43 protein-coding genes (1 of these 43 running past the window's edge) are annotated in these 57,671 nt (G+C 67.3%); 18 read left to right on the plus strand and 25 right to left on the minus strand.

All coding sequences use genetic code 11. The features are described from left to right. Positions 1-171: 171 nt before the first annotated feature. The 4 genes from BM125_RS13165 (at position 172) to BM125_RS13180 (ending at position 5,022) form a co-directional block, all read left to right on the plus strand. Complete coding sequence (locus BM125_RS13165; protein WP_092408720.1) at positions 172-972, plus strand: MOSC domain-containing protein; 801 nt, start codon at positions 172-174, stop codon at positions 970-972. Positions 973-1,047: 75 nt separating this feature from the next. Then, positions 1,048-2,631, plus strand: a complete 1,584-nt coding sequence (locus BM125_RS13170; RefSeq protein WP_092408722.1) for a GMC family oxidoreductase — start codon at positions 1,048-1,050, stop codon at positions 2,629-2,631. Between the two features lie 76 nt (positions 2,632-2,707). Next, entirely contained in the window at positions 2,708-3,829 is a 1,122-nt protein-coding gene (locus tag BM125_RS13175) for a YjgN family protein (protein WP_092408724.1), read from the plus strand. Then, positions 3,826-5,022 carry a M48 family metallopeptidase gene (locus BM125_RS13180; RefSeq protein WP_092408726.1) on the plus strand — a complete coding sequence of 399 codons (1,197 nt, stop codon included), beginning with the start codon at positions 3,826-3,828 and terminating at the stop codon, positions 5,020-5,022. The genes BM125_RS13175 and BM125_RS13180 overlap by 4 nt, the downstream gene beginning before the upstream one ends. A 124-nt stretch (positions 5,023-5,146) precedes the next feature. Here the strand turns inward: BM125_RS13180 and BM125_RS13185 are convergent, their stop codons facing one another. The 3 genes from BM125_RS13185 to BM125_RS13195 all read right to left on the minus strand — a co-directional run bounded on the left by BM125_RS13185 (position 5,147) and on the right by BM125_RS13195 (position 8,088). Next, positions 5,147-6,091, minus strand: a complete 945-nt coding sequence (locus BM125_RS13185) for an electron transfer flavoprotein subunit alpha/FixB family protein (protein ID WP_092408728.1) — start codon at positions 6,089-6,091, stop codon at positions 5,147-5,149. Positions 6,092-6,146: 55 nt separating this feature from the next. Continuing rightward, a complete protein-coding gene (locus BM125_RS13190) occupies positions 6,147-6,893 on the minus strand; it encodes an electron transfer flavoprotein subunit beta/FixA family protein (protein ID WP_092408730.1) in 747 nt (248 codons plus the stop codon). Between the two features lie 289 nt (positions 6,894-7,182). Further along, positions 7,183-8,088: an ATP-grasp domain-containing protein gene (locus BM125_RS13195; protein ID WP_092408732.1), complete on the minus strand. Its 906-nt coding sequence runs from the start codon at positions 8,086-8,088 to the stop codon at positions 7,183-7,185. 138 nt (positions 8,089-8,226) lie between these two features. Between BM125_RS13195 and BM125_RS13200 the strand changes: the two genes are divergently transcribed. Next, on the plus strand, positions 8,227-9,165 hold the full coding sequence (locus BM125_RS13200) for an aminotransferase class IV (RefSeq protein ID WP_092408734.1): 939 nt from the start codon (positions 8,227-8,229) through the stop codon (positions 9,163-9,165). Continuing rightward, positions 9,162-9,905, plus strand: coding sequence for a sulfotransferase-like domain-containing protein (locus BM125_RS13205; protein ID WP_092408736.1), 744 nt, complete (start codon positions 9,162-9,164; stop codon positions 9,903-9,905). The genes BM125_RS13200 and BM125_RS13205 overlap by 4 nt, the downstream gene beginning before the upstream one ends. A gap of 286 nt (positions 9,906-10,191) precedes the next feature. Here the strand turns inward: BM125_RS13205 and BM125_RS13210 are convergent, their stop codons facing one another. Next, positions 10,192-11,499: an acetamidase/formamidase family protein gene (locus BM125_RS13210; RefSeq protein ID WP_092408738.1), complete on the minus strand. Its 1,308-nt coding sequence runs from the start codon at positions 11,497-11,499 to the stop codon at positions 10,192-10,194. A gap of 395 nt (positions 11,500-11,894) precedes the next feature. On the opposite strand from BM125_RS13210, the gene BM125_RS13220 reads away from it, so the two are divergent. Beyond that, positions 11,895-12,530 carry a DUF5666 domain-containing protein gene (locus BM125_RS13220; RefSeq protein ID WP_139224999.1) on the plus strand — a complete coding sequence of 212 codons (636 nt, stop codon included), beginning with the start codon at positions 11,895-11,897 and terminating at the stop codon, positions 12,528-12,530. A gap of 150 nt (positions 12,531-12,680) precedes the next feature. On the opposite strand, the gene BM125_RS13225 is transcribed toward BM125_RS13220, so the two are convergent. Then, entirely contained in the window at positions 12,681-13,451 is a 771-nt protein-coding gene (locus BM125_RS13225) for a glutathione S-transferase family protein (RefSeq protein WP_092408744.1), read from the minus strand. A gap of 242 nt (positions 13,452-13,693) precedes the next feature. Next, entirely contained in the window at positions 13,694-15,223 is a 1,530-nt protein-coding gene (locus tag BM125_RS13230; protein WP_092408746.1) for a DUF5666 domain-containing protein, read from the minus strand. A 261-nt stretch (positions 15,224-15,484) separates the two neighbouring features. Between BM125_RS13230 and BM125_RS13235 the strand changes: the two genes are divergently transcribed. Then, complete coding sequence (locus BM125_RS13235) at positions 15,485-16,768, plus strand: FG-GAP repeat protein (RefSeq protein WP_175498075.1); 1,284 nt, start codon at positions 15,485-15,487, stop codon at positions 16,766-16,768. A 50-nt stretch (positions 16,769-16,818) separates the two neighbouring features. Here the strand turns inward: BM125_RS13235 and BM125_RS13240 are convergent, their stop codons facing one another. Genes BM125_RS13240 through BM125_RS20260 form a run of 5 tightly spaced genes read right to left on the minus strand, consistent with a single transcriptional unit; the run spans position 16,819 to position 23,438 of the window. Further along, on the minus strand, positions 16,819-17,463 hold the full coding sequence (locus BM125_RS13240) for a response regulator transcription factor (RefSeq protein WP_092408750.1): 645 nt from the start codon (positions 17,461-17,463) through the stop codon (positions 16,819-16,821). Further along, positions 17,460-18,245, minus strand: a complete 786-nt coding sequence (locus tag BM125_RS13245; protein WP_092408753.1) for a sensor histidine kinase — start codon at positions 18,243-18,245, stop codon at positions 17,460-17,462. The genes BM125_RS13240 and BM125_RS13245 overlap by 4 nt, the downstream gene beginning before the upstream one ends. After that, positions 18,242-21,589, minus strand: coding sequence for a serine/threonine-protein kinase (locus BM125_RS13250; protein ID WP_092408755.1), 3,348 nt, complete (start codon positions 21,587-21,589; stop codon positions 18,242-18,244). The genes BM125_RS13245 and BM125_RS13250 overlap by 4 nt, the downstream gene beginning before the upstream one ends. Next, a complete protein-coding gene (locus BM125_RS13255) occupies positions 21,586-22,527 on the minus strand; it encodes an FHA domain-containing protein (protein WP_175498076.1) in 942 nt (313 codons plus the stop codon). The genes BM125_RS13250 and BM125_RS13255 overlap by 4 nt, the downstream gene beginning before the upstream one ends. Positions 22,528-22,538: 11 nt before the next feature. After that, positions 22,539-23,438 carry a DUF6689 family protein gene (locus BM125_RS20260; RefSeq protein ID WP_175498077.1) on the minus strand — a complete coding sequence of 300 codons (900 nt, stop codon included), beginning with the start codon at positions 23,436-23,438 and terminating at the stop codon, positions 22,539-22,541. A 442-nt stretch (positions 23,439-23,880) separates the two neighbouring features. Here BM125_RS20260 and BM125_RS13260 point away from each other — a divergent pair, with 442 nt between their 5' ends. Both BM125_RS13260 and BM125_RS13265 read left to right on the plus strand, forming a co-directional pair. Beyond that, positions 23,881-25,239: a hypothetical protein gene (locus tag BM125_RS13260; RefSeq protein ID WP_092408759.1), complete on the plus strand. Its 1,359-nt coding sequence runs from the start codon at positions 23,881-23,883 to the stop codon at positions 25,237-25,239. Positions 25,240-25,468: 229 nt separating this feature from the next. Beyond that, positions 25,469-26,926, plus strand: coding sequence for a DUF5666 domain-containing protein (locus BM125_RS13265; RefSeq protein WP_092408760.1), 1,458 nt, complete (start codon positions 25,469-25,471; stop codon positions 26,924-26,926). Between the two features lie 18 nt (positions 26,927-26,944). On the opposite strand, the gene BM125_RS13270 is transcribed toward BM125_RS13265, so the two are convergent. Beyond that, complete coding sequence (locus tag BM125_RS13270) at positions 26,945-28,180, minus strand: GGDEF domain-containing protein (RefSeq protein WP_092408762.1); 1,236 nt, start codon at positions 28,178-28,180, stop codon at positions 26,945-26,947. A gap of 143 nt (positions 28,181-28,323) precedes the next feature. Between BM125_RS13270 and BM125_RS13275 the strand changes: the two genes are divergently transcribed. Beyond that, positions 28,324-29,232, plus strand: coding sequence for an N-acyl homoserine lactonase family protein (locus tag BM125_RS13275; protein WP_092408764.1), 909 nt, complete (start codon positions 28,324-28,326; stop codon positions 29,230-29,232). Between the two features lie 77 nt (positions 29,233-29,309). Here BM125_RS13275 and BM125_RS13280 read toward each other — a convergent pair whose 3' ends face one another. Next, entirely contained in the window at positions 29,310-32,177 is a 2,868-nt protein-coding gene (locus BM125_RS13280; protein WP_092408766.1) for an Ig-like domain-containing protein, read from the minus strand. Between the two features lie 245 nt (positions 32,178-32,422). On the opposite strand from BM125_RS13280, the gene BM125_RS13285 reads away from it, so the two are divergent. From BM125_RS13285 to BM125_RS13300, 4 genes are all read left to right on the plus strand, one after another. After that, entirely contained in the window at positions 32,423-34,843 is a 2,421-nt protein-coding gene (locus BM125_RS13285) for a winged helix-turn-helix domain-containing protein (RefSeq protein ID WP_092408768.1), read from the plus strand. A gap of 101 nt (positions 34,844-34,944) precedes the next feature. After that, positions 34,945-35,838, plus strand: a complete 894-nt coding sequence (locus BM125_RS13290) for a hypothetical protein (RefSeq protein ID WP_175498078.1) — start codon at positions 34,945-34,947, stop codon at positions 35,836-35,838. Between the two features lie 192 nt (positions 35,839-36,030). Continuing rightward, positions 36,031-37,227, plus strand: a complete 1,197-nt coding sequence (gene nhaA, locus BM125_RS13295; protein ID WP_092408770.1) for a Na+/H+ antiporter NhaA — start codon at positions 36,031-36,033, stop codon at positions 37,225-37,227. A 4-nt stretch (positions 37,228-37,231) separates the two neighbouring features. Next, positions 37,232-38,194, plus strand: coding sequence for a calcium/sodium antiporter (locus BM125_RS13300; protein ID WP_092408772.1), 963 nt, complete (start codon positions 37,232-37,234; stop codon positions 38,192-38,194). Between the two features lie 39 nt (positions 38,195-38,233). Here the strand turns inward: BM125_RS13300 and BM125_RS13305 are convergent, their stop codons facing one another. The 7 genes from BM125_RS13305 to BM125_RS13335 all read right to left on the minus strand — a co-directional run bounded on the left by BM125_RS13305 (position 38,234) and on the right by BM125_RS13335 (position 46,889). Continuing rightward, the gene (locus tag BM125_RS13305) at positions 38,234-39,244 is read right to left on the minus strand and encodes a GGDEF domain-containing protein (RefSeq protein WP_175498079.1); all 1,011 of its coding nucleotides are present in this window, start codon (positions 39,242-39,244) and stop codon (positions 38,234-38,236) included. Between the two features lie 562 nt (positions 39,245-39,806). Next, positions 39,807-40,763: an alpha/beta fold hydrolase gene (locus BM125_RS13310; protein ID WP_092408776.1), complete on the minus strand. Its 957-nt coding sequence runs from the start codon at positions 40,761-40,763 to the stop codon at positions 39,807-39,809. Between the two features lie 214 nt (positions 40,764-40,977). Beyond that, entirely contained in the window at positions 40,978-42,657 is a 1,680-nt protein-coding gene (locus BM125_RS13315; protein WP_092408778.1) for an FAD-dependent oxidoreductase, read from the minus strand. A gap of 117 nt (positions 42,658-42,774) precedes the next feature. Then, on the minus strand, positions 42,775-43,827 hold the full coding sequence (locus tag BM125_RS13320; RefSeq protein WP_092408780.1) for an alpha/beta hydrolase family protein: 1,053 nt from the start codon (positions 43,825-43,827) through the stop codon (positions 42,775-42,777). Between the two features lie 63 nt (positions 43,828-43,890). After that, positions 43,891-44,283: a hypothetical protein gene (locus tag BM125_RS13325; RefSeq protein WP_092408782.1), complete on the minus strand. Its 393-nt coding sequence runs from the start codon at positions 44,281-44,283 to the stop codon at positions 43,891-43,893. Between the two features lie 349 nt (positions 44,284-44,632). Continuing rightward, positions 44,633-44,998 carry a SpoIIAA family protein gene (locus BM125_RS13330; protein ID WP_092408784.1) on the minus strand — a complete coding sequence of 122 codons (366 nt, stop codon included), beginning with the start codon at positions 44,996-44,998 and terminating at the stop codon, positions 44,633-44,635. A gap of 286 nt (positions 44,999-45,284) precedes the next feature. Further along, positions 45,285-46,889 carry an electron transfer flavoprotein-ubiquinone oxidoreductase gene (locus tag BM125_RS13335; RefSeq protein WP_092408786.1) on the minus strand — a complete coding sequence of 535 codons (1,605 nt, stop codon included), beginning with the start codon at positions 46,887-46,889 and terminating at the stop codon, positions 45,285-45,287. Between the two features lie 104 nt (positions 46,890-46,993). Between BM125_RS13335 and BM125_RS13340 the strand changes: the two genes are divergently transcribed. Further along, positions 46,994-48,406: an amidase gene (locus BM125_RS13340; RefSeq protein ID WP_092408788.1), complete on the plus strand. Its 1,413-nt coding sequence runs from the start codon at positions 46,994-46,996 to the stop codon at positions 48,404-48,406. A gap of 6 nt (positions 48,407-48,412) precedes the next feature. Here BM125_RS13340 and BM125_RS13345 read toward each other — a convergent pair whose 3' ends face one another. Genes BM125_RS13345 through BM125_RS13360 form a run of 4 tightly spaced genes read right to left on the minus strand, consistent with a single transcriptional unit; the run spans position 48,413 to position 51,921 of the window. Continuing rightward, positions 48,413-49,066 carry an ABC-type transport auxiliary lipoprotein family protein gene (locus BM125_RS13345; protein ID WP_092408790.1) on the minus strand — a complete coding sequence of 218 codons (654 nt, stop codon included), beginning with the start codon at positions 49,064-49,066 and terminating at the stop codon, positions 48,413-48,415. After that, entirely contained in the window at positions 49,063-50,007 is a 945-nt protein-coding gene (locus BM125_RS13350) for an MlaD family protein (RefSeq protein WP_092408792.1), read from the minus strand. The genes BM125_RS13345 and BM125_RS13350 overlap by 4 nt, the downstream gene beginning before the upstream one ends. Position 50,008: 1 nt before the next feature. Beyond that, positions 50,009-50,812, minus strand: coding sequence for an ABC transporter ATP-binding protein (locus BM125_RS13355; protein ID WP_092408794.1), 804 nt, complete (start codon positions 50,810-50,812; stop codon positions 50,009-50,011). Further along, entirely contained in the window at positions 50,809-51,921 is a 1,113-nt protein-coding gene (locus BM125_RS13360) for an ABC transporter permease (RefSeq protein WP_092408796.1), read from the minus strand. The genes BM125_RS13355 and BM125_RS13360 overlap by 4 nt, the downstream gene beginning before the upstream one ends. A gap of 222 nt (positions 51,922-52,143) precedes the next feature. Between BM125_RS13360 and BM125_RS13365 the strand changes: the two genes are divergently transcribed. Next, positions 52,144-53,379 (plus strand): threonine/serine exporter family protein, encoded by a 1,236-nt coding sequence (locus BM125_RS13365; protein ID WP_092408798.1) that lies wholly within the window; start codon positions 52,144-52,146, stop codon positions 53,377-53,379. Between the two features lie 173 nt (positions 53,380-53,552). On the opposite strand, the gene BM125_RS13370 is transcribed toward BM125_RS13365, so the two are convergent. Next, entirely contained in the window at positions 53,553-54,020 is a 468-nt protein-coding gene (locus tag BM125_RS13370; protein ID WP_092408800.1) for a Dps family protein, read from the minus strand. Positions 54,021-54,184: 164 nt separating this feature from the next. Between BM125_RS13370 and hrpA the strand changes: the two genes are divergently transcribed. Beyond that, positions 54,185-57,671: the 5' portion of an ATP-dependent RNA helicase HrpA gene (gene hrpA / locus BM125_RS13375; protein WP_092408802.1), read on the plus strand. Its footprint extends 599 nt past the window's final position; 3,487 of the gene's 4,086 nt are visible here — the first part of the coding sequence; it begins with the start codon at positions 54,185-54,187; the stop codon falls past the right edge of the window.

Genomic DNA, 57,671 nt, shown 5'->3' on the forward strand with positions numbered 1-57,671 from the left:
GGGCATTCTTGTGGATGTTCATCCGGCTCCCTGATGTTGGTACTGAAGTCTCGACAACCTCAGCTTCCATCACCACAGCCGGATGAACAACCTATGGAATCGCAACACCTAGCGAAGCGCTGAAGACTAGCATGTCGATACAGCAAGCCGGCGCAGCGGCATAATGGCCCGATGCAGCCGACGCTCGCGAGCATTCGCATCTACCCGTTGAAGTCCGCCGCGGCGCTGGAACCGGAGCAGGCCGTGGTCGAGGCTCGTGGCCTGGTCGGCGACCGGCGCTGGATGGTCGTCGACGCCGAAGGGCGCTTCGTCACGGCGCGCAAGCACCCACGACTGGTCCTGATCCGCGCCCGGTTCGATGGTCCGGATCTCGTCCTCGATGCCCCTGACATGTCGAGGCTCCGCCTCGCTGCCACCGGCGAAATGCCGCGCCTTGGTGCGACGGTCTGGCGCGACCGCGTCGATGCGCTCGTCGCCGATGCCCAGGCCGACGCCTGGATCAGCCGCTATCTCGGCTTCGCCGCGCGCTTCGTGCACATGGACGCGCAAGCATCTCGGCCGGTCGACCCGGCCTGGTCGCGCAGCGGCGACGAGGTCAGCTTCGCCGACGGCTTTCCGCTGCTGCTGATCTCGGCGGCCGCGCTCGATGCGCTCAACGAAAAACTGGCCACGCCGGTGCCGATGAGCCGTTTTCGCCCGAACCTCGTGGTCGCCGGCGTGCCGGCACATGCCGAAGATGGCTGGCGCTCGATCCGCATCGGCGAGATCGTGTTCGATGTGGTCAAGCCCTGCAGCCGCTGCGTGCTGACCACGGTCGATCCACTGCGTGGCGAGTTCGACCCGGGCGGAGAGCCCTTGCGCACGCTGACCGGCTACCGCCGTTCGCCGCTCGGCGTCACCTTCGGGCAGAACCTCATCCCGCGCGGCAGCGGCAGTGTCTGCCTCGGCGATGCCATCGAAGTTCTCGCCTGATGCGCGCCGGTTGGAGCATGTGCTCTATTCGCGCCGTTTAGGGTCGGGGTCTTCCTTGCAGTCGTGCAACGCCAGATGACCTACGACCATGTGATAGTCGGCGCCGGTTCCGCTGGTTGCGTGCTCGCCGACCGGCTCAGCGCGGATCCGGCCCGGCGCGTGCTGCTGCTCGAAGCCGGCGGTCGCGACTGGCACCCGTTCATCCACATGCCGGCCGGCATCGCCAAGCTGGCCGCGAGTCCGCGCCACAACTGGAACTACAGCACCGAGCCCGAACCGCATCTCGACGGGCGCAGGCTGTGGTGGCCGCGCGGCAAGGTGCTCGGCGGCTCGAGCTCGATCAATGCGATGTGCTACATCCGCGGCGTGCGTGGCGACTACGACGGCTGGGCGGCGAAGACCGGCGATGCGCGCTGGGGCTGGGACAACGTGCTCGGTTATTTCAGGCGTTCCGAAGGCAACACCCGCGGCGCCGATGCCCTGCATGGCGCGGACGGTCCGCTCGCCGTGTCCGACCTGCACCATCGCAATCCCTTGTCGGAGATCTTCGTCGAATCCGCCACGGCGGCCGGATTTTCGCGCAATGCCGATTTCAATGGCGAGCAACAGCAGGGCTTCGGCTTCTACCAGGTCACCCAGAAGAACGGTGCGCGCTGCTCGACCGCGGCCTCGTTCCTGCGCGAGGCGCGCGGACGGCCCAACCTGACCATCCGCACGCATGCCGAGGTCCAGCACGTGCTGTTCTCGGGCATGCGCGCGATCGGCGTCGACTACCGCCATCACGGGCGCCTCAAGCGCGCCGAAGCCGGAGAAGTGATCCTTGCCGGTGGAGCGCTGAACTCGCCGCAATTGCTGATGCTGTCGGGTGTCGGCCCGGCCGACCACCTGCGCGAGATCGGCGTCCCGCTGCGCCACGCGCTGCCCGGCGTGGGCCGCAACCTGCAGGACCATCTCGATGTCTGCACGCTGTCGCGCTGCACGCAGCCGGTCACCTACGACAAGACCAACGACGTCGCGGTCGCCCTCGAATTCCTGTTCCGGCGCAGCGGCGTCGGTACCTCGAACATCGCCGAGGCCGGCGGTTTCCTGCGCTCGCGCCACGCCGAGGACGAACGCTGCGACATGCAGTTCCATTTCGTGCCGGCCCTGCTCGACGACCACGGGCGCAATCGTCTCGACGGCTACGGCTACACATTGCACGCCTGCATGCTGCATCCGAAGTCGCGCGGCGAGTTGCGCCTGAAGTCGGCGAATGCGCGCGAGCCGATCGCGATCCACGCCAACTACCTCGGCGACAGCGCGGGCCACGACCTCAGAATGCTGGTCGAAGCCGTCCGCATCTCACGTCGCATCTTTGCCCAGTCGCCCTTCGATCCCTACCGCGGCGCCGAGATCCATCCTGGCGCGGACATCGACGACGAGCGTGGCATCGAGGCCTTCGTCCGGCGCAAGGCGGAAACGGTCTACCACCCGGTCGGCACCTGCCGCATGGGCTGCGACGACGAAGCCGTGGTCGACAGCGAACTGCGCGTGCACGGCCTGCACGGGCTGCGCGTGGTCGATGCCTCGGTCATGCCCGACCTGCCGAGCGGTAACACCAACGCGCCGACGATCATGATCGCCGAGCGCGCCGCCGACCTGATCCTCGGCAGGGCCTGAGTCCGCTCCGGCGCCCGGCCAAGCCGTCGGTTCGCGTAAACTGCGGCCGGTCCGGGGAGACAGGCAGGGAATCCACATGCACGAGGACGTCATCGCGGCGCTGCCGCCGCTGCCGCAACCACCGCTGCCTCCGGTTCCCTCGATCCGGCCGCCACGTCCTCCGCAAGCGGTCGAGTATCCCTTCCTGTTCGACGGCTCCGCGGCCGAGTATTTCCGCATCTGGATCGTCAACCTGGCCCTGAGCATCCTCAGCCTGGGTCTTTTCTCGGCCTGGGCCAAGGTGCGCAGCGAACGCTACTTCTACGGCAACACGCGCCTGGCCGGCGTGCCGTTCGAGTACCTGGCCAGGCCCCTGCCGATCCTCAAGGGCCGCATCATCGCGGTGACCCTGTTCGCGGCCTACGTGATCGCCGGCCAGTACAGCATCGGCCTGCAGCTCGGCCTGGCCCTGCTGATCGCCGTGCTGACGCCCTGGCTGATCGTGCGCGGCACCGCGTTCCGCGCCCGCTATTCATCGTGGCGTGGCCTCAACTTCCGCTTCGTTCCCGACTATGGCGAGGCCTATATCCGCTTCCTCGTGCTCGGCATTCCCCTGATCCTGACGCTCGGCATCCTGTATCCGTGGATCAAGGGCAAGCAGAAGCAATTCATGGTCGAGAACCACCGCTTCGGCGGCAGCTGGTTCCGCTTCCTGCTCCGCCCCGGCCAGTTCTATCCGCCCTACCTGATCGCCTGGGGCGTGATCAGTGCCTGGATGTTCCTGATGAGCTTCCTCATGATCGGCATCATCATGGCCGGCGTCGCCGTGGGCGGTGAAAGCAGGGGGGCGCCACCGGCCTGGCTCATGCTTGGTCTGCCGATCCTGATGTATTCGGGCTATTTCATCGTCCTCGCCTTTCTCGCCGCGGCGATCGCCAACCTGACCTACAACCATGTCGAACTCGATGGCCGGCGATTCCGTTCGACGCTCAAGGGCCGACGCCTGCTCTGGATCTACTTCAGCAACACGATCGCGATCCTGGCCAGCGCCGGCCTGCTCATTCCCTGGGCCAAGGTACGCCTGGCCCGCTACCGGGCCGAATGCCTGAGCGTGTTCGCGTTCGATGATTTCAACGGCATGCGCGCCGAACGCGGCGCCGAGGTCGATGCCACGGCTGCGGAGGTGGATGGTCTGTTCGACATCGACATCGGCCTGTGAACGCATTCCGTGCCCACTACTTCGATGGCCAGAGCAGCCGCCTGCACGAAGTCGAGGTCAGGCGTCTCGACGGCGGCCGCATCCGCATCGTCGGCGTCGGCGTCGATCGCGAGGAGGCCGCCGCCACCTTGCGCCTGACGCCACGGCTCGCACGTACGCTGCGTACGATCGAGCTGGCCGATGGCGCGCGCCTGATGGCCAGCCATGACGACCGGCTCGACCAGTGGTTCCCCGGACACGATCGCCTGCAACGCCTGGTCGATCGCTTCGAGCGGCATGCCCAGGCGGTCGCCGCTTCGATCGTGGTCTGCCTGGTCATCGGCCTGGCGACCTTCGTCTGGGGCGTGCCATGGCTGTCCGACCGCATCGCCGCCGAGGTGCCGAAGGCGGTCGAGGCAAGTCTCGGCGACCAGGTGCTCGGCCAGCTCGACCGCTACCTCGGCTTCGACGCGAGCAAGCTCGATGGCACGCGCCAGGCTGAACTGGGCGGCCGCTTCGACCGGCTCGTCGCCGGACTGTCGGATGCCACGGGCTATCGCGTGGTGTTCAGGAATGCCGAAGGAGTCGGTCCGAATGCACTGGCCGTCCCCGGCGGCATCGTCGTCGTCACCGACCAGCTGGTCGACCTGCTCGGCGACGACCGCGAGTTCGACGCCGTGGTCGCCCACGAGATCGGGCATCAGCAGCATCGGCATGCGCTGCGGCAAACCCTGCGCAGTTCATTCGTGCTGGTGATCGCCGCGCTGTTCACCGGTGATGTCAGTTCGGCCAGCACGATCGTCGTGGCCGTGCCGACCTTCCTGTTGCAGAGCCACTATTCGCGGGGTTTCGAGCAGGAGGCTGATCGCTTCGCCTTCGACACCCTGGCGGCGCAGCGGATTTCGCCGGCCTGGTTCGCCTCGGCCATGCGCAGGCTCGATGCGCACTACGACAGCGATGGCGACGACGATGCCGGCGTCGCCTATCTGTCGAGCCATCCGCGCAGTGCCGATCGCATTGCCGCGGCCGAGGCCTCCGGCGCGACCTTCATCGCGGCCCATCCCGAACTGCTGCGGGAAACGCCGGGCTACGACCCGTGCGCCGCCGAGGGTCTCTGCCCGGACGAGGATGCCTGCGCGGACGACGCCTGCATCGACCCGGACGAGGCGGAGGAATACGAAGACGAGCCGGCCGCAGCCGACGACGGTTCGTGACTGCGCACGGAACCTCGGATCTCCGGCCGGGTACCGGCTGATCGCCCGGCCGGATCGATGATCGACGCGGCCGGCATTTCCGCAGGGCGATGCACGCATGATGCGCGCGTCGCCAGCGAGTGGCTCAAAGCGCGGCTTCGAGCTCCGGCACGATCTTGAACAGGTCGCCGACCAGGCCGATGTCGGCGATCTCGAAGATCGGCGCCTCGGCATCCTTGTTGATGGCGACGATCGTACCGGCGTCCTTGATGCCGGTCAGGTGCTGGATCGCACCGGAGATGCCGATCGCGACATACAGCTCGGGCGCGATGATCTTGCCGGTCTGGCCAACCTGCAGGTCGCTCGGTACGTAACCGGCGTCGACCGCGGCACGCGAGGCGCCGACCGCGGCGCCGATCTTGTCGGCGAGCTTGTAGATGATCTCGAAGTTTTCCGACGAGGCGAGGGCGCGCCCACCCGAGATGACCTTGCTCGCGCCCTGCAGATCCGGGCGGTCGCTCTTGCCCTGGGCCAGCTCGACGAAGCGCGTGTGCGAAGGCAGGCCGACCTCGACGCCGGCGGCTTCGACGGACGCATTCGACGACCCGTTCGCCGCGGCCGGCCACGAGGCCGTGCGGATGGTCGCGGCGACGATGCTGGAAGCCGGTGCCTCGACCGTGACGATCGCGTTGCCGGCGTAGATCGGGCGCTTGAAGACGTGCGCCGACTCGACGCTCATGACATCGGAAACCTGGGCCACGCCGAGCAGGGCGGCGACGCGCGGCATCAGGTCCTTGCCGAAGGTCGTCGACGGCGCGAACACGTGGCTGTAGCCCTTGCCGGCAACGGCGGCGATCTGCGGCGCCAGCACCGCGGCCAGCGCGTGCGCGTTCTCGGCGCGATTTACGGTCAGGACCTTGCCGACGCCCTCGATCTGCGCGGCTTCGGCGGCGACACTGGCGGCATCGGCGGCCAGCACGAGCACTTCGATGGCTTCGGGCTTGATGGCGAGCGCCGCGCTGACGCAGCGTGCGGTGCTGGAGTTGAGCTTGCCGTCCAGGTGTTCGGCGACGATCAGGATCTTCGACATGGGTGTTCCTTGAGGCTTCGTTCGGGTGGGGGCCGCGCCAGGCGCGGCCGCAACGTCAGACCAGGCCCTTGGCCTTCAGTGCGGCGACCAGTTCGGCCACGTCCTTGACCATGACGCCCTTGCTGCGCTTGGCCGGCGGCTCGTGTTTCGTGGTCTTCAGGTGATCGCCCGATTCGACGCCGAGATCGGCGAAGGCGATCGTCTCGAGTGGCTTGGACTTGGCCTTCATGATGTCCGGCAACTTGATGAAGCGCGGTTCGTTGAGGCGCAGGTCCGAGGTGATCACGGCCGGCAGGTCGACCTCGATCGTCTCGAGGCCGGCATCGACTTCGCGCGTGACCCGCGCGGTCCGGCCATTGATCTCGACCTTCGAGGCAAACGTCGCCTGCGGGCGGTCCCAGAGCGCGGCCAGCATCTGCCCGGTCTGGTTGCAGTCATCGTCGATGGCCTGCTTCCCGAGCAGGACGATGTCGGGCTGTTCCTTCTCGATCAGCTTGAGCAGGGCGCGCGCCGCGGTCAGCGGCTGGATCGCCTCCTCGGTGACCACATGGATGGCGCGGTTGGCGCCCATGGCCAGGCCGTTGCGGATGTGGGCCTGCGCATTGGCCGGGCCGATCGTGGCGACGACGACCTCGCTGGCGACGCCTTTCTCGCGCAGGCGCAGGGCCTCCTCGAGGGCGATGTCATCGAACGGGTTGGCCGAGAGCTTGACGCCGTCGGTGACCACGCCGGAACCGTCAGGCTTGACCTGGATGCGCACGTTGTAGTCGACGACGCGCTTGTAACCGACCAGGATTTTCATCGTTGCGGGATTCCTTCACGGGAAACAGAACCCCGCGATTGTAACGTAGGGCATCTGCCGGGTATGAAACTGTGTGGCAATTCGTCCCGGATGGCGTGCCCGTGCAAGCCTCCGGCGCGGCACAGGCACGCCGGATCGGGCCGGAGCGGACCTTTCGCTGGCGGTTATCCACAGTCGGCGTGGACAGCCCTGTGGACAACTCGTGCATGGGCACCCTCCACTCCGCGTGGTTGCTGGTGCGAGGGTCGGATTGATCACGCACTGAACAGCCCGCCGCCGTCGCAGGCGCTCAGCCTGCCGCTGAGGACCGGCAGCGCTCGAGCAGGCAGCGTGCGAACCGGGCCGCCGCACCGCTGGCATGGGCGAAGAACAGGGACGGCTCGGTCAGCTCGAGTTCGAGCAGCAGCGGCTGGCCTTCGCTGGATCGGATCAGGTCGATGCGCGCATAGGCCAGGCTGGCAGCGAACGGCAGCGCATCGAGGATCCGCCGGGCCAGCGCTCGTTCGCCGGCATCGGCGTCGCGGCCCTCGATCTGTTCGGGCGCGAACAGTTCGCTGGTCGGGCCCTCGCCCGGGCGGAGCAGAGGACCCTTGCGGATGGCGTGACTGAATACTCCGTCGAAGTGGATCAGCGCAGACTCGCCGACCACGTCGACCCGGTCGAGATACGGCTGCAGCAGCACGCTGCGCTTGCCGTCGAGCAGGCGCTGCATGTGCGTCAGGGCCGTGTCGATGCGCGCTCGATCATGCCGCTGGGTATCGCGCGAGCCGGCGCCGATGGCCGGCTTGACCACGATCTCGGCAGCATCGACATGGTTGTCGAGGAACGATTGCAGCACGCGCGCCGCGTCGTCGCCCGGTTCGACGAAGCGGCTCGGCACGATCGCCACGCCGGCCTCGGCGAGTTCGCTGAGGTAGTGCTTGTCGGTGTTCCAGCGCACCACCTCGAACGGATTGAGCAGCCGGGTCAGCCGGCCTACGCGTTCGGCCCAGATCAGGAATTCGACGATGCGTTCGGTGTAGTCCCAGCACGAGCGCAGCACCGCCGCATCGAAGCGCGACCAGTCGACCGAGGCGTCGTCCCAGTCGACGATCGATACCTCGGCATCCAGCGCCAGCAGGGCGTCCTGCAGCGGAGCGAGATCTTCGTCGGAAGCGCGCGCGACGGCGGCGGTGACCAGGGCGATGTGCGGCATCTGCGTGACTCCGGAGCGGGGGCCGCCATCCTGCCCTGTGCCCGGGCCGGCCTCAAGCCGCGCTGCCCGGCGCGTGCGCGTGAATGCCGACGGCTGCATGGCGTATGCTCGCCACGCCCCCCGCGAGGACGTCCCAGCATGAGCCATGGCAGCCACGATTACGCCGACGATCCGCGCAATCGCGACATCCTGATCTACATCAACGGCGCGATGAAGCGCAGGGAGGAGGCCACCGTCTCGGTCTTCGATTCCGGTTTCGTGCTCGGTGACGGGGTCTGGGAGGGCCTGCGCATCGTCGACGGCCATCCGGCCTTTCTCGATGCCCATCTCGATCGACTCTACGAAGGCGCGAAGGCGATTGCGATGGACATCGGCCTCGATCGCGAAGCCCTGACCGGCGCGATCTACCGGACCCTGGCCGCCAATCAAATGCACGATGGCGTGCATGTGCGCCTTATGGTCACGCGCGGCCTCAAGCGCACGCCGTACCAGGACCCGCGCGTGGTCATCGGCCCGGCCACGATCGTGATCATCCCCGAATACAAGAATCCGCTGCCGGAAACGGCCGAGCGTGGCCTCAAGCTCTTCACCGTGCACGTTCGCCGCGGCTACCCCGACGTGCAGGATCCCAAGCTCAACAGCCACAGCAAGCTCAACTGCATCACGGCCTGCATCCAGGCCTACACGGCCGGTGCCGACGAGGGCCTGATGCTCGACCCGCACGGTTTCGTCGCGACCTGCAATTCGACCCACTTCTTCATCGCGCGCAAGGGCGAGGTCTGGACGTCGACCGGCCAATACTGCCTCGGCGGCATCACCCGCTCGAACGTGCTGGCGGTCTGCCGCGAGGCCGGTATCGCCGCTTTCGAAAAGACCTTCAGCCTGACCGACGTCTACGGCGCCGACGAAGCCTTCGTCACCGGCACCTTCGCCGGCGTCGTGCCGGTCCGCGAGATCGACGGCCGCGTGGTCGGCGACGGCCGGCGCGGACCGATGGTCGAGCGCATCCAGTCCCTGTACAAGGCGCACGTGGCGCGCGACATCGCGGCGCGCAAGGCGCGAAGCCTGTCCGCATGAGCGGCGCTTACGGCCCCGTGCGCATCGCCATGTGGTCGGGCCCGCGCAACCTGTCCACGGCGATGATGCGGGCCTGGGAAAACCGCGGCGACTGCGCGGTCAGCGACGAGCCGTTCTACGCGCACTATCTCGCCGAGAGCGGCCTCGAGCATCCGATGCGCGAAGAAATCATCGCCGCTGGCGAGACCGACTGGCGCAAGGTCGCCGAAGCCATGACCGGGCCGGTTCCGGACGGACGCCCGCTCTGGTACCAGAAGCACATGTGCCATCACATGCTGCCGCAGATCGGCCATGACTGGATGCGCGGCGTCCGCCACGCGTTCCTGATCCGCGACCCGGCCGAGGTCGTCGCCTCCTATTTGCGTTCGCGTGACACCGTTTCCGAGGACGACATCGGACTGCCGCAGGAGGTGCGCCTGTTCGACGAGGTCTGCGACCGCTTCGGCGAAGCGCCACCGGTGATCGACGCCGATGAATTCCTGCACGACCCCGAAGCGCAACTGCGCGCCCTGTGCGCGCATTTCGGTCTTCCGTGGACCGCCGCGATGCTGCACTGGCCGGCCGGTCCGCGCGCCAGCGACGGGATCTGGGCGCCGCACTGGTATGCGGCAGTCTGGAATTCGACCGGCTTCGAACCGCCGCAGGTGCGTGAGGTCGACCTTTCAGGCGAGGCCGCGCGCGTCGCCGATGCGTGTCGACCGCTCTACGAAAAACTGCGCAACCACCGGTTGCGCGTCTGATCGCGACCGATGGCGGGTGCCCCACGATACGGTCGGATGCGCGACGGCGACGGCATCGGAGGTCACGCCGAGCGCGCTGTCGAGTCCGGATCCGGGCGTTTCGCTATCGATCTCGAACGCTGACGTCATCGTCTCGGTCGGCACGCCGAGCGGCGCGCAAGTGCGACATCGACGCACTGCGCAGGCAATCGGTCGATCGCTGGAGCGGTGCCGTCAGGCCGGTCGATCCGGTCGTCGAAGCGGGGCCGCATGCCGCCAGGCGCGGCGCATTCGATCGGCACCGATCTCAACGGCGCGCGATGCGATGCAAGCCTGACAATCTCGATTTCTCGAGGCGCGCGGCAATGCCGACATTGCGCCCGGCGAGGGTGGCGACGCGATATTCGACCGAGGTGCCGATGACCTGCGCGCACTCGGAAAGCTCGAGGTGGTATTCCTCCTGCAACCATTCGATCAATCCTGACGTCGCCCCGCGCAAGGCATCCTCGAGTGAGCCGGCCTGACCGAGCGCGGCGAAGTGCGTGGCGGTCTCGATCCGCGGCGTCGAAGGCGCCCGCCCGTGCACGACGTCCACCCGGAATTCGACGCGCATCGAGGTCTCGAGGGCAAACTGCGAGGTCTCGCCGTCGCCCTGAAGTGCATGGGCATCGCCGAGATAGAGCAGGGCGCCCGGCTGCCGCACCGGCAGATAGACCGTGCTGCCCTCGGTGATCTCGTTGAAGTCCATGTTGCCGCCGAATCGGCCCGTGTCGCCGGTCGACAGTGGCGGGAAGCCGAAAGGGGGCGCGACCCCGAGCCCGCCGAGCATGGGTCGCAGCGGTACCGAGAAATCGCGCAGACCCGGGCTGGGCGATGCCGGTCGCGCTGTAGCCGATGTCCGGTCCAGCGTCCAGCGAACCAGCTTGCCCAACTCCGTGGCCTGCACGGCCAGCGAGGTATTCAGCGCGCGGCCGACGAAGCCATCCAGGCTGTCGGCGCTGTCGCGATTCGGCTCCAGGCGCGTGATGTGGACGATCAGGGTGTCGCCGGGAATCGCCGATCCGACGAAGAATGGCCCGGTTTGCGGATTGCCATACAGGGCGCGGGTGTCGCCATGTTCATCGACGCCGCCGGAGTCGACGGTCGTGGTCATCACCGTGTCGCCGGGCCAGACAACCAGCACGGGTCTGCGGTCCGCCGAGAAGGTGTTCGAGTAATCAGTCGGCACATATTCGTGGCGGCGCGGAGGACCGTCCGGCCGGGGCGGGACCCTCCAGCCAGTGAATGCGTGGACGCTGCCGTGCCGCGCATCGGCAGCGGGCGTGGAAGTCACCTTGCCGCGCATCGTGTCAGCCAGCGTTTCCGCGTCGAAGGCCCTGCGTGGACCCCCGCGAGTGGCGACGCTGAAGTGCAAGGCGCGACCCGCGCTCTTGCCCTCGAGCGGCGCGCCGTCGAGGGTGCCTGCGAGCGTGGCCGCGTCACGCTCGAGTTCGAGGGTCTCGTAGCTGCGGTTGCCCCAGAGATCGACCGCGATCACCCAGGTCTCGCGGTCGCCGGCCTCCGCCGCGTGAGCCCAGGCCAGAAGCGCGATCACGGCCCACTGCGATAAGGTCATGTCAGTCTCGTCACGTCCGAAAGCCAAATGGATGCCCGAGCGTCTGCGATGGTCGCAAGGCGTGTTCGCTTGCGGATGCCTTGCCAGGGGCCGCGCTTGCGCGATGCCTGCTGCTGGAAGAGCGGGATGCCGCGCTCTCCGAATGGTCGCCGGATCAACGCAGCGTATTCCTCGCCGACGAACTCGAAGGCCGCGGTTCTCAGTCGCTTTCCGCCGGGACCGGCATCGACAATCCGTTCCGGCGCGTCGCTTTAAAGCGCATTCGCTGCTGAATATATAAAAACTATACGTCGCCGGATTAATCCCGGGCTAAGTCACCGCCCGCTACGCTATCCGCACCAGTATGAGCTGGTATCACAGGACGTGATTGATTCACAGCAACAATGGAGGCAATCATGTATACGAAAACACTACTTTCACTCGCTGTAACATCGATGCTCGCCATTCCGGCCATGGCCAAGGATCCATACAGCAAGCCCAACAACAGCTGGATCACCCTCAGCGGAACGGTCGAAAGCGTCAGCCCCGACCGCTTCATGCTCGACTACGGCGACGGCATGATCACGGTCGAAATGGACAGTCCGGGTGGCAGGGAAGGCGGCTACAAGCTGGTCAAGGGCGACAAGGTTTCGGTCTCTGGCGCCATCGACGATGACCTGTTTGAAAGGACAACGATCGAGGCATCCAGCGTCTACGTCGAGAGTCTTGGCACGAACTTCTATGCCAATGCGGTCGATGACGAGGATCCGATGCTGGTCTCGATCTCTACTCCGCTAGCGGTCTCGAAGACCGTGGTGGCCGGCAAGGTGACCAGCGTTGACGGACGTGAATTCACGGTTGATGCCGGCCCGACCAAGATCACCGTTGATACCTCGGGGATGGCCTACAACCCGATGGATGACAAGGGCTTCCAGAAAATCGAGAAGGGTCAACGGGTCAGCGTTGCCGGAACGCTCGACCACGACTTCTTCAGCGGTCGCGAGCTGATGGCCAGCACGATCATCACGCTGTCGCCGATGGTCGGTAGCTGATCATTGCACACAGCGCTTCGCGTTTCAGGGCGGGAGATCCGGGTCGGGTTTCCCGCCCTTTCTTGATGGCACGCGGGTAGTGTCGCAACCACTGCATTGCCGTCGACGTCGTCGCGGCGCCCAGCTTGCGTCCGGCTCCACGCCGATGCATCAGAGCGACAGCGGCAATTCGAGGTATTCGGTGTAGATTCGTTCGCGATGGTCCAACAGAACGGGATCCAGCGCCGCGGTCGTCGCCTCGTCGCGGAGCGCGAACGCCTCGCGCAAGGCGGCATCCATGTCGCACTGGCCGGGCGGCAACGGGTCGAACATGCCCATCGCAGTGGCGCAGTAGATGTCCGCCGCACTCAGCGTCGAGCCGACCAGGTACGCATTTCCGGCAGCACGTTGCGAGCGCAATCGAGCGGCCAGCATGCGCAGCTTCCCGCCGACCCGTGCCGCACACGAACGGTCGGCCTCGGTTCCGTAGCCATACTTGTGGCCGAGATATCTTGCGACGCGCTCGGGAAATCCGCCTTGCCCCTGCAGCGATGCTTGCACCATCTGCAAACGGCGCGACCAGCCCAGTCCGCCTTCGCCGCAGATTTCATGGGACAGGCCGAGGACCAGCGCGCGTTCGCCGGGCTCCTCGGGCAACAGCGCAGGCGCGGGGGCCAGCCGCTCCGCGAGCATCAGGATGTCGTCCCAGCGCGAGCGCGGTTCGTCATCGCCGTGGAACAGAACCGGACCACTGCGCTGGCGCGCCCAGGACGTCAGCGCCTCGTTGTCGTAGACCAGGCGTACCGCCACCCAGTCGAGACGCTTGACGTGCAGGATACCCTTGGCCGCCTCGCCCCACAGGCTTGGCACGCCACCGACCACGACCATGCGCAGCCCATCGCGCTGCATGGCTTCCTCGACGCTGACATAGTGAACGGGCATGGGATGTTCCGCTTGGGGGAGAGGGCAGCCCTTGCGGATCGCGCGCGTTGCTCGCCGACGCCACGCAGGTTCCGCAAATGCCAGGCACCATGGCGTGCCGGGCCGGGCCGATCAATGGTACGAAAGTCCCATGGTCCCTGGCAGCACGTGGGGGCAACCACTTCGACGGATGGTGCCCCGCCGACGCTTCCCGTGCAGAGGAAGTCATCGACGGGGCAGTGCGTTGCCGAACGCGCGGGTATCTATTCGAAGCCGTGGGCAAAGATCGCATCGGCGCCGATCAGGGTCACGGTGCCGCGGGCGATGCCTTGTCCGACCGGACCCGAGGCCCCTCTCGGCGCTGAAGGCACGGTGTTCTCCTCGAGTTCGACGACACCGGCGACCAGGGTCGCCCCGATCGGGTCGTAGACGGCGTCTTCGGCGGAAACCAGGGTGCCGGGAAAGACACGGGCGAAGAACTCCGTCGACGAAATGACATTCCCGGCGTGATCACGGAACTGCGCGGTGCTGGTATCGACGGCAACGCCAAGGAGGGTCAGTTGCGGTGCATTGATTTCGGCGACCGGTCCGCGCAAACGCGTGTCGGTGAGGTCGGGCTGGCCACGTTCGCGCACGCGGGTCGCGAAGATCTGGCCGTCGCGATCGATCAGTCCACGCAGTTCGACCTGGGTTGGCGTCGGCAGTCCCGAAACGATGCCGTCCTCGTCGCGGGTCTGTGCGCTGAACGCGGCGCTGCTGCCCATGATCAGGATCGAATCGCCCGGCGCGACATCGGCTGGATCGACGGGCGCCTCGAAGCGCACCTGGCCCTGCACGAAGCGCACCTCATGCGCGGTGAGGGTGGCGCTGATCGCGTCGAAGACGCCTTCGACCTCGACCCGCACGCCGACATCGAGATCCTCGATCGTGCCGGCGCGATACTCGGTCTGCGCGGTCGTGACGACCTCGACACCGAGCATGCCGAAGCTCGCCGGGGTTGGCAGCGGATCCGGCAAGGCCGAGATGATGCCCTCGAGCGATGCCGCGATCGTGCCCTGCGGCGGGTCGTCGAAATCGGGGTCCTCGCACTCCAGTCGGGTCAGCTGGCCGAGCACCGAGCCGTTCACGTAACCGGCATCCGGCAGCGATTCGAGCTCGACGTACTGGCCATCCTGCAGCGCCGGAACGCAGCCGGACGGAGTCACGCCGGTCGAGTCGATCGCTTGTGCTCCGATCGAGAACAGGGCGCCATCGAGGCCGGAGACCTGGCCGAACAGCTTCCAGTCGGCGCCCGGATCGCTTCCCAGGGCGACGCGCGTGGCCGCCACGGCGCCGTTGCTGTCGAGGAACCCACTGACGTCGAGGAGGTCGCCGACTTCGAGGTTGGCCAGATCGCCGCCGGGGATGTCGACGAGTACGGTTTCGGCAGTAATCACCAGTGGCTGGCGGAGTACGCTCAGCGGGTCGGTGGCGGTCACCGGACCACGAACCAGGGTGCGCAGGTCGACCTGGGCCGCATCGCCACTGCTGACATCCGGGGCGACGTTGCCGGCCACGACCTGGGCGCTGTAGCCGGCACCGATGCGCGCCGCCTCCTCGGCCGGGATTGCGGTGCCATCGAGGCTGTAGGTGGTCTGCGGACCGATGGCAAAGGTGCGCTGGCCGTTGATGATGACGCTGTCGGCCGCCGCCGCGAGCAGGCCGGGCGCCACGGCGAGGGCCACGATCAGGACCAGACGTCCCGGGGTCTTCGCGGACGAACGCCGGACGCGATGGAATGGATTGGCATGCATGGTGTTTGCTCCTCGTTGTTTGCCCGACACGCCGTCCGCTGACGGTGCATCGGGAGCAGGCCGGCACAGGACGCCGGCACGAAGCGAGGCTAGCCAGCCGCTGCCGGCACAGGGGCCGCATGGGTTGTTTCACCCAACCGGACTGGGCGGATTGCACCGTGCGCGTGGTTGCTCGGGCGTCCGCACTACTCGCTCGCGCGCTGAGGCAAATCACCCAGCATCCGCTTGACCTTGCCCATGGGCGCGTGGCGTAGTGCACTCATGAAACTGCGTCACACCATCGACAGCCGAGCTGGCGCACTGTGCGCAGGCCGGGTTTCGCGTGCCTGGAGTCGATCCTGGGCCGTCCTCGCGCTGGTCATCGCCCTGGCCTGCGGCGACTGCGCCGCGCAGAGCCTGTTGCTGGCCGACACCGAGCCGGGCGCCGAACTGGCCTATGCGATGGCGCTTGACGGGCCGCGGCTGGCCGCTGGCGCCCCGGGTGATTTCTCGCGCAGCGGCGTCGTGCACGTCTATGAATGCACCGGCCAGGGCTGTGCGCAGCCGGTCGCCCTGAACCCGATCGATCTCGCCCCGGGCGACCTGTTCGGCGCGGCGCTGGGCCTGTCGGCTGATACGCTGGCGATCGGCGCTCCCGGCCAGGGCGGCGGTGTCGTATATGTCTACGTGAACGATGGCTTCGGCTGGGTGCTGCAACAGAAGCTCGGCGCTACACCGGCCTTGCCGGATGAGCGCTTCGGGGCCGCGCTCGCCATCCAGGCTGGCCGCGTCGTGGTCGGCGCGCCCGCCGCGGACAATGCGGCCGGTGCACTCTATGTCTTCGAGCGCAGCAACGGTACCTGGACGCAAACCGACCGTCTGCAGGCCGACGACGCGAGTGCGGGTGACGCACTCGGCACCAGTGTGGCCCTGAGCGGGAGCACGCTCCTGGGTGGCGCGCCACAATGGACATCTGCGCAGGCCGGAAGCTACGGGCGCGGCGCCGTCTACGTGTTCGAATTTGTCGTATCGGACTGGACACAGCAGGCCCGACTGCTGCCTTTGACCGCAGCCAACGGTGATCTGTTCGGCAGTGCGGTCAGCCTGTCCGGCAATCGGGCCGTGATTGGCGCACCGCTGGCGGATGCCGGCGTGGGCGGCGCGTTCGTGTTCGGGCGCTCGGGCCAACTGTGGACGCAACAGGCGCATCTTGCCGCCCCGGGTGGCCTGGCTGGCGACCGCTTCGGCTGGTCGGTCGCGCTGGATGGCGATCAATTGCTGGTCGGCGCGCCGTTTGCCCTGGCCGGTTGCGGGGGCGCGACGCGCTACGTCTTCAATGGCGCCAGCTGGCTGGCCGCGGCCGGGCCAGCGCTGGCGCAGACCACGCCGGGCGGACTCGTCGGCTGGTCGGTTGCCGCCCAGACGCAACGCTGGCTGGTCGGGGTACCCGGCTACAGCGGCGCGCCGAGTCACGTCGGCGCGGCCTACTGGCGTGATTCCGCCGACGCGATATTCATCGAAGGTTTCGACGACGTCGGCGCGGCGGCCTGCATCGCCGCCCACTGAAACGTGTGTGACGACCATGAGCGCCGCCGGGGGATCGCCGGAAGGCGGAATCAGTCGAGCAGTCCGTGCTTCACCGCATAGCGGATCAATTCCGCGGAATTGCGAGCGCCGAGCTTGTCCATGGCCCGGAACCGATGGTTTTCCGCGGTCTTCGTGCTGATCGACAGGTGCCTGGCGATTTCCTTCGTGGTCATGCCTTCGACGATCAGATGGAATACCTCGCGTTCGCGGTCGGTGAGGTCGCGGTACGGATCTTCCATGCGGCTGTTCGGCTGCTTGACCTGCTGGGCCAGCACGCGCGAGGCATGCGAACCGAAATAGCCCCTGCCGCTGGCCAGCGTGCGCACCGCATCGATCAGCTCCTCGCTGGCGCTGTCCTTGAGCAGGAAACCCGAGGCACCGGCCCGCACGACGTGGAGGACGTATTCCTCCTCGGCGTGCATGGTCAGGACCAGGATGCGCGAATGCTCGAGCTCCTTGCTCAGGCGCCGGATCACCTCGATGCCGTTCAGCCTGGGCATCGAGATGTCGAGGACGATGACGTCGGGTTCATGCTGCAGGGCCAGCTCGACGGCGCTCATGCCGTCGGCGGCCTGGGCGACGACGCGGCAGTCGCCGCTGCCGTTGAGCAGGGCGACCAGACCCTCACGCAGGATCGTGTGGTCATCGGCGACGAGCACGCGAATGAGCTTCATCGAGCGTCGGGCTCCATGGTCAGGGGCAGGCGCGCGCGCAACTGCAAGCCTTCGCCGGGTTGCGAGACCAGTTCGAGCTGACCGCCGAAGAGGCGCACGCGTTCGCGCATGCTGGCCAGCCCGGTGCTCTCGCTCTCGCTCGATCGTCTCAGCGCATCGTCGACGTCGCAGCCGCGGCCATCGTCGACGATCAGCAGCAGCAGGCTGTCGCCGCGTTGCGAAAGGCTGACGATGACCTGGCGCGCCTCGGCATGCTTGATGGCGTTGGCCAGGGCTTCCTGGACCACGCGGAAGATCAGGGTCGACAGGTCGCTGTCGAGCGGCGACGGCAACTTGCCGACATTCACATCGATCGTGCAGCGCGTGTCTTCGGAACTGTGCCGCGCCAGCCAGTGCAGGGCGGCGTCGAGACCGATGTCGTCGAGGATCTGCGGACGCAACAGGCGCGACAGGGCCCGCACCTCGGCGATCGCGACTTCGCAAAGGTCGAAGGCCTGGCGCAGTCGCGCATCCTCGGCGCAGGAGGCATTCTGGCCGAGGCCCTCGAGGCGATGGCGCAGCGCGGTCAGGTGCTGGCCGATGCCGTCGTGCAGCTCGCGTGCGAGGCGTCGCCGTTCGTTCTCCTGGACGCGCCAGACCGAACGCGCCAACTGCTTGAAGTGCTCTTCGCCTGCCTGCAGCTGCGCGAACAGGCGGTTCTGCTGTTCGGAGAGTCGTAGCAGCTCGCTGCGCATGCGCAGGTTTTCGTCACCACTCGATGGCGCGGGCGGCGGAGTCCTCATTGCGCTGGATCCAGGGCGACTCCGATCGCGCCAGCGTGCTCGCGCAAGGTCTGCTGCCGCAGCGGCGGCGTATTCGCGAGCAGCTCGTCGAAGGCCTTGCGGGCCAGCTCGCGCGCCTGCACCTGCGCCGCGCTGCCGGGCGCTGCCAAGCGCGAGCCGTACTGATGGATGGCGAAAGCGCGCCCATAGGAGGGCAGTCGGGCGAGCAGGTTGCGTGCCTGCTGGTAGTCGGCCGCGGCATTGGGACCGCCGACACGCAGTGCGGTTTCGGCGAGGTCCAGGCGCATCGGAACGCTGGCATAGCGGACCAGACCGTCCTTGACCGTGCGCAATTCCTTCGCCGCGGCGAGCGGCTGCTTCAATTCGCCGAGGATGCGTACCCTGAGCAGGCGGGCCTGCAATTCGGCGGCATAACCGTGCGCCGAGACGGCGGCAGCGATCGCCTCGTCGACGGCCTTCAGCGCTTCCTCGGCATGACCGAGACCGAACACGACCTCGGCCTGGCGCCAGCGCAGCACGCTGGCCTGTTCGGCGACGCTGTCCGGGCCGAGCTCACCGATCGCCTGGCGGGCGCCGGCGAAGTCGCCGAGATCGGCGGCAATGGCACCACGCAGCAGTTTCATTTCGATGATGCCGCGCGGGTCCTTGCGCTGTTCGAATTCGGCCAGCGCGGATTCGGACTCCTGCAGGGCCGAGGTCATGCGGCCTTCGAGACGGTCGAGCTCGGCCAGCGTGGCCAGACTGACCGTGCGCTCCTCGGCCATCTGCAGGGTTTCGGCCGTGGCAAGGCTTCCCTCGAGCAGATCGCGTGCGGCCTTCCAGTCGCCGCGCGCGATTTCGGCGAGGGCCTGGCTCTGGTGCGCATGCACGAGTCCGTAACGATCGTCGATCTTCTCGTAGGTCGCCGCGGATTGCTGCCAGTAGGTCTGCGCGTTGTCGAATTCGCCGAGCTGGTAGTAGGCGTAGCCGACGTTGTTGAGGCTCTCGCCGATCGCGCGCTCCTCGCCGAGGCTCTGGCGCAATCGCAGGCTGTCGCGATAGGCGTCGAGCGCTCCGCGGTAGTTGCCGCGTTCCTCGTCGAGCGCGCCCCTGGCGTTGGCGAGATCGGCCAGGGCGCGGCTGTCGCCGAGCGCTTCGGTAATGCTGCGGGCCTGGTCGAGGGCCTCTTCGGCCGGATCGAACAGGCCCTGCATCGACAACACGGTCGAAAGATTGCGCAGGCTTGCGGCTTGGCCGCGGCGGTCACCCAGCGCTTCGCGCTGCTTCACGGCCCGGCGCAGTTGCTCGGCGGCGACATCCATCTGGCCGAGGCGCCGGTAGCCGATGCCGTAGGCATGGCTGATGTCGGCGCGCATCGGCTTGTCGTTCAGTCGATTGGCGAGGACTTCGGCGCGAACGAGATACTCATCGACCGCCGGCTTGGCGTCGCCGGCCTGGATCGAGAACTTGCCGAGCGAATACCAGGCGTCGATATTGCGCGGGTCCTCGGCCACGAGCGTGCGCAATTGCCGGATGGCGACATCGTAGTTGCCGAGCTCGGCCTCGCAGCGCGCCTGCAGCAGGCGTGCCGGATGATCGCTCGGAGCCTTCCCGGTCAGCGCAGCCAGCGTGGTCAGGGCGGCCTGCGCGTCGCCGATCAGGAGCTCGGCATAGGCCAGCGAACGGCGCGCGGCCGGCGTGCCGAGCGGCTTGAGGTCTTCGGCGGCACTGGCGGCGAGATCCGCCGCTTCGGCACTGCGTCCGCTGCGATCGAGTCGACGCAGCAGCTGCCACCACAGTTCGGGGCCGTGGAAGCGCAGCGCCTCGGCGCGAGTGGCCTCGAGATCGTCGATCGGGGCATGGCCGAGGGTGGCCGTGCCGAGCGCGCGCAGTTCGTCGGCACTCGGCCAGTCGAACGCGCCCGACGGCCGGCCCAACTGGCTGTCGAGCTTGCCGATCAAGGCCGTGAGCGCAGCGGGCAACGCGCTGTCGCCGGCTGCCCGCTGTTCGGCGCTCCATTGTGGTGTCGCCGATTCGGCATTGACCAGCCTCAGCTTGAGTACCCAGCCGTTGCCGTCGCGCCGGAGTTCGCCCTCGAGCGCCTGCCGCGCCTGCATGGTTTCGAGCACGCGCTGATGCTGGCGGTCGGCAGCCGAGGCGTCGTATCCGAGCTCGACCAGGGCACGGTCCACGCGCAGCGGATCGGCGCTGCGCAATTCGGGGTCGTCGCTAAAGCGGACGCCGAGCCATTGCCGGATGCCGGCGGCCAGGGCCATGTCATCGGCAGCCTCGCTGCTGGCCCAGGGCAGCGGCAGCAGGTCGAGAGGCGCGGCGAGCGGTGAAGTCTGTTCGACGGCAGGGATTGGCCTGGTCTGCTGCTGCCAGATCCAGCCCGCCGCCGCGATCAGGATCAGCGTGCCGACCAGTGCGGCCCATTGCGCGCCGCGCCAGCGTGCCCGTGGTCGTCCTGACAGCTTGCCGCTGTCGATCGCCTGCACGACGGCTTCGGCCGAAGGGATGCGGCGGGCGACGCGCAGCTCGAGCAGCCAGGCGCACAACCTGACCGCGAACGGCGGCAACGCCGGATTGATGGTGTCGGCCGGCGGTGGATCGCGGACGATGCGCTGGACCAGCATTTCCGCGGGCGTGCCGCCGCGGAACGGCAGCGTGCCGGTCAGCATCTCGTAGAGGATCAGGCCGAGTGCGTAGAGGTCGCTGCGCGCGTCGAGCGGCTCGGCACGCGCCTGTTCGGGCGACAGGTATTCGGGTGTGCCGATGACCACGCCGCTGCCGGTGATGCCGGTTTCGCCGGCCATGCGGGCGACGCCGAAATCGGTGATGCGGACTTCGCCGCTCTCGTCGACCAGCACGTTGGCCGGCTTGAGGTCGCGATGGATGACGTTGCGCCGATGGGCGGCGGCGAGGCCCTGGGCCAGTTGCCGGGTGATGTCGAGGGCGCGCTCGGGCGGCAGCGTGCGCTGTTCGCCGAGCAGGCGTTCGAGGGATTGCCCGGCCACGTAGTCCATGCTGATCAGCCAGGCCTGGTCGTGGCGAACGAGATCGTGGATGCGCACGACGTGTGGCGAGGAAACCTGGCGCGCCAGCAGCAGCTCCTTGCGGAAGCGCTCGAATGCGTCCGGGCGGCTGGCCAGTTCCGGCCGCAGCAGCTTGAGGGCGACGTCGATGTCGAGTTCGAGGTCATGCGCCTGGTAGACCAGGCCCATGCCGCCCATGCCGAGCATGCGCAGGATCCGGAAACGTCCGGCGACGACCTCGCCGATCACCAGCTCGCGTTGCGCCATCATCCCGGTGACCGTCGCCGCGACGTTCGGGTCGTGCTCGAAATCCCGCGTGCCGGCGGTCATGCGCGGGTCTCCCGGCCGAGCGCGGGCTGGCTGCCGGTCCAGTGCGGCGCCGGTCCGAGTTCGGCACTCGCGCCGTCGCTGCCGACCTGCAGCAAGGCCGACACTTCAGCCAGGCTCGCCTCGAGTTCGAGCGCGGACATGACGTTGCCGGCGTGGTCGACCAGTGCGTCGAGCAACTGCGCATCGAGGTCGGTGTAGACGCGTTCGGCGTCGTCGGTATCGGCGTAGACCACGCCGAGGACCTTGCCGTCGCGCAACAGGGGGATGGCGAGCAGGGCACGGATGCCGGCATCGAGCACGCTGGCCTGCTGCTGCAGCCAGGCCTGGTCGCGCTGGTCGCTCAGGTAGACCGGTCGACGCGCGCTGATGGCGCGCTCGATCGCGCCGCGGCTGCCGGAAAAACGGCGTCCGGAAATTTCCTCGGGTCCGATCGCATGACAGGCGCGCACGCGCCACTCGCCATGGCGGTCCGTGCTGAGCAGGAATCCGCGCTTCGCCTCGGCAATATCGACGATGCCGCGCAGCAGGTCGGCGATCAGCTTCTGCGCCTGGGTGCCGTGGCGCAACCGCGTGTTCCAGATCATCGAGGAATGGCGGCGGCGTCCCTGCTCGGTCCGGCTCGCGCCTTGCGCCGCGTCGTCGACGTGCTCGAAGCGCACGTAGACATCACCGAGCGCGAACCATGCACCGTGGCTCAGCACATGCGATGCCGACAGCGGCCGTCCATCGACCCGGGTGGCGTTCTTGGAGCCGAGGTCGCGCAGTTGCCAATGCTCCGAAGCGTCGAGCGAGAGACTCGCGTGGCGCCGCGAAATCGAGTGATGGTGGACGACCACGTCGCATTGGGGGTCGCGGCCGAGGATGAACTCGCGCCGGGGCCCCAGCTCGTGAACGTGGACCGCCTCGTCGGGGACATGGATGCTGAGTCGGGCCTGCACGAGCGGGATTCTCAGGGATTGCCGTTGAGGCGGTCCAGCAGAAACCTCAGGTGGTTGGAACGCGCCACGATCTCGCCCTCGAGGTTGGACAGGTCGCGCGCGCTGCGCCAGCGGTTCGGCAACGCCGGTCCGCCGAGCGTGCCGCAATGGGCGAGAAGGTCATCGAGCCGCGCAATCGCATCGCCGAAGTTGCCGGCCTCGTAGGCAGCCTGGCTCAGGCTACGATCACTGCCCAGGGTCGCGCTGGCGGTGGGACCGACCGCCGCATCGGCAATCGTCGCACTGAGATCCGAATACGCGGCAACGGCTTCGCTGGCATAGTTCTGGGCCTGGTCCACGACCATGACGAATTCCGAGAACGTGCCGCCACAGCCGCGCGAACGCACGCTGCCGGCGACGACCGAACTGGTGATGTCGCGATAGTTGCCGCCGATCGGCGCCTTCATCAGCCGGTACGGCGAGAACGGGACCCAGAGCAGATTGTCTCCCTTGAATTCGGCGTCGTAGTCGTCCTCGAAGGCGAGACCGCAGGCGACCGGTGGCTCGATCGTCACGCGCAACGGCAGGGCCGGGTCGATGGCCTGGTTGGCCGGATCGGGCAGGCGGCTTTCGACATTGGCGATCGCCGCCGCATCGAGCACCTCGACGCTGAAGCCGACGCAAGGGACAGTCAGGTTCTGCAGGCTGGTCGGATCCGCCGGGTCGACCTTGAATTCGAGGTCGAAGCTCATTTCGAAATCGGCGCCGCCGCCGGGGTTGGGCAGGCAGATGTCGGCCTTGAACTTGGTTCCGTCGACGATGCTCGTGGTGACCTCGCAAACTCCGCCGGCGTGCGCGCGCGGCAGCGGCGCGAGTGCCGACAGCAGGGCCAGGCAGGGCAGGATCAGCAAAATGGCGCGATGTGTGTGCACGGGGTCCTCGCACGCAAGGTCGAATTCATGACGGCCATGGAAGTCCGGCCCGGGCTGCTCCGTTTGCGCGTCAAACCGGATGCGTCCATGCGCCAATCTGCGTTCCGAAGTCCCGCCGGTCAATCCGGGGAAACACCCAGCAGCGCTTTTTCAGCGCGTTTCCGGGGCAGGATTCCGAAGCGCCGGGGCGACCCCCGGAACAGCCGGAACTTCGACTCGAGTTCTTCCGCGACCGTCGAGCCTCACTATACCCCCACACGGTCGATCTTCCGGATTCCCCGCGCGATCGCTGCATGAATCGGATCCGCGGACAGCCCCGCACGGTCTGGGGCGTGGCGCTGGCCGGCGCTGGGTGAAAGTCCCGATATCCGGGCGCCGGCATGCCGTCTAACGTGGCCACGTCGCAATCGGCGGCGCCGTTCCCGATCCACGGAGACTCCCCATGAACATCCTCTCGCCCCGGCCCCTTTCACTTCTGGCTCTTGCCCTGGCGGGCATGCTCGCCGGTGAGGCAGGCGCCCTCACGATCACCCGCGAATTCGCCGGCACCTGGTATGACCCCGCGCACTCCGGCCACGGCTTCAATTTCGAGGTTGTCGGCTCGGGTTCTTCGAAGAACATCCTCGGTTACTGGTACACCTACGACAACGCCGGCAATCCGACCTGGGTCTTGGCCATGGGGCCTGTCACCGGCGACATGGCCCGCCTGAATGCCTGGTCGGCCCGCGGTGGCTCCTTCGGCAACAGTTTCGATCCGGCCAACGTGCAGACCCAGGCCTGGGGCACCTTGACCGTGCGCTTCAGCAGCTGCATCCAGGGTACGGTCCAGTTCAATCCGGACAACCCGGCGCTGGCCAGCGGCAGCATGCCGATCACGCGTCTGACCCTTCCCTACAACTCCACCTGCAGCGGCGGCATCTCGGGCGACAGCAGCACGACCTCCAGCAACGGCGAGATCGTCCAGTTCATGGCCAACACCGGTCTCGTTCCGGCGGCCTCGGGCAAGCTCAAGTTCGAGGAGATGCCGGGCCGCACCGAATTCAGCGTCGAGGCCGAAGACCTGCCTGCCGGCGCCTATGCGCTGTTCGTCGATGAGGTCGAGCGCGGCACGATCGCCGTTGCCGCCGTCGCCGGCGGCAGCAACGGCGAGCTGGAATTCCGCAGTCCGGTCGAGCCGGGCAAGGTCCTGCTCGACTTCGACCCGCGCGGAAAGCTGGTGCAGGTCCGCCAGGGTGCCAGCGTATTCCTGACCGCCACCCTCGGCACGACGGCCGCCCCACCGTCGCCGCCGACGGGTGGCGGCTCGGGTTCGCCGCCGTTCGGCAACGCGGTCTATCGCCTCAGCGTCGAACCGTCCGGCAACGACGGCCCCGAATTGAAGGCTCGCCTCGAGCAGCGCGCCAGTCGGGTCGACTTCAATGTCGAACTCGAGGACCTGCCGGCCGGAACCTACGGTCTCAGCGTCGGCGGAATCGATCACGGCAACATCGTCGTCCGTGCCGTACCGGGCGGAACCGAGGGCGAGCGCGAGTTCCGCAACCCATCCGAGCCCGGCCACGACCCGCTCGATTTCGATCCGCGCGGACGCCTGATCGAGATCACCTCGTCCGCCGGCAGCGTCGTCCTGGGCGGCCTGTTCCCGGACACGCCGAATGCAAGCTCCAGCGGTGGCGGCTCGGGTGGCGGCGGCGACTCGAACGGCGACAATGGCGATGACAGCGGCCATGGTGGCGATGACGACGATGACGACGACCATGGTGGGCATGGCGGTGGCGACGACGACGGCAGCGGCCACGGCTGACCGGGACCCGCGTCGAGGCTGGCAATGCCTTCCGTTCGCGCACGCCTTCGCCATTCCGGGCGGAGGCGTGCGGCTTTTCGCAGGGGCTGTCCGGCACGCGACTCGTGGCGTCCGCCGGGATCGATCCGCAATCCCGGTTCCGCCCCTCCCGGCATGCTTCGCCCGTGCCGCGGCATTGAAAGCCCGGGGGTTGCCGCAACCTTCCGTCAGAGCGTTCAGGGATACCGCCATGAAAAACCGCCTAGCCGTCCTGCTTGCCTTGCTCGTCCCCGCCGTGCCGGCCGTGGCCGATGAATTCATCGACATCCAGGGGCATCCGGTATGGGTGGACAGCAGCACCACCATCGTGGTCGACGACGAGGTGCTGCCGCCGGGCAGTCCGATTCCGCAGACCCCGGGACTGCGTGCGGAAGCGCGCTTTCCGACTGCATCGGCGGCCCAGCCGGGACCCCATGGCGTAGTGCCGGCGGCGACCATCGTTTTTTCCTATGCGGTGCGCGGTTCGGTCACCTCGACCAATCCGCTGCGCGTGCTCGGCCAGGAAGTCACGGTGACCGCCGATACCGGTTCGACCGGACTACCCGGCGGCAACATCGGCAATATCGCGCTGGGCGATCATCTCGATGTGAGCGGCTACGTCGATACCAATTCGAGCCTGCTCGCCTCGTATATCGAATACCTGCCGACGCCGACTCCGCGCTGGCTGCTGTCGGGCTACGTCACTGCCGTCAATGGCGCGGAAATCATGCTCGGACCGCAGCGCGTCAGCCTGGCCGGCGTCAGCCCGATCGACTGCGGCGCCTCGGTCGATGTCGGTGAATTCCTCGAAATCCGCGCCGATGCGATCCCGAACTTCACGGCCGGCAGCGTACTCGACACGGTCACGCGCCTGACCTGCGTGGTGCCGGTGCCGCTCGGCACTCCCGGTGCCCTCGGCGCACTGACCGGAATCGTCGGCACGATCCTTTCCAATACGTCGTTCCAGTTCGGCCCCTATGCCGTGAGCTACGATGCCAATACGGAGTTCCGTTTCGGCAGCGCGGATGACCTGGCCCCGGGCGCCGCCGCCGAGATCGACGGCGTCTTCGGCCCGGGCCTGACCTTCGTGGCCCAGGGCATCCAGTTCGACGCGCCGATCATCCGCATCGAAGGCCCCGTGTTTCCGGCCGACGTCGTGCCGGGCGGCAACGGCACGGTCCATGTGCTGGCCAATACGGTGCGCCGCGCCGCCCAGCTGCGCGACGAGGATCTGGTCTATGCCAATGGCATAAACCAGGCGCGCCAGGTCGAAGTGCGTGGATACCTGGATCGGCAGGGCAATCGCTGGGCCACGCGGGCGCGCCTGCGCGGCGGCCCGGATGCCGCCGACTCGAGGGCGGTGGGGCCGGTCGACAGCGTCAACCGGCCGTTGCTGTCGGTGCTCGGCCTGACTCTCGACACGACGGCCGCGGTCGCCTACGAGGACCCCGCCGGCAACCCGATTGACGCGGACACTTTCTTTCTCGGTGCCTTGCCCGGCGCCATCGTCGAGCAGAACGGCGCTTGGGATGGTGTCGGCACGCTGACCGGTGGCGTGGTCGCCCTGATCATGGGCGTCGATCCGCCGCCGCCCGAAGGGCCGCAGCGCTCGCTGATCGTCGGCAGGTTCGGCGGCGGCGATCGCGTGTTCGCCGATGGATTCGATTGAGCGCCACCGCCGTTTCGCTCAATCCGACGCGATTCGTTCGGTCCCGAGCACGACCTGGTCCCGACCGTTGCGCTTGGCGTAGTAGAGGGCCTCGTCGGCCCTCGCGATGGCAAGCTCGAGTGATTGCTGCGGCCGGGTTTCCGAAACGCCGGCACTGACCGTGAAGTCGATGCGGCGACGGTCTTCGGTGGCAACCGGCGTTTGCCGGCAATGCGCCCGAATCCTTTCGGCGAGGATCCTCGCCTCATGCTGGCTGGCTGCCGGCAGCACGATGCAGAATTCCTCGCCGCCCATGCGGGCGACCAGACTGCCGGGATCGCTCAGCTCGCGCAGGGACTTGCCGAGCGCTTCGAGCACGCGATCGCCGGCAGCGTGACCGTATTCGTCATTGATCCGCTTGAAGTGATCGATATCCAGTGCGATCACGCCGGCCGGTGCCTCGCGCTCCGGGCGCAGCCGGACGTCGCGATTGGCGGCACCGAAGAATCCGCGGCGGTTGAGCAGACCGGTTTGCCAGTCGACCATGGCCAGATCGGCATTGCGGGCGGCGAGCAGGGCGAACTGGAGGGCCAGGCAGCCGACTGCCATCGAGAGCATGAACAGAAGTGACGCGACGCTGAAAAACGAACGGTGGTAGCTGGTATCGAGTTTCGCCGAGGTCGGCAGGACATCGGCGAGGCTAGCATAGGACCAGATCACCACGAGCAGATAGGCGAGCACCACATAGCGCAGGCGACGACAGATCTGCGCGATCTCGCTGCGCGGTGCGCTACCCAGGCTGTGCTGCAGGGCCAGCAGGAACAGGGCCTGTCCACTGGCCGTGCAGAGTACGCGCAGGCGCGCGTTCGGCCACAGCACTTCCCAGGCCAGCAGGCTGCCGATCGGGATGGCCAGCATCAGGACAAGGATCCAGATTCGCCGCGGCTGATCGCCGAACATCCAGAATCCAAGCAGGAAGAACACGCTCGACGCGCCCAGGGTCAGATGGTTGAGTATCGTCCGCGTCTGCTCCCAGCCTGGCGGAATCTGCAGCGGGAAGATGAACAGCGAGAGGCCATTGAGCAGGAAGCCGAGTGCCCAGAGCCGCGCCGCGCTGGCAGTTTCATCGCGACTGCCGAGATAGAGCAGCAATCCGCCGAGCATCATCTGCACCAGGCCACGGCTAAGAGCCAGGGTCGGAATGTCGATGGGCAGGACGACGATCGGCATCTTCGCGCGGTATGGATTCCATGCCGGCAGCGACAGCCGGCCCATGTCCGCACTATGCCATCCGGGCGCTGCAACGTGCACGGACCGGACCCGCCTCGTTCAGCCGGTGTCACGCTGTGTTCACTTGACCGGTTCGGCCCTCGCCATACAAAGTGCCTGCCGATTCAATCCGTGTCGGAGTCCATCGCATGAAGAACACCCTTTTGCTCGCGTCTTGTGTCGTCCTGGCTGCCTGCTCACAGACCAACACCCCGCCGGCCGCGACGAAGGCAGGCACCACCGCGCCAGCCGACACCGCAGCGGCGCCGGCCGCGGCTGCCCCGGCGATCAAGCTGTATGCGATGAACTGCGGCGATCTCGAGTTTGCCGACGTCGACATGTTCGCCGACGACGGCTCGATGAAGGGCGTGGCCCGAACCTTTGCCGATCCGTGCTTCCTGATTCGCCATCCCGCTGGCGACCTGCTCTGGGATAGCGGCGTACCCGATGCGATCGCCGATGCGCCGGAAGGCGTGCGTCCGGAAGCATTTCCGGTGCATATCATGCGTCCGAAGAAGCTCGTCGACGAACTCGCCGAAATCGGGCTGAAGCCGGCGGACATCGAGTACCTGTCGTTTTCCCACCTGCACTTCGACCACACCGGCAATGCCAACCTCTTTGCCGCGTCGACCTGGATCGTCGATGCCGACGAGCGCGCGGCGATGTTCTCGGAGAAGGCGCGCGGCTCCGATGACTTCGCGAACTACAGCGCGCTGGAAAACGCAAAGACCGTGCAAATCGATGGCGATGCCGATTTCGATGTCTTCGGCGATGGCAGCGTGACCATCCACCAGGCGCCCGGACATACCCCCGGGCACACGGTGTTGCTGGTCAAGTTGCCGCAAAGCGGTCCGATGTTGCTGACTGGAGACATGTGGCACCTGGCCGAGTCGCGCGAGAAGCGCCTGGTGCCCGCCTTCAACTTCAACCGCGAGCAGACCCTGGCCTCGATGGACAAGGTCGAGGCGCTGGCCAAGGCCACCGGTGCACGCGTCGTGCGCCAGCATGTCGCCGAGGATTTCGCCGCGATGCCGGCATTCCCGAAGCCTCTCGAATAGGCGTACCACGACCGGCGCGCGATCGACCACGAATGTTGTCGTGGCCGGGCGCGCGCCCGCTGCGTCGGATCCCGCCTTCAGTCGTCGAAGCCGCTGGCGAAGATCAGGTCGACGTCGATCACGACCGCATTCGAAGCCGGTCCTTCATTGCCGGCCAGATCGGTCGCCGTCGCTGTCAGGCTGTGGCTGCCGCCGCTCTGGAACTGTACTTGGCAGGCCCAGTCGCCGTTGCCGTCGGAGAGCGCCGTGCACAGTGTGGTGGGGCCCTCGCGCACGCTGATGTCGGCGTTGGCTTCTGACTGTCCGCTGACATCGACCCGCGAGGCGCTCGGGCCGGTCGGGCCGAGTATCGTCGGCGCCGCTGGCGCGGTGCGGTCGATGAGCACGGACAGGGCGCCGCCCAGGGTGCTCTCGAGTCCGCCTCGGGTCACGCTCGCAGCGATCGCGTGGGCGCCTTCGGCGAGTCCGGCGACGTTGATCGTGTAACCCGCGCTGCAGGTCGCCGATGCGCCGGCCAGGGCATTCGTGCCGTCGTAAAGCTGGACCAGATCGCCGTCGACGCAGCTGCCGGTGAAGACCAGGCTCGCGGCATTGGTGACGCCGTCATCGGCGAAGCGGCCGCTGTCGCTGGCTGCATCGAGCACGGGCGTGGCCGGGGCACTCGGCGCGGCGACCGTCCAGCTGCGCGTGTCGGTGCCGATATTTCCGGCGAGGTCGAAGGCGCGGACATCGAAGCTGTGCGGACCCGGCGCGAGGCCGCTGTAGCTCGCCGGACTGCTGCAGGCGGCGAACGACGAAGCGTCCAACCGGCATTCCGCTCCGAGGCCGTCGCCGATCCCGAACGTGAACGTTGCTCCGGCATCGACCACGATCCCGCTCGGGCCCGTGTTGATCGCGACCGCAGGGGCCCCCGTGTCGATGACGATGTCGAGCGCGGGCGAGGCGGCCGATGTCGTGCCGTTGCGCGTCGCCGTGACCGTGATCGCGCGCATGCCGTCGGCGAGCGGTGTGGCCGGGACGATGTCGAATGCCGAAGCGGCGCAGACGGCGGTCGGCGTGATCGGAGTGGCGTCGACCGACAGAGTCATCGTGTCGCCGTCGGTGCAGGTGCCGAGCAGGTGCGGTTGGGCGATGTTGGTGATGCCGTCGCTGTCGGAGCTGCCGCTGTCGGATGCGCTGGCAAGCACCGGCATGTCCGGCGCCGCGACAACCGTCGCCGAGCGTTCGTAGGCGCCGATGTCGCACGCTGCGCCGCTCGATCGCGGGAAGCCCTGGCCGCGCTGGTCGAAAGCGAGGGCCTGGCCGAACCGGTCCAGGCAGCCAGCCGGATTGCCCGCGTCGATGGCCGGGCTGCCGGCGAGCAGGGCCAGGGTCCGCGTCGGACCGCCATTGTCGGCCAGACCGATGTCGAGCAGCGGATCGCTGCCACTGAGGTTGCCGGTTCCAGTGAAGATGCAAGCGGTGCCATTGCGGATGAGGCTGTAGTTGGCACTCAGGGTGCCTCCTCCTGCCGTGCAATCGTCGGCGACGCCGGCCCCACTGCCGGTCGTATTGTTGGCGACCAGGGTATTGGCCAGGTTCATCGCGCCGCCGTCCACGCGCAGCCCGCCGCCATTGGAGGTACCCGAGCCGCCCGAACGGGCGACGTTGGCGACGATCGTGCTGCTGCGCAAGTCGGCGTTGCCGGTTCCGGTCAGGTAGATGCCACCGCCGTGGTAACCCGACGTGTTACTGAACACCGTGCTGTTGGTGAGACGCAGGCGAGCGGTGGACTTGATGCCGCCGCCGCCGCTGAACGAGCTCGGCGCCTGGTTGTTGGCTATCGTCGAGCCGACGATGTCGATCGTCGTGTCGCCACCGCCGAAGGACGGCCCCAGGGTCAGGGCGCCGCCGGTGCTGTTGGCGTAGTTGGCGCTGAACTCGCAGTCGTGGATCATGCCGCGCGCCGACAGCGCCATCGCGCCTCCGTTGAGCTGCGAGCGGCTGTTGCCGATCTTGACGCGCTGCAGGGCGACGAAGTCGTTTGACAGGTTGCCGCCACCGGAATCGTAGGCGCGGATCGCCCCGCCGTCACCGAAGAACGATGGGCCGCCGCCGTTGATGATGGCCAAGTCCGCGATGATCGCGGTGACCCTGCCCGTGGCCGAACCGCCGCTCGGATCGACGGCGAAGGCGCGGTCGAGATTGCCGGCGTTGACGATGGTCTGGCCCGGTCCCGCACCGTAGATGCCCATACCGGCGCGGATATCGAAATCGCCGCCGTTGTTGGCGTCCTCGCCACTGCTGCCGAGCGAGATCGCGTAGGTGCCGGCCGGCACGATCACCGCGCCCGGGGTCGTGTTGGCCGACTTGATCGCCGCGCGCAGCGTGCAGTCGCCCGGCGCGCATGCCGCCAGGGCCGGATTCGGGTCGTCGCTGCGCGTGACCAGGTATTGCGGCGCGCTGGCGACCGCCAGCTGCAGGCTGCCGCCGAAGGTCGAGCTGCCATGCGAGACGATTTCGATCGAGTAGCTCGTGTCTGCGCGCAGGCGCAGGCCCGACAGGCGCGCCTGGAAGACGCCGGAAATGCCGTCGTCGTTGCAGCCGCCGAGGACCGGCTGGAAGCTGCCTGGCGAACCGCGGTAGACATTGATGACCGTGTCGTAGGAACTGCCGGCGGTCGAGATGCTGAGGAATTCGTCGCTGCTGCCGGTGGTGTAACGGTACCAGACCGACCCCCGGCCCTGGCTGCCGGCGGCACCGATGAAGCAGATCGATTCCGGATCGGTCGGTTCGGTGGTCGCTGCCGAGGTCGTCTGTGCATCGCTGAACGGCAGCGTGGCAATGACCGTTGCATTGGACCAGTCGTCGTTGACCTGGGCCTGGACCTGGCCGGCGCAGAGCGCGGCGAGGAGGAGCAACAGCAAACGGCGGTACGCGAATTCGCGCAGATTACGGGTGGGCATGGGCATGTTCCTGCAGCGGTTGGGGCCGAACCGGCCACGCGCTGGCGTGGTGCGCCGCTGGGGCCGATCGTGACGCCCGAGCATCACGCCAATGCCGGCGCATCGCATCAGCGAACCTTCACGAAACGATGACGGAACGATAGACTGCGGTCGGCATGAATCGGGCGTTGGCCACTTCATACCCTGCTGCTTGCTCCCGTTGCACGGACCCGCGTGCGATGACGCCGGGCTGATCGAGAAACTGCGTGCACTACCGATTCGGCCCCTTCGAGCTGCGCGTTCCCGAGCGTGAACTCCTGCGCGATGGTCGACCACTCGCGATCGAACCAAAGGTGCTCGACCTGCTCGCCTATATGGTCGAGCATCGCGACCGCGCGCTCGGACGCGATGAACTGATCTCCGCCGTCTGGGGCCGCTCGGACGTCGCCGACGGCACCCTGGCCCAGGCGGTCCTGCGCCTGCGCAAGACCCTGGCCACTGCGGATGGGCTGAGGAATCCGGTTCGCACCGTGCCTCGCCACGGCTATCGCTGGGTTGCCCCGACCGAATCGGTGGCGGTCGAAGGCGGCAGCGAAGCCGAGGCGGAGCGGAGCCATGCAGATCCCGGGGTCCCGACGCTTGCCGGATCGCCAGCGATTCCGTCGTCGCCGCAGGTTCCGCGACGTCGGGCGTTCGCGGGGATGCTCGCGCTGCTCGTTGCCTTGGCGGCGATCGTCCTGATCGGGTTGTTCCGATTGCGCGATGCGTCGATCCCGCCGCCGCAAGCGGGTCCGGCCGAAGCGGATGTGCGATTGGCCATCCTGCCGCTGGTATCGGCACAGGCCGCCGATGAACTCGAGGATGCCGGCATGATCGAGCTTCTGCGCCGCCATCTCGTGGCGCGGGCCGGTGCGCCGGAGGTGCTTTCGACAGCGACCGTCGTTTCCTTCCTGAAGGCCAACCGTGGCAAGCCGCCAGGTCAATGGGCGGACGCGCTGCAAGCGCTGCGCGTCAGTCATGTTCTCGAAGTCGATCTCGCGCACGATGCAAGCGGCTACCGCCTCGAGGGCAATCTCGTCGCGGCGAATGCGCGTTCGGCCATCGGGCAGGTCCGCGCCGCCAATCTCGAGGAGGCGCTGGAAAGGTTCACCAATGACGTGCTCGGGAAACTCGACGCCGCGGCCCCCGTCGCCGTCGACAGCGCCATCCATGGCGGTGACCGGCTGGCCGATGCCTTGCGGCTGGCCTCGCGCGGGCGCACCCGGGACGCCTACGAGGTGCTGCGTGTCGCGCATGCCGATGCGCCAACGCAGATCGACCTCCTCGTAGAACTGGCCCATCTCGAGTGCGCGCTGGAGATGACCGCTGCCTGCGACCGACACCTCGACGAGGCATTGTCGAGTCCGGGCCTCGGCGCCTGGTCGAGAGCGAGTGTCCATCTCGATCGCGCATCGCGGCGCCTGGCCGAGCTCCGTCTCGACCAGGCCCGGGAAGAGATCGAGGCGGCCGCACAGGCTGCCCAGGCAACCTCCGACAACCTGCTTGAGGCGCGCATCGTTCTTGCCCGCCAGCACCTGGCGGCGGTCGCCGACGAAGGCGACACTGCACTGGATCTGGCGCGACGGGCGTTGACCCTGTTTCGGGTGGCGGCCGATCGCGGCGGCCAGGCGGCGGCGCAGATCGCGCTCGGCGATCTCGCGGCACAGGATGGGCATCATGACGAGGCCTTGGCCGACTATCGCGAGGCGTACGCTCTTTTCGACAGCGAGGGCGACCAGGCCGGAGTTGCCAGAGCCGGTGCGCGCATGGCGCGAGCGCTCGGCCACCTCGGTCGTTTCGGCGAGGCCGGGAAGGTGGCGCATGCTGCGCAGGCGGCCGCCTCGAGACAGCAGGATCCGCTCGTGCTGCGCGATGCCCTGGACAGCCTGGCCTGGTCGCTGCTGCAGTCCGGTCGGCTCGGTGAAGCGCGTGAGGCCGCGCATGCCGGGCTGGCCCTGCTCGATCCGGCCAACAATCCGCGCCAGGCCCTGCGCCTGCAAAGCCTGCTCGGATTCATCGATGCCGCCGGTGGCCGCTACCGCAATGCGATGCAGGCCTGGGAGCGTGCGCTGCAGGCGATGCCGGACTCCGCGCCGGGGGTCGGCGCAGACAGTCTGCGCCTGGCGATCGTCTATGCAGCCCTGAATGCCGGTGAGCTCGAGCGTGCCGGGACCGAGGCGGCGCGCCTGCGCGCGGACGCCGGACGCTCGGCGGATGCCGACGTGGCCAGCTTTGCCGAACATGCCGAGGCATTGCTCGCCGCCCGACGTGGAGAGCACGCTGCCGCAGCGCGCCTCTATGCGCGAGTGTGGAAACGTGCGCGTGACACGGGCACGCTCAACCAGCAGCTGCTCGCCGATTACAGCGACGTCCTCTTCGAACTCGGCGAGCTCGATGCCGTGGAGAGTCTGCTCGGCGAATCTGACCTGCCCGAAACCGAAGGACACCTCGTGCAACTGGTCCGTGCACGTTATCTGTTGCGTCGCGATCGCCTCGACGAGGCGCAAGCCGCTTTCGACTCGGCATTGCGACTTGCTGCGGAGCGCTATTCGCCGCTGCTCGATACCTCGCGCGCGGAGCTCGCGCGGGCCCGTTCGCAAGGAAACGGGACTCCTGGGCAAGCCGGCAAGGACAAGTCGCGCAGGTAAGGCGACGGCGCCGCAGATCGACGGCGACCTCTGGTTGCCCTGACTCGCTCGGCACAAGTGCGTTACGCTGCCCTCCGGCCCTGGCGATCCGGAGACGATTCATGGTGCGAAGCCTTCGCTTTCTGCTCGTCGGTATGTCCGCGCTGCTGGCAGCCTGTGCTTCGTTTCCGCAGTCGCAGCCTGGGCTTCGATTTGCCAATGGCCTGTCCGCCGCGCAGATCTTCGACGCCTGCATGGCGGCCCACGGCGGCGACATCCGCGCGTACCCGGGCGACATCAATTTGTCCACCGATGGCCATTGGTACCGGCTGATCCAGCGCATCCAGCCGATCGTCAGCGATGCCGGTTTCCGGGTGACTTCCGAGGAGCGCTACCGGCCGCGCGACGGCCTCTACTCAGTCCATCACGAGGGTCCGCTCGGCAGCAAGCAGGTGGTGCGCACGGCGGACGCCATCGCGGTCTTCTATAACGGTACGCGCGAAACCGACCCGGCCAGGATCCGCGCCACGGCGATGACCAACGACGCATTCCGCATGTTCCATTTCGGCCCGAGTTTCATCAAGGCGCGGGCGACCGAAATCCTGCGCATCGCCGACGCACGTGAAGGCGGGCGCGACTACCGGCGCCTGCTGGCCACCGTTCGGCCCGGATTCGGCGAGGCCGCGCAGGATCAGGTCGTGCTCTGGATCGATGCGCAGAGCTCGCGCCTGTTTCGCGTGCACATGACCCTGAACGGGTTCGAGACGACCCAGGGCGCACAAGTCGACACGACTTTCCTCGAGTATCGAAAGGTCGGCCCCTTCCTGTTGCCGGTACGATTTCACGAACGCGTGCGCGGTCCGCTGCGCATCGATGCGCACGACTGGCACACCACCGGCATCGACCTCGACCGCAGCTGGAGTGCCGCGGATGTTGGCGGTCCAGCATTCGAAGGCGCGGCCCTTCCGCCTGCCGCAGCCATGCGCGAGGACGTCCCTGACCACTCGCCGCAGTGACCGCCCGGATACCGCCAGGCTCTGAGGCGCGCCTGCCGACCCTTGCCTCTGGCGCCCGGACCAGCCGGTCCGGATGGACACCCGCAGCATGCCGCGGCGATACTCGAACGCGCCGTTTGGGATCTGGAGTTCGCTGACCGGGTCGCCGTTCAAGGCGAGCCCGTCATCCCGAGCCAGCCGAGGAGCCCCCCGATGCTGTCCGATGTGCGCAATGCGATCGACGAATTCCTCGCCCGCGAGACCGCGGCCGGATTCATGCTGTTCGCAGCTGCCCTGCTGGCCCTGGTCGCGGTCAATTCGCCGCTCGCGCCGCACTACGACGGGCTTCTGCAGACGGCGCTCGAGGTGCGCGTCGGCGCCTTCGAGATCGCCAAGCCGCTGCAGCTCTGGATCAACGACGGCCTGATGGCGCTGTTCTTCTTCCTGGTCGGGCTCGAGGTCAAGCGCGAGATCGTCCGCGGCGAATTGTCGAGCATGGAAAAGGCCGGACTGCCGATCGTCGCGGCGATCGGCGGCATGGCCGTGCCGGCGCTGGTGTTCGTCGCGGTCAATCGCGACGCTGCCGCCAACCTGGCCGGCTGGGCGATCCCGGCGGCCACCGACATCGCCTTTGCCCTCGGTGTTCTCGCCCTCCTCGGCAGGCGCATTCCAGCGGCGCTGAAGATACTGTTGCTCGCGGTCGCCATCATCGACGACATCGGCGCCATCGCCATCATCGCCGTGTTCTATACCGCCGAGGTCTCCGCCTTCGCGCTGGGCATGGCCGCAATCGCGATCGGCGTGCTGGTTGCGCTGAACCGTTTCGGCGTGACCCGCATTGCTGCCTATGCGCTGGTCGGCCTGTTCCTGTGGGTCTGCGTACTCAAGTCCGGCGTGCATGCGACGCTGGCCGGCGTGGTCACCGCGCTGGCCGTGCCGCTCGGTGGTGGCGACGGAAAGTCACCGCTCGAGCGACTCGAACACGGCCTGCACCCCTGGATCGCGTTCGCTGTGCTGCCCCTGTTCGCGTTCGCCAATGCCGGCGTGTCGTTCGATGGCCTGCGTGCGGACGATCTGCTTGCTCCGCTGCCGCTCGGCATCGCCCTCGGCCTGCTCGTCGGCAAGCAGGTGGGGGTATTCGGATTCATGCTGCTGGCAATCCGGTTCGGGTGGGCGCGCAGGCCGGCGGGTGTGTCGTGGCGCCAGCTCTGGGGACTGGCGTGCCTGACCGGCATCGGCTTCACCATGAGCCTGTTCATCGGTTCGCTGGCCTTCGATTCGGCCGCGCATGGGGACCAGGTCAAGATCGGCGTGCTGACAGGCTCGCTGGCGGCGGGTTTGCTCGGCTTCCTGATCCTGCGCGCGGGCCGGACTGGTTCAGGTCCGAACGACGCTTTGGACCCGCGCTAGTCGCATGTACCTGCTCTGGCTGCTGTCGGGTCTTGCCGCGCTCGGCGTCGGTGGCGAAATGCTGGTTCGCGGCGCGGTCGGCGCGGCGCGCAGGCTTGGCGTTTCGCCGCTGCTGGTCGGGCTGACCATCGTCGGCTTCGGCACCTCCACCCCGGAACTGGTGACCAGCCTGGTGGCCGCGCTCGAAGAGGCGCCCGGTATCGCGGTCGGCAACGTGGTCGGTTCGAACATCGCCAACCTCCTGCTCATCCTCGGCAGCGCCGCACTGGTCGCGCCGTTGCCGCTGGCCCGGGTCGCCCTGCGCCGCGAGGGCATCGCCCTGGCTGGCTCGACCGCGGTTTGCGTGCTCGTGATCCTGCACGGCAAGCTCGACCTTCTGCCCGGCATGATGCTCGTTGCGGTTCTCTTCGCCTATGTGGCCTGGGCCTACACGAGCGAGCGCAAGCTGCACGGCGTGCGCACCACCGTGCACGAACAGGTCGCCGAAGATGCGGCACCGCAAGCGCGATCGTTCGGTGTCTACCTGGGGATGTGCGCGGGCGGCATCGCGATGACCGTGCTCGGCGCGCACTGGCTGGTGGACAGTGCAATCGAGCTGTCGCGCCGGCTCGGTATTCCCGAGACCGTCATCGGTTTGAGCGTCGTCGCCGTCGGCACGTCGCTGCCGGAACTGGTCGCCAGCCTGGTCGCTGCGGCTCGCGGCCATGCCGAGGTCGCGCTCGGCAACATCATCGGTTCGAACGTCTACAACGTGCTCGGCATTCTCGGTGCGACAGCGATCATCCACCCGATCCGGGTGCCCGCGGAAATCGCCCGGGTCGACATCTGGATCCTGCTCGCAGCGACCATGCTGTTGCTGTTTTTCCTGCGCACCGGGACGCGGATCGGGCGCGTCGAAGGCGCGATCCTGCTCGGTGGATACGCGCTCTACGCGGCCTGGCTGGGCCTCGGTTCGCAACCCGGCTGAAGCTGCAACCCGGCTCTCCAACGGGGACGGCTTCAGCGCTCAGGCCGAGGCGACCTCGATGCGGTTGCGACCGGCCCGCTTCGCCGCATACAGGGCCTCGTCGGCCTTCTGCAAGGCGCTCTCGACCTTCCCTCTGCCCACCCGCCAGCGCGAGACGCCGACGCTGATGGTGACCTTCACGCCCTGGAAGTCGCCCTGTTCGATCGCCGAACGCAGGCGCTCGGCAAGCGCCTCGCCGGCGCCTTCATCGGCGTCGACCAGCATGACCGCGAATTCCTCGCCGCCATAGCGGAACAGCGGGGCGTCCGCGACCAGGGAGCGGCCCAGCTCGGCCGCCACCTGGGTGATGATGCGGTCGCCCACCAGATGTCCGTTCTGGTCGTTGATCGCCTTGAAATGATCGATGTCGATGAGCAGGAATTCGCAGCTCTGGAAACCGTTACGCGTCGAGGCCAGCCGATCGAGCGCCTCGTTGAAGGTGCGGCGGTTCAGACAATTGCTCAGCGCGTCGTGATCGGAGTGGTAGCGCAGCATCTTCGCCGCCTGCTCCTGGAGCAGGGCATAGGTGTACATGAAGCAGACCGTGAGCCCATAGCCGCTGGAAAAGCGCACCACTTCGATCGGTGGCAACAGCAGGGCGGTTATCCACGATACGTAGATCCCGTAGGCCACCATGGCGACCAGTGAGGGACCGGGGCGAAGCAGGAACACGAGGAGGGGCGGGAAGATATACGCCCAGTGCTGCATGTTGCGATCGATTTCCAGGCCATAGATCGGGACGATCAGCAGGATCGCCGCGATGCTGGCGAAGAAGATCGTGCCGCCGAGGCGGCGCGACGTCAGCAGCAGCACGATCACGCTGGCACTGGCGACTGCCAGCACGGCCCAGGCGAGGCGGGCGGTGTCGGTCAGCCCGAGCTTCGTGTTGATCGTGCCTAACGTGATCATCACGACCACGATGAGGGAGGCGAGCACGAGCGCGACGCGCCAGCGGATCGTGTCGCGCAGCGTGATGAACGAATCCTGGCGCAGGGTCGTATTCAGTGCCACTGGGTCCCCCGAGTGCGCAGGATGGGCCTCCGCTCGGCCTGCGCAACGGCAGAGTATGCCAAGTTCCCGGGGGCCGTGGTTGGCAGGCACCACTGGATGAGTGGGCGGCAGGCCTCCCTCGCCAGCACTATTCATCAAGTTCACAAGCGCTCGCGTACCCCGGGAATCCGCGCGGCCCTCCGCTGATTCGGAGGCCTTCTATCCTTTCAATCGCGACAGTCCGCGCGGATCCAGGGTCCTGCGCGTTCGCTGGGTGGATGCACCAATGGCCCGGACTAGGGAGGCTCTGAACAAGTGGCGCAATCGTCATGACGTTCAGAAGGCTCGCCAAAGGTGCTGCGTGGCGAGGTGAAGGCTGGTTGCCTTGACGAGCCGCGCGGTGCCTTTGGCGGGCCTTCTGGACGCTACCCTTCATCCATCGGATCAAGCGCTTGGGCGACGCCTGCCCGCACGCAGCCCTTTGTTGCGCCGCCTTGAAATACGGCCAGTCTGTCTGCGTCGGCGCGCCGCGATCTGCACGCAGGCAGGCGTCGTGACGGTTGTGCCACTTGTTCAGAGCTCCCTAGAGCGAACCGAGGAAATCCAGGATCAGGGCGTTCACCGCAGCGGCCTTCTCGCGCTGGATCCAGTGGCCACCGCCTTCGATGATGTGGCAGCCGCGCAGGCCGGGCAGGGTCTCGGCGAAGCGGTCCATGCCCGAGCGCGAGCTCGAAAATTTCAGCACATCGTCTTTCTCGCCGGCAATGAACAGCGAGGGTTGCCGGATGGCGGCGCCGCGCCAGGCCGCCAGCAGTTCGCTGCTCTTGCGGATGGCGCGGTACCAGCTGAGCGGACCGCGAAAGCCGGTGCGTTCGAACTCGGCGACGACGTAGGCGAAATCGTAGGCGTCGACCCACTCCGGCATCGTTTCAGGATCAGGGGTGTCGTGCAGGAAGCCTTGGCCGGCGGTCAGCCGTCCGGCAACGCCGCCGGCGCCCTCGCCGGACAGCCCGTAGTTGACGCGGCGCATGGTCGATTCGACGTCGGCCTCGAGTTCGGCTTCGGCTACTCCCGGCTGCTGGAAGTACTGGATGTAGAAGTTCTGCACGCCGCGTCGTTCGAGTTCGCTGATCAGGTCGAGTTCGTGCGGTGGCGAGTAGGGCACGCTCAATCCGGCGACGGCGCGAAAGACTTCGGGCCGCAACAGGGCCGCGTGCCACGCGGCCAGCGCGCCGAAATCGTGGCCGACAATGACCGCCTGCGATTCACCGAGGGCATGCACGAGCTCGACCATGTCGCCGGTGCTGTGCAGCATCGTGTAATGATCGGAATCGGCGGGCGCATCGGTGCCGCCGTAGCCGCGCATGTCGGGCGCCACGGCACGATAGCCGGCAACTGCCAGTGCCGAGAGCTGGCGCCGCCAGGAAACCCAGGATTCCGGAAAACCGTGGCACAGCAAGACCAGCGGTCCCTCGCCCTGGATCGCGACGCGCATGCGGATGCCATTGACGGCAAAGGTTTCGAGATGGGGTTCGCTCATGCCTGCTCCGTTGGCGGCATTGATAGGGATGGCCGCTAACGGCGGAGCCTAGCAAGCCGGATCTCAAGGCAGCTCGGCCCGATCGAAGTTTCATTGGCCGAAACGGCAGACAGACTGAGGGGCGGCCCGCTGCGTCCGGCTCGAACTTGTGACGAACGTGCGGCTTTCCCAAGCGTGTCCAGCAACAGCGGCATCTGGTCTTCGTCGAACGCACTCAGCGTGGGGCGGCCAGGGCCGCATGGATCTGCGCAACCACGGCTGCGCCCTCGCCGACCGCGGCCGCCACGCGCTTGGTCGAACCGGCGCGTACGTCGCCGATGGCGAAAACCAGTGGCACGCTCGTCTCCAGCGGTAAAGGCGTCCGTCCTGGCGCAGCAGGCGAAGCCGATGCGCCGGTCATGACGTAACCGCGGTCGTCGAGTACGACCGGACAGCCGGCAAGCCAGTTCGTGTGCGCATCGGCGCCGATGAACAGGAACAGGTGGCGCAACGGCGTACGCCGGATTTCGCCGCTGTCGCGCTGGCGGAAGCTGGCCGCGGCCAGGGCGACACCGGCTTCGCCCTCGAGGGCCACGACTTCGGTACGCCGGTGCAACTCGACATTGGGCAGGGCGGCGATGCGCTCGATCAGGTAGCTCGACATCGAGCTTTCGAGGCCGTCGCCGCGGATGATCAGATTCAGCTTCTTCACCTTTGCAGCGAGGAAGACCACGGCCTGGCCGGCCGAATTGCCGCCGCCAACCAAAGCAACTTCCTCGCCTTCACAAAGGCGCGCTTCGATGGCCGAAGCCCAGTAGGACACCCCGCAGCCCTCGAAATCCGCCAGGTTCGCGATGTTCGGGCGGCGGTAGCGGACACCCGAAGCCACTACCACGCTGCGGGCGCCGACGCTCTGGCCGTCGCCCAGCTGCAACCTCAGCTTCGAGTCGCCATCCCCTTCAGCCGCGCTGCAATCGAGCCGGTCGACCTGCACTGGCACGGCGATCTCGGCGCCAAATTTTTGCGCCTGGGTGAATGCGCGCGCGGTCAGTGCCTGGCCCGAGATGCCGGTCGGAAAGCCGAAATAATTCTCGATGCGCGCCGAGGCACCGGCCTGGCCACCGAATGCCCTCGCGTCGAGGACGAGCACCGACAGGCCTTCCGAGGCCGCGTAGACGGCGGTGGCGAGACCGGCGGGGCCCGCGCCGACGACGGCAACGTCATAGCGCGCGGCCGGATCGAGTCGGGGTGTGATGCCGAGGCACCTGCCGACATCGGCTTCGCTCGGCCGGCGCAGCACGCTGCCATTCGGGCAGACCACGATCGGCATTTCCTCCTCGACGATGGCGAGTCGCTCGATCACGAGCCTGGCGTCGGCGTCGGCGCCTGGACAAAGCACGGTATAGGGATAGCCATTGCGCGAGAGAAAGCCCTCGAGGCGCACGACCTGCGGGTCGCTGCGGCGGCCGACGATGATCAGTCCGGCGCCTCCCTCGGTGATCAGCGCGGTGCGCCGCAGGATGAAGGCACGCATGACCATCTCGCCGATGTCGGCCGAACCGATGATCAATGCCCGCAGATGCGCCGCATCGAAGGCTACGGCCTCGCAGCCATCGGGGCCGGCGCGTCCCTCGGCCAGGGTCGGTTGGCCGGCCAATTGGGCGACTTCGCCGGTCAGCGCCCCTTCGGGGTGGTTCGTGATCAACTCCTCGTGGCCGAGACCGGTGCGGCGGAATACATCGATGCTGCCGGCCGTGACGAGAAAGGCCGGCGCGGCTTCGCGGCCCAGGGCAAACACGACCTCGCCCGGTTCGTAGCGCCGTGGCGGCGCGCTGGCGAAGCGCAGCGCGGTCTGCCGCTGCGGCGGCGTGAAGGTCGGAAACATCTGATGACCGCGTTCGAGCACCATGTTCATGGTCGAGGTTCGCCCCTGGGTGATTGCGCGACGGCTTTGCCAACGATGGCTGCGCAGTATTCCGCAAGATCGGGTGCGGTCATAGCACGTGCCTGCTGACGATCCTGTTACGGCGAATCAGCGCTGCACGACGAATTTCGCGACCTGGACTCGACGCGGATCGGCCCATGTCGCCAACGCCCTGGGCTTTCCGTTCACGCTCTCGAGAAAGTCCAGCGTCAGTTCCTGCGTGGCCGACTTGACCGCCTCGGCGACCTCTGCCGAATCGAAGTGGCGGCGGTCGGTGAAGACGTTGTGGCTGCCCTCGCGGTAGATCGCGAGAACCTTGAAGCGACTCGCGGTCGCGTCGAAGACCTTCTGTCGATCGGTCAGGTCCGAGCCGAAACCGGGGATGCGGATGATGTCCTCCTCCGTGGTGATGTGCAGGGTAGGGATCGTCACCGAGGCGAGGATCGGGCCCAGGTCCGCGTCGCCATAAAAGGGCGGCGCCGAGATCAGGATCGCAGCCGAAATGCGCGGGTCACGGAAGTTCAGCGTGCGCCCGTGGCGGGTGACCGTGGCGCCGGCCTCGAGCAGGGTCGTGTTGGCGCCGAAGGAATGGCCTGCGGCGGCGATCTGCTGGCGCGCAATCGACACGCCAAGCCGACTGTCGAGCAGGCGGTCGAGGGCGAAGCGGGCATCCTCGACCCGAGCGATCGCCTCGGACTCGCTTGCCGCACTGCGCAGGCGATCGATCAGGCCGAACACGCTGCCCCGCCACAGCGAGCGGTCGCTGCCGACGTGCTGCAAATGCAAGCTGGCAACGCCGTGTTCGGCCCAGTAGCGGCCGAGGTAGGTGTAGCCATCTCGCGAACTGCCGATGCCGGGCGAGAACACCACCAGCGGGACCTTGCCGGCCTGCGCCGCGGCCGGCCAGAACAGACGTGCCGGAACGCGCCGCTGGCGGCCCGCATCGAACCACTCGAGGTCGGTGACCTTGAAGCGCCCGACTTCGTGTGCAGGCGTCGGCCGTTCATGCCGCGCCACGGGCGATTGCGTGCTTCGTGCGTGGATCCAGGCGGGGCTGACGACAGCCGGCAGCGCGGCTGCCAACGCCAGGGCCATCAGCGCAGTGCGCAGACGCGTGCGGCGAATCGGCAAGCGGGTCGATGAAAAGCGCGAGGATGGCATCGGTCGAGTTGCCGGAACGGAGCGGGCGACGCAAAGCGCATCGCCGCTGCAATGAGCGCGGTATCAGTGGCGCTTCTTCGGACGCCCGGTCTTGATCGGCTGCAGGGCGTTGAGAGTGGCCAGCAGGGTCGCATCGTCGAGGCGTTCGAGGACCTGCAGGCCGGCGCGCAGCAATTCGCTTTTCTTGGCCGGTCGCTTGAGGTCGATCGCGCGAACCTTGAGGCGCGCGATGCGCTCGAACTCGTCGCGTGGCATCGTGAAGCTGTCGCGCACGAGCTTGATGCGGTGCTTGCCGTGCTCATTGGAGGCCGCGGGTGCCAGCTTCTTCTCGGGCTTGGTCTTGCGCTCCGGTCTTGCCGTGGCCTTTGCACGCGCGTCGGATTTCGTGACCTTCGCGGAAGCGGAAGGCCTGGCGGATCTGCGCACAGCAGACTTGCGCGCGACTGGCTTGCTCATGGGCGGGGCTCGAAGAAGGGGATAAACAGTTTATACGGTTTATTCCGTTTTGCAATGATGACGGGGTCCGTTGTCTTCGAACCGAAACGCCTCGTTGACGTGCCTGACCCATTGCCCCGCAAGCATGACACGCACGTGGCCACAACAAGCGCGGCATGCGCGAGAACTGCCAGGCCATTCGCGCCGAAACGCGGCGCGCGCGTTCTACGTGTACGGCACAAGGAATCCATCCGGGCAGGCCCTTCCCGGTGCTTCTCCCGGGCCGGCGGCACGCGGGAGCACCGGCGCAAGGCCTGAGGCCTGATCCGGCTGCGGAGTCAGGCGATGCCATTCCCGTTTCTGCGGCCGCTCATTTCTCGGATATCCAGCGCATCGCTTCCTCGTAGCGGGCATTGGGGAAAACCTTGACCGGGCAGGGCAGGGCGATCGCGAACATGCGCGCCGCCCCGGCCATCCACTCGTGGTCCGTGACCAGGGCCAGTTTTTTCCACGCCGTGAAATGTGCGAAACCGAGCTTGAGGTCGTCCCACATCGCGCTGGGCGAGTAGCGCTTGAACTCCGGTCCCAGGTGATAGAGAAAGCGCACGCTTCCATGCGTGTTGATCGCGTTCTCCATGGCCGGGACCAGCACCGTTTCGTAGTCCTTGCCGGAAACCTCGCCCGATGCCACTGCAGCGACGACGCCCTCGGGCAAATCGGAAATCAGTTTGATCATGCCAGGCCTCCTGTGTGATCCGCCGATGCCGGAAGCGACCCGTGCGATGCCAATCAATGAATTCGCCTATCGCCCGGTTCATCACGCAGCTTATCCCCCCGACATGAAGGCCACGAAAACGACCGCCGCAAGGCCTGTTCGACAGGTGGAGGCCCAGGGCGCATCGGACCCACGCGAGGAAATCGCAATCGGCACTCGCGCACAGGCACGAAGGGAACGACGAGGCCGGAAGATCTCGCCTGCGTGGAGGGACCTCCCTTGCCAGGCGTCCGTCCGCGCGGAAAAGTCAGAGGTTCTGGTAGTTCGGACCGCTGCCGCCCTCGGGGGTGACCCAGGTGATGATCTGGTAGGGGTCCTTGATGTCGCAGGTCTTGCAGTGCACGCAGTTGGCGGCGTTGATCTGCAGGCGCTTGCCGGCTTCGTCCTCGACGATCTCGTAGACCCCGGCCGGGCAGAAACGCGTGCAGGGATTGTCGTACTCCTCGCTGCACTTCGTGATGCAGACATTGGTGTCGGCGACCTTGAGATGGACCGGCTGGTCCTCGTCGTGCTCGGTCGCTGCGAAGTAGACGCTGGCCAGGCGGTCGCGCGGCGGCAGCGTGCGTTCGGTCCAGTCGCGCTTCGGCGATTCGTATTCGGAGACCTTCTTCAACGCGGAATGATCGGCGTGGTTCTTCAGCGTCCATGGCGAGAGGCCGGCCGTGGCGGTTTCCCAGCCGGCGTTGGCGAGGCCGAACCAGAGGCCCTTGTTGAAGCCGGGCCGGATGTTGCGCACCTTGCGCAATTCCTTCATCACCACCGAGGCACGCAGCTTTGCATCCCAGCCTGCAGTCTTGCCGGTCTCGGCAATGTGTTCGGCGGCGAGCATGCCCGAGCGCATGGCCTGGTGTGTACCCTTGATCTTCGGCACGTTGACCAGGCCGGCCGAGTCGCCGATCAGCATCGCTCCGGGCATCTCGACCTTGGGCAATGACTGGTAGCCACCCTCGATGATCGCGCGGGCGCCGGCCGAAAGGATCTCGCCGCCTTCGAGCAAGGGTTTGAACAGGGGGTGGTTCTTGAGCTGCTGGAAGGCCTCGAACGGCTTGAATTCGGGGTCGGCGTAGTCGAGGCCGGCGACGAAGCCGATCGCGACGCGGTCCTTGTCGAGATGGTAGAGGAAGCTGCCGCCGTAGATCGCGGGATCGAGTGGCCAGCCCAGCGTGTGCACGATCTTGCCCGCTTCGCCGCGGCCTTCGGGCAACTGCCAGAGTTCCTTGAGGCCGATGCCGTAGGTCTGCGGATTGCTTTCCGCATCGAGCCGGTAGCGCGCGATCAGCTGCTTGCTGATGCTGCCGCGGCAGCCTTCACCGAGCACGGTGATCGGGGCGACGATGTCGATGCCTTCGGTGTAGCCGGGCTTGTGCGAGCCGTCGCGGGCCACGCCCATGTCACCGATGCGCACGCCCTTGACCGCGCCGGCGTCGTCGAAAATCGCTTCGCTGGCGGCGAAGCCCGGAAACACGTCGACACCGAGGGCCTCGGCCTGCGGCGCGAGCCAGGCGCACAGGGCGCCGAGTGAGACGATGAAATTGCCGTGGTTGTGCAGTTGCGGCGGCACGATCGGGAACTTCGTCGCGCGTGCGTGATCGCGCAGCCACCAGAACTCGTCCTTGCCGGCCGGTACGCAGATCGGTGGCGGACTGGCCCCCCATTCCGGCAGCAGTTCATTGAGCGGTTGCGGCTCGATGACCGCGCCGGACAGAATCTGCGCGCCGATCGCCGAGGCTTTCTCGATCACGCAGACGTTCAGGTCGGGCTTCAGTTGCTTGAGGCGGATCGCGAACGCGAGCCCGGCCGGACCCGCGCCGACCGTGATGACGTCGTACTGCATCGTTTCGCGTTCGCTCATGCTGGAGTCCTGTCTGATCCGGTCCAGCGGCCATTGTCCGGGTTCGCGACGCGGGCAGCAATTCGCAGTTGCGGCATAATCGGAGTAACGAACAGGATTCCCGCATGACCGACAGCGAACAAGCGGAACTCTCCAACGAGCGCCTGCGTGGCGCCAGCGCCTTTCAACTGCTGCACTGGATGGCCGCCGGCCGCATCGATTCGCGGCGCCTGGTGTCGATCTACCGAAACGCCATCGCCGCGGAAAATGCGTCGCTCAACGCCTTCGTCGCGATCAACGAAGGCGTGGCCGACCTGGCCGCCGCCAGCGACGCGCGGCGCGCGGCGAAGAACGTGATCGGCCGCCTCGACGGCCTCGCCGTGGCGATCAAGGACAACATCGATGTGGCCGGCATGCCGACCGCGCTCGGCCTGCCAGGGCGCAAGGCGCGCATGGCCAGCGAGGACGCCAGTGTCGTCGCGCGCCTGCGCGCGGCCGGCGCCCTGGTCCTCGGCAAGACCAGCGTCGACGAGGCGGCGCTTGGCACCACCGGGACCACCTCGGCGGCGGGGCCGACCTGCAATCCGCATCGACCCGAATTCAACGCCGGTGGCTCCTCGGCCGGCTCCGCAGTGGCAGTAGCGGCCGGATTGTGCAGCTTCGCGATCGGCACCGACACGCTCGGCTCGGTGCGCATTCCAGCCAGCCATTGCGGCATCTATGGCCTGCGCCCGACCCTCGGAGAAATCTCGAGCGCGGGCGTGGTTCCCGCCGCGCGCCGCCTCGACAGCGTCGGCATCCTGGCCCGCTCGGTGCAGGACCTGGCCATCGTGCTGCAGGTGCTCGACGCCTACGATGCCGACGATGCGCGCTCGCGTCGGCGCCGCGTGGCCCTGTCGCCTCCGGACTGGGAGCCCGGGCGCCTGCGCAGCGGCTTCCTGCCGAACCTGGCCGCACTCGGCGTCAGCCGCGAGGTCTGCAGCGTATTTTCAAGGGCCACCGACGCCCTCGGCCTCGAACTGGGCGAACGCATGGATGCGGATTTCTCGGGCTACGATTTCGCCCGCATGCGCCGCGCCGCGTTGCTGATCATGGAAAGCGAACTGGCCTGCGAGCTCGAAGCCGATCTCGAAGACGGCGTGCATCCGGTCTCTCCGCGCCTGCGTGACATGCTCGAATTCGCCCGGCGCAAGTCGGCAGTGGACTACGCGGCGGCCGACCGCCTGCTCGACAAGGCCGTGCGCAAGGCGCGCCAGTTGTTCGAGCAGATCGACGTGCTGGTCATGCCGACGGTATCCCAGGGGCCCTACCGGATCGGCGAGACCGAACGGGCCAACGATGCCGATCTGTGCAGCTTTGCCAGCGTCGCCGGTTGTCCAGCGGTCAGCCTGCCGATGGGCCGTCTCGAAAACGGCATGCCGGTCGGACTGCAGCTGGTCGGTGCGCCGGGCTCCGACCTGCGCCTGCTCGAGCTGGCCGAAGTCTGCGCGTCGCGGCTCGACGCCGCTCCGGACTATCCGGTCACGCCCATACGCTGATCGGGCTCAGACGCCGTCCACCGCAGCCGGCTTGGTGGTGCCGGGCGCGCGTGCGTGGTCCTGGCCAGCCTGCACGGTCCAGTCGACGATCTGCGGCAGCAACTGGTCGAGGGCCTGCTCGAAGGCGGCAACTGCGCTCGCGACATCGCTGCCGGCGGCAGGCGATTCCTGGTTGAAGGCCCGGCTGGCGACAATCCGGTTGCTGCGCCGGTCGAACAGCTTGGCGGAGAGTCGGATCGCCGCACGCATGTCTGTGCCGGCCAGTTCGGCCTGGAAATCGCGCAGTTCGATGGCCAGCGAGTAGTCGCCGTTGAGGCCCGACTCGGTCGCACTGACTCCGCCGATGCGGCCGTCCTGGTCGAAGGCCTGGACCAACAGGCTGCGCAGCAGGTCGGGCGCCGGATCGCGCCAGCGTGCCTGCGGATAGACCTCGATGACACCGGGCGTCGGCATCACGGCGATGTGCGTCGTCGCCAGCGCGGCGCTGGTCCGTGGCGTATCGATGAGCAGTTGCCAATCGACGACAGACGGCGACGCCTGCTGCGGCACGCTCAGCTGCGGGGCGTAGACGGAAAACGTACCGTGCTTGCCGCTGAGCGCGGCGCAGGCACCGAGCAGCAGGCACGCGCCTGCCACCAGCCAATGCATCGGGCGATTCATTTCGGCGTGAACTCCTTCGGTTGGTCGCGGCCCAGCAGCAGGGTGTTGGAACTGCCGAGCTGGTCGCTGAGCTGGCGGAACGAGCGCAGGGTCTCGCGCAGCTCGGACAGGGTCGGTCCGACCTGGCGCAGGCCCTGGTCGCTGAAATTGGCGATCGCCGCCTGGTTCTGGTCGAGCATCTGTTCGGCCGAACCGGCCACGCGCTCGATCGCGCTGATCGCCTTGTCGGTCGACTGCATGACCTTGCGCACGTCGTCGTCGATCAGTTCGCTGGTTGTATTGGCCATGCGGTTGAGCGTGCCCAGGGTCGACTTCAGTTCGCTGCTGGCATCGGCCAACTGGGCCAGCGCCTTGGCCAGATCGCCGCGTTGCTCGGCAACCGTGCTGGCGACGTCGTCGATATGCTGCAGCGTGGCCGATACGTGGTCGACGTTCTCCTTCGATAGCAGCTGGCCGACCCGCAGCAGCGACTGGTTGACGCTGGTGACGATGTCCTCGCCCGAGGAAAGCAGCTTGGACAGGGCCGATTCGCTGGCATGGATGACCGGGACCGGATGCTCCTCGGTGGGCAACAGCAGCTTGCTCGAGGGCGAGCCGCCGGACAGCTGGATGAAGGCGGTGCCGGTCACTCCAAGCAGGCCGAGCTTGGCTTCGGTGTCGACCTTGACCGGGGTATCGCCCTCGAGGCGGATGCGCGCGATGACCTTGCGCGGATCGTCCGGGGCCAGCTTGAGCTGGGTGACCTCGCCGACCTTGATGCCGTTGTACTGCACGAGTCCGCCCTTGGACAGTCCGGTCACGGCTTCGGTGAAGACCACGTCGAAATCACGGAATTCGCGGTCCGCGCTGGACTTCGACAGCCACAGCACGAAGCCCAGGCCGAGCAGGAAGGCGAGGATCGCAAACGTGCCGATGAGGATGTGGTGGGCGCGGGTTTCCATGTCAGTGGCCTTGCGGTTGCGATGCGGATGAAGTGGCCGCGGCGCGCTGCGCGGCGCGTCCGCGTGGTCCCTGGAAGTAGTCCTGGACCCAGGGGTCGTCGAAGGTCTCGACGACGTCGAGCGAATCGGCGACCAGGATGCGCTTCCTGGCGAGTACCGCGACCCGGTCGCAGATCGTGTACAGCGTATCGAGATCGTGGGTGATCAGGAAAACAGTCAGGCCGAGGCTGTTGCGCAGGGTCAGGATCAGCTGGTCGAACGCGGCGGCGCCGATCGGGTCGAGGCCCGCGGTCGGCTCGTCGAGGAACAGGATGTCCGGATCGAGGGCCAGCGAACGCGCCAGCGCGGCACGCTTGACCATGCCGCCCGACAGCTGCGAGGGAAACTTGTCGGCGGCGTCGAGCGGCAGGCCGGCCAGGGCGATCTTGAGCAGGGCCAGTCGATGCACGATGTCGGGATCGATGTCGTGGTGTTCGGTCAGGGCCACGGCCACGTTCTCGGCCACGGTCAGCGAGGAGAACAGGGCGCCGTTCTGGAACAGCACGCCGCAGCGCCGCTCGATCATGCCCCGTTTCGCATCGGACATCGTCGCGACCTCCTCGCCGAACAGGCGGATGCTGCCGGCGGCCGGATGGCCGAGCCCGATGATCGAGCGCAACAGGACCGACTTGCCCGAACCCGAGCCACCGACCACGCCGATGATCTCGCCGCGGCGGACATCGAGGTCGAGGTTCTCGTGCACGACCTGTTCGCCGAACTGGTTGCGCAGGCCGCGGATGCGGATGACCGGTTCGTCCCCAGTCACAGGTTGATCTCCATGAAGAAGATCGCGGCCAGGGCATCGATCAGGATCACCACGAAGATCGACTGGACGACGCTCGAGGTCGTGTGCGAGCCGACCGATTCGGCACTGCCGGCGACCTTGAAGCCTTCCAGGCAACCGATCGCCGCGATCAGGAAGGCGAAGATCGGCGCCTTGCTCATGCCGACCCAGAAATGCCGCACCGTGGTCGTCTCGTGCAGGCGCGTGATGAACATCAGCGGTGAGACGTCCAGGGTCATCACGCACACCGCGGCACCACCGACGATGCCGGCGAGCATGCCGACCAGGGTCAGGATCGGCAGCGAGACGATCAGGGCGAGGACGCGTGGCATGACCAGCACGTCGACCGGTTCGAGACCCAGGGTGCGGATCGCATCGATTTCCTCGCGTGCCTTCATCGAACCGATCTGCGCGGTGAACGCGCTGCCGGAGCGCCCGGCGACCATGATCGCGGTCAGCAGCACGCCGAATTCGCGCAGGAACGAATAGCCGACCAGCTCGACCGTGAAGATGCTGGCGCCGAAGTCCTTGAGCACGGTGGCGCCGAGAAAGGCGACCACGGCACCGACCAGGAAGCAGAGCAGGGCGACGATCGGCAAGGCATTGAGGCCGGTCTGCTCGATATGGGCGACGGTCGAGGTGATGCGCCAGCGCCGCGGTATCGGGAATGTCCGCGCGAAAGCGGACAGGATCAGGCCGATGAAGCCGACCAGGGCGACGCTGTCGCGCCAGACGGCTTCGGCGGCGGCGCCGACATTGGCGATCGCCGAGAGGAAGCCGGAATCCTTGCGCCGTCGTTTCGCCGGTGGCGCGTTCTCGGCCCTGGCGACGGCCGCGAACAGCTTGCGCAGGGCTTCGCTGGCCACGTCGATGCGGCTGACATCATCGCCGACCAGTTCGAGCAGGAGGCTGGCGCCGGCCGTATCGACGCGGCCAAGACCGTGGCCGTCGACGCGTGCCTGTGCGCGCACCTGGCGCTGCAGCGAGGTACGCAGGCGATCGAGAAGGGTGATGTGCTCGAGCGTCCAGTCACCCTTGGCGACGATCCTGGTGCCGTCGTCGGCAATGCTCGCGCTTCCTGTTTCGCTCATGGGCGAAAGACTATCAGCAATGAACGCAAGGTCTGCACCTGGCGGCGTTCATCGTTCAGCCGGCGCGCGGCCTGGCCACCCCGCGTCCGCGGGCGCCAGCGCCGGCGCGCTCCGGCTGCGGCCCGGCCGAGCGTTGATTATTCGCTGTGCGCGCCCATGTGCCGGGCTCGGGGCGCTTCCAGCCTCCATAATGAGGGCGCCTCGTCGCCACGGTTTGCCTGAATGACCAGCGTTCCCTTCACCACCCGCGTCGAATTCATCGTCGAACTGGCGCGGCGCCTGCACGAGTACGGCACCGCGGCACCGCGTCTCGAAGCGGCGGTCAGCCTGGTCGGCCAGCGCCTGTCGCTGTGCTGCGACGTGCTGTCGACACCGACCTCGATCATCATGTCGTTCTCGCAGCAGGGCAGCAGCGAGAGCGGCGTCGCCGAGATGACCCAGGTGCTGCGCCTGCCGCCCGGCGAGGTCAATCTCAAGAGCCTGTGCCTGGTCGACGAGATCGCCGACAAGGTCATCAGCGGTGAACTCGATCTCGGCGAGGGGCGCCGGCAATTGCGCGAGGTCGGCGCGCTGCAGCCATCGCCGGTCTCGAAGATACTCACCCTCGTCGCCTATGCGGTGGCACCGGCCTGCGTCGCCGCGATCCTGCTGACCGGCTGGGCCGGGGTCGCCACCGCCTCGGTGATCGGCTTCGTCACCGGCGTGACCGCCCTCAGTGCACGCAAACGCCCGAACATCGCCGCGGCATTCGAGGCGATCTCGGCTCTGCTGGCGACCATCATCGCGACCGTGGTGGCGGTTTATTTCGTGCCGATCCAGGTGCGCTCGGTGGTCGTCGCCAGCCTGATCATCCTGCTCCCCGGCATGAGCCTGACCGCTGCCGTACGCGAGCTGTCGAGCCAGGATCTCGTTTCCGGCACGGCGCGCATGGCCGGCGCGATGGCGGTTTTGCTCAAGCTCGCCTTTGGCACGGTCGCGGCGACCCAGGTCTGCGCCCTGTTCGGGCTGGTGCCGCCGCCGGTGCCGCAGCTCGCCATCCCGCCCTGGACCGAATGGGTCGCCGTGCCGCTCGCCGCGATCACCTTCGCGATCACCTTCCGCAGTCCCTGGCGCTACTTCCCGCTCGTGATCGGTTCGGTAATCGCCGGTTACATCTGCACGCGGGTCGGCGGCGTGCATGTCTCGGCGCCCTTTGGCGTGTTCGCCGGCGGCCTGATCCTCGGCGCCGCGAGCAATGTGTTCGCGCGCGTGTTCAACCGGCCCGGCGCACTGATCCGCGAACCCGGCATCATCCTGCTGGTGCCCGGCAGCGTCGGCTTCCGCACCCTGAGTTTCGTCTTCGAACGCGACGTCATGCTCGGCATCGACACCGGCATCACCCTGCTTACCCTGCTCGTCGCCCTCGTCGCCGGCCTGCTGTTCGGCGACCTGCTGGTGCCGCCGCGGAGGAAGCTCTAGGAGCCGGGATTCGGGATTGGGGATTCGGGATTCGTGCAACAGCCAGCCCGCGACAAACTCGGATGGTTCGTCAATCTCGTTACGACGAGATGGGCAGGTGAAGTTGTAGAGCGCCGCGCTTCTACGAATCCCGAATCTCGAATCCCGAATCCCCGCTCAAGTTGCGCGCAGCGCTACTTGAGCAATGAGCGCAACATCCAGGCGGTCTTCTCGTGCGCCTCGACGCGCTGGGTGGCGAGATCGGCGGTCGGCTGGTCGTCGGCCTTGTCGGCTACCTTGATCGTCTCGCGTGCGGTGCGTGCCGCGGTTTCGTGGCCTTCGACCAGTTGCGCGACCATATCCTTCCACTCCGGTACGCCGGGTTCTTCCTTGATCGAGGTCAGCTTGCCGAACTGCGAATAGGAGCCGGGGGCCATCACATCGAGGGCCCTGATGCGCTCCGCGATGACGTCGTTGGCCAGCCACAGCTCGTTGTACTGGGTCTCGAACATGACGTGCAGGCTGTTGAACATCGGCCCGGTCACGTTCCAGTGGAAGCTGTGCGTCTTCAGGTAGAGCGAATAGTTGTCGGCGAGCAGTCTGGACAGGTGATCGGCGATCTTCTTGCGATCCTTGGCGGAAATGCCGATATCGATGGTCATGGGCGTTCTCTCCTGGAGGATGGATGGCCCATTCTGCGCCTGCTCGCGCGGCCTGGGAAATGGTTTGGGGAGATTTGCCCGATAGCCAGCGGCTATCATGGCAGTCTCCGACTGCTCTTGCTGCTCCGGCCGAGACTTGCCGGTCGGCCCCATATCCGATTCCGATGTCCGAACTCTCCAAACTGAAGCCCGCGCTGGATGCGGTCGCGACGCGTGATCGCGGTCGCCTGATCGGGCGCTTTCGTCGCCTCGAAAAGATCGGGGCGGACGCTCCGGCTGACCAGGTATCCCGGTTGCGCGCCGAGATCGAGAATTCGGTGGCCCGCGTCGCCGCACGCGCGCAAAGGCTGCCGGCGATCCGGATCGACGAGTCCCTGCCGATCGCCGCCCGTAGCGAGGAGATCGTCAAGCTGATCCGGGAACACCAGGTCATCGTGCTGGCCGGCGAGACCGGTTCAGGCAAGACCACCCAGCTTCCGAAGCTTTGCCTCGCCGCCGGACGCGGCGTACAGGGCATGGTCGGCTGCACCCAGCCGCGCCGCATCGCCGCGCGCACGGTCGCCCGCCGCGTCGCCAGCGAACTCGATACGACGGTCGGCGACCTGGTCGGCTTCCAGGTGCGCTTCACCGAACAGGTCGGCGATGCCGCCCTGATCAAGTTCATGACCGACGGCATCCTGCTCGCCGAAACCCAGGGCGACGCCTGGCTCAGCGCCTACGACACGATTATCCTCGACGAGGCCCACGAGCGCAGTCTCAACATCGATTTCCTCCTCGGCTATCTCAAGCGCCTGCTGGCCAGGCGCCGCGACCTGAAGCTGATCGTGACCTCGGCGACCATCGACACGTCCCGCTTCGCCGCGCATTTCGATGATGCGCCGGTGGTCGAGGTCGAAGGTCGTACCTGGCCGGTGGAAGTGCGCTGGCGCCCGCCGCCCGAACGCGGCGAGTCGAACACGGTCGAACAGATCGTGGCCGCCGTCGACGAGATCAGCGCCGAGGATCCGCGCGGCGACATACTCGTGTTCCTGCCCGGCGAGCGCGAGATCCGCGATGCGCACCTGGCCCTGGAGCGACGCAAGTACCGCGAGACCGAAGTGCTGGCCCTGTACGCCCGGCTCTCGGCAAACGAGCAGGACCGCGTGTTCAGGCCCGGGCCCAAACGCCGCATCGTGCTGGCCACCAACGTCGCCGAAACCTCGTTGACGGTGCCGCGCATCCGCTTCGTGGTCGATACCGGCACGGCCCGCGTCAAGCGCTACAGCCAGCGCGGCCAGCTCGAACGCCTGCACATCGAGCCGATTTCGCAGGCCGCCGCCGACCAGCGCAAGGGCCGCTGCGGGCGCGTCGCTGCCGGCATCTGCTATCGGCTGTACGCCGAGGACGACTTTGCCGAACGCCCGCGCTTTACCGACCCGGAAATCCTGCGCACCTCGCTGGCCGGGGTGATCCTGCGCATGCTGAGCCTGAAACTCGGCGAAGTCGCTGATTTTCCGTTCGTCGAGGCGCCGCATGAACGCGCGATCGGCGATGGCTACCGGCGCCTGATCGAGATCGGCGCGATCGACGAGCAGCACCGCATCAGCGCGATCGGCCGCACCATCGCCAGCCTGCCGGTCGATGTCGCGCTGGCGCGCATGCTGGTCGAGGCAGAACGTCTCGGCGTGTCCCGCGAGATGATGATCCTGGTCTCGTTCCTGAGCATCCAGGACCCGCGCGAACGCCCCGCCGATGCCCGCCAGCAGGCTGACGCCGCACATGCCGTCTTCACCGATGCGAAATCCGATTTCCTCGGCGTGCTCAATCTCTGGGCCGCCTACTCTGCCGCCCACGAAGACATGACCCAGTCGAAACTGCGCGACTGGTGCCGGGCGAACTTCCTCTCGTTCCTGCGCATGCGTGAATGGCGTGAACTGCATCGGCAGTTGCTTGTTTTGAAGCCGGGATTGGGGATTCGGGATTCGGGATTGGAAGAGCCGGGATTTGGGATGACCAGCCGTTCGGCTGTTGGAAGCCGGGATTCGGGATTCGGCAAAGCCAAGATCAAAGGCAGAGGCAAGGGCGGGCGCCAAGGCCAAGGTCAAGAGCAAAGCGGGGTCAATCGCGCGCGCGTCAACATGAGCGCGCCGTCCCGCTCTTTTTCGAATTCCGAATCCCGAATCTCGAATCCCGTAGCTTCAACCAATCCCGAATCCCGAATCCCGAATCCCGACAACGGTGAAGCCATTCACCGTTGTCTGCTCTCAGGCTGGCCGACCCAGGTCGGGCGCAAGGACGAGCGCAATGTCTATCGCGGTACGCGCGAACGGCGCTTCGCGATCTTTCCGGGTTCGGCATTGGCGAAAGCGCCACCGCAGTGGGTGCTGGCCGGACAGATCCTCGACATCGGCAAGGTCTATGCGATGCAGTGCGCACGCATCGAGCCACGCTGGATCGAGGAGCAGGCGGCGCATCTGGTCCGGCGCAGCTGGCACGACGCGCACTGGTCGCGCAAGCGCGGTGCCGTCGTTGCCTACGAGCAGGTCAGCCTGTTCGGCCTGGTCCTGGTCGAGAAGCGTGCGGTCCAGTTCGGCAGGCAGGACCCGGCCGAAGCGCACGCGATCTTCGTGCGCGAGGCGCTGGCAACTGGCGAGATCGACGCGCGCGCCGACTTCATCCGGGCCAACCAGCGCACCCTCGCGCAGGCGCAGGAGCTCGAAGCGAAGCAGCGTCGCGCCGGCTTGCTCAAGTCGAGCGAGGAACTCGCGACCTTTTTCACCGACCGCCTGCCGGCCGATATCCACAGCAGTGCGGCGCTCGATGCCTGGTACCGGCGCGCCAGCCCGTCCGAGCAGGCGGCCCTGCGCTGGTCGTTGGCCGACGTGCTTTCGACCACGCCGGGCATCAGCGCGCAGGACTTCCCGACCCATCTACCGATCGGCGGACACAGCTTGCGCCTCGAATACCGGTTCGTCCCGGACGATCCGGCCGACGGGGTCACCGCCCAGGTGCCACTGGCCCTGGTCAATGCGATTCCGGCCAGCGCCTGCGAATGGCTGGTGCCAGGCCTGCTGAGCGAGAAGGTCGCCGAGATGATCCGCGGCCTGCCGAAGTCGCTGCGGCGCAATTTCGTGCCGGCGCCTGACTTTGCCCGCGCCTTCGTCGAGTCGATCGCAGCGCCGGCCGACGCACGCGAAGGCCCGCTGGCCGGAGCACTCGCGGCCTATCTGAAGAAGGTCACCGGCGTCGACATCGGCGCCGGGGACTTCGCCGGGATCGCGCTGCCTGCCCACCTGCGCATGCGCTTCGACGTGCGCGACGGCAGCGGGCGGCAACTGGCCGCGGGTCGCGACCTAGAAGCGATCCAGGCGCAATGGGCCGCGGCGGCGCGCGAGGCCTTCTCGCAGCGTGCCGATGCGGAACTGACCCGCGAGGACCTGTCCGGATTCGACATCGACGACATCCCCGAATCGATCCGTTCCCCGGAAGGCCTGGTGGCCTGGCCGGCCCTGGTCGATCTCGGCGACAGCGTGGCCTTGCGCGTGTTCGAGAATGCCGATGACGCCCGCGATGAACACCGTCGCGGCGTCGAGCGCCTGCTGCGCCGCGCGCTCGCCGACAAGGTCAAGCAAGCGCGGCGGCAATTGCCGCTGGCCAATACGACAGCGCTGA

The organism is Dokdonella immobilis, from assembly GCF_900115085.1.
Classification (GTDB): Bacteria; Pseudomonadota; Gammaproteobacteria; order Xanthomonadales; family Rhodanobacteraceae; genus Dokdonella; species Dokdonella immobilis.

What these genes read in the sequence shown, in the direction of transcription:
- BM125_RS13350 (WP_092408792.1), bottom strand. Translation starts at nt 50,007, where the DNA reads ATGGAAACCCGCGCCCACCACATCCTCATCGGCACGTTTGCGATCCTC.
- BM125_RS13230 (WP_092408746.1), bottom strand. Translation starts at nt 15,223, where the DNA reads ATGCATGCCAATCCATTCCATCGCGTCCGGCGTTCGTCCGCGAAGACC.
- BM125_RS13205 (WP_092408736.1), top strand. Translation starts at nt 9,162, where the DNA reads ATGAGCGGCGCTTACGGCCCCGTGCGCATCGCCATGTGGTCGGGCCCG.
- nhaA (WP_092408770.1), top strand. Translation starts at nt 36,031, where the DNA reads ATGCTGTCCGATGTGCGCAATGCGATCGACGAATTCCTCGCCCGCGAG.
- BM125_RS13195 (WP_092408732.1), bottom strand. Translation starts at nt 8,088, where the DNA reads ATGCCGCACATCGCCCTGGTCACCGCCGCCGTCGCGCGCGCTTCCGAC.
- BM125_RS13370 (WP_092408800.1), bottom strand. Translation starts at nt 54,020, where the DNA reads ATGACCATCGATATCGGCATTTCCGCCAAGGATCGCAAGAAGATCGCC.
- BM125_RS13210 (WP_092408738.1), bottom strand. Translation starts at nt 11,499, where the DNA reads ATGACCTTATCGCAGTGGGCCGTGATCGCGCTTCTGGCCTGGGCTCAC.
- BM125_RS13200 (WP_092408734.1), top strand. Translation starts at nt 8,227, where the DNA reads ATGAGCCATGGCAGCCACGATTACGCCGACGATCCGCGCAATCGCGAC.
- BM125_RS13325 (WP_092408782.1), bottom strand. Translation starts at nt 44,283, where the DNA reads ATGAGCAAGCCAGTCGCGCGCAAGTCTGCTGTGCGCAGATCCGCCAGG.
- BM125_RS13310 (WP_092408776.1), bottom strand. Translation starts at nt 40,763, where the DNA reads ATGAGCGAACCCCATCTCGAAACCTTTGCCGTCAATGGCATCCGCATG.
- BM125_RS13270 (WP_092408762.1), bottom strand. Translation starts at nt 28,180, where the DNA reads ATGGGCCGGCTGTCGCTGCCGGCATGGAATCCATACCGCGCGAAGATG.
- BM125_RS13170 (WP_092408722.1), top strand. Translation starts at nt 1,048, where the DNA reads ATGACCTACGACCATGTGATAGTCGGCGCCGGTTCCGCTGGTTGCGTG.
- BM125_RS13365 (WP_092408798.1), top strand. Translation starts at nt 52,144, where the DNA reads ATGACCAGCGTTCCCTTCACCACCCGCGTCGAATTCATCGTCGAACTG.
- BM125_RS13345 (WP_092408790.1), bottom strand. Translation starts at nt 49,066, where the DNA reads ATGAATCGCCCGATGCATTGGCTGGTGGCAGGCGCGTGCCTGCTGCTC.
- BM125_RS13330 (WP_092408784.1), bottom strand. Translation starts at nt 44,998, where the DNA reads ATGATCAAACTGATTTCCGATTTGCCCGAGGGCGTCGTCGCTGCAGTG.
- BM125_RS13275 (WP_092408764.1), top strand. Translation starts at nt 28,324, where the DNA reads ATGAAGAACACCCTTTTGCTCGCGTCTTGTGTCGTCCTGGCTGCCTGC.
- BM125_RS13320 (WP_092408780.1), bottom strand. Translation starts at nt 43,827, where the DNA reads ATGCCATCCTCGCGCTTTTCATCGACCCGCTTGCCGATTCGCCGCACG.
- BM125_RS13235 (WP_175498075.1), top strand. Translation starts at nt 15,485, where the DNA reads ATGAAACTGCGTCACACCATCGACAGCCGAGCTGGCGCACTGTGCGCA.
- BM125_RS13340 (WP_092408788.1), top strand. Translation starts at nt 46,994, where the DNA reads ATGACCGACAGCGAACAAGCGGAACTCTCCAACGAGCGCCTGCGTGGC.
- BM125_RS13250 (WP_092408755.1), bottom strand. Translation starts at nt 21,589, where the DNA reads ATGACCGCCGGCACGCGGGATTTCGAGCACGACCCGAACGTCGCGGCG.
- BM125_RS13315 (WP_092408778.1), bottom strand. Translation starts at nt 42,657, where the DNA reads ATGAACATGGTGCTCGAACGCGGTCATCAGATGTTTCCGACCTTCACG.
- BM125_RS13300 (WP_092408772.1), top strand. Translation starts at nt 37,232, where the DNA reads ATGTACCTGCTCTGGCTGCTGTCGGGTCTTGCCGCGCTCGGCGTCGGT.
- BM125_RS13165 (WP_092408720.1), top strand. Translation starts at nt 172, where the DNA reads ATGCAGCCGACGCTCGCGAGCATTCGCATCTACCCGTTGAAGTCCGCC.
- BM125_RS13245 (WP_092408753.1), bottom strand. Translation starts at nt 18,245, where the DNA reads ATGAGGACTCCGCCGCCCGCGCCATCGAGTGGTGACGAAAACCTGCGC.
- BM125_RS13175 (WP_092408724.1), top strand. Translation starts at nt 2,708, where the DNA reads ATGCACGAGGACGTCATCGCGGCGCTGCCGCCGCTGCCGCAACCACCG.
- BM125_RS13190 (WP_092408730.1), bottom strand. Translation starts at nt 6,893, where the DNA reads ATGAAAATCCTGGTCGGTTACAAGCGCGTCGTCGACTACAACGTGCGC.
- BM125_RS13220 (WP_139224999.1), top strand. Translation starts at nt 11,895, where the DNA reads ATGTATACGAAAACACTACTTTCACTCGCTGTAACATCGATGCTCGCC.
- BM125_RS13335 (WP_092408786.1), bottom strand. Translation starts at nt 46,889, where the DNA reads ATGAGCGAACGCGAAACGATGCAGTACGACGTCATCACGGTCGGCGCG.
- BM125_RS13225 (WP_092408744.1), bottom strand. Translation starts at nt 13,451, where the DNA reads ATGCCCGTTCACTATGTCAGCGTCGAGGAAGCCATGCAGCGCGATGGG.
- BM125_RS13240 (WP_092408750.1), bottom strand. Translation starts at nt 17,463, where the DNA reads ATGAAGCTCATTCGCGTGCTCGTCGCCGATGACCACACGATCCTGCGT.
- BM125_RS13280 (WP_092408766.1), bottom strand. Translation starts at nt 32,177, where the DNA reads ATGCCCACCCGTAATCTGCGCGAATTCGCGTACCGCCGTTTGCTGTTG.
- BM125_RS13265 (WP_092408760.1), top strand. Translation starts at nt 25,469, where the DNA reads ATGAAAAACCGCCTAGCCGTCCTGCTTGCCTTGCTCGTCCCCGCCGTG.
- BM125_RS13360 (WP_092408796.1), bottom strand. Translation starts at nt 51,921, where the DNA reads ATGAGCGAAACAGGAAGCGCGAGCATTGCCGACGACGGCACCAGGATC.
- BM125_RS13260 (WP_092408759.1), top strand. Translation starts at nt 23,881, where the DNA reads ATGAACATCCTCTCGCCCCGGCCCCTTTCACTTCTGGCTCTTGCCCTG.
- BM125_RS13185 (WP_092408728.1), bottom strand. Translation starts at nt 6,091, where the DNA reads ATGTCGAAGATCCTGATCGTCGCCGAACACCTGGACGGCAAGCTCAAC.
- BM125_RS13290 (WP_175498078.1), top strand. Translation starts at nt 34,945, where the DNA reads ATGGTGCGAAGCCTTCGCTTTCTGCTCGTCGGTATGTCCGCGCTGCTG.